Annotated in this window: 52 protein-coding genes and 1 pseudogene (2 of these 53 running past the window's edge); 24 read left to right on the forward strand and 29 right to left on the reverse strand. The window is 72.7% G+C overall.

What is annotated here, in order from left to right; all coding sequences use genetic code 11:
- The 5 genes in view from ABZ956_RS12415 to ABZ956_RS12435 are tightly spaced (at most 50 nt apart) and all read left to right on the forward strand, a layout consistent with a single transcriptional unit that may run on beyond the window.
- A protein-coding gene (locus tag ABZ956_RS12415) for an ROK family glucokinase (protein ID WP_361891007.1) crosses the window boundary here: on the forward strand, positions 1–805 show its 3' portion. Its footprint begins 317 nt before the window's first position; 805 of the gene's 1122 nt are visible here — the last part of the coding sequence; the start codon falls outside the window, past its left edge; the stop codon is at positions 803–805.
- A gap of 5 nt (positions 806–810) precedes the next feature.
- Positions 811–1401 carry a hypothetical protein gene (locus ABZ956_RS12420; protein WP_361891010.1) on the forward strand — a complete coding sequence of 197 codons (591 nt, stop codon included), beginning with the start codon at positions 811–813 and terminating at the stop codon, positions 1399–1401.
- A 36-nt stretch (positions 1402–1437) separates the two neighbouring features.
- Complete coding sequence (locus tag ABZ956_RS12425; RefSeq protein WP_361891013.1) at positions 1438–2961, forward strand: alpha/beta fold hydrolase; 1524 nt, start codon at positions 1438–1440, stop codon at positions 2959–2961.
- Between the two features lie 50 nt (positions 2962–3011).
- Positions 3012–3656 carry an MBL fold metallo-hydrolase gene (locus tag ABZ956_RS12430; RefSeq protein WP_361891015.1) on the forward strand — a complete coding sequence of 215 codons (645 nt, stop codon included), beginning with the start codon at positions 3012–3014 and terminating at the stop codon, positions 3654–3656.
- Positions 3657–3685: 29 nt separating this feature from the next.
- Entirely contained in the window at positions 3686–4465 is a 780-nt protein-coding gene (locus tag ABZ956_RS12435; RefSeq protein ID WP_361891018.1) for an exodeoxyribonuclease III, read from the forward strand.
- A gap of 8 nt (positions 4466–4473) precedes the next feature.
- Here the strand turns inward: ABZ956_RS12435 and ABZ956_RS12440 are convergent, their stop codons facing one another.
- The 7 genes from ABZ956_RS12440 to ABZ956_RS12470 form a co-directional block, all read right to left on the reverse strand.
- The gene (locus ABZ956_RS12440; RefSeq protein WP_361891021.1) at positions 4474–5472 is read right to left on the reverse strand and encodes a TIGR03842 family LLM class F420-dependent oxidoreductase; all 999 of its coding nucleotides are present in this window, start codon (positions 5470–5472) and stop codon (positions 4474–4476) included.
- 24 nt (positions 5473–5496) lie between these two features.
- Positions 5497–6897, reverse strand: coding sequence for a dihydropyrimidinase (gene hydA, locus ABZ956_RS12445; protein WP_361891024.1), 1401 nt, complete (start codon positions 6895–6897; stop codon positions 5497–5499).
- Positions 6894–8168 carry an aspartate aminotransferase family protein gene (locus ABZ956_RS12450; protein WP_361891470.1) on the reverse strand — a complete coding sequence of 425 codons (1275 nt, stop codon included), beginning with the start codon at positions 8166–8168 and terminating at the stop codon, positions 6894–6896. The genes hydA and ABZ956_RS12450 overlap by 4 nt, the downstream gene beginning before the upstream one ends.
- Before the next feature lie 41 nt (positions 8169–8209).
- A complete protein-coding gene (locus ABZ956_RS12455; RefSeq protein WP_361891027.1) occupies positions 8210–9052 on the reverse strand; it encodes a nitrilase-related carbon-nitrogen hydrolase in 843 nt (280 codons plus the stop codon).
- Positions 9053–9174: 122 nt separating this feature from the next.
- A complete protein-coding gene (locus ABZ956_RS12460) occupies positions 9175–10200 on the reverse strand; it encodes a hypothetical protein (RefSeq protein ID WP_361891030.1) in 1026 nt (341 codons plus the stop codon).
- 67 nt (positions 10201–10267) lie between these two features.
- Positions 10268–12109: a gamma-glutamyltransferase gene (gene ggt, locus ABZ956_RS12465; RefSeq protein WP_361891033.1), complete on the reverse strand. Its 1842-nt coding sequence runs from the start codon at positions 12107–12109 to the stop codon at positions 10268–10270.
- Positions 12110–12183: 74 nt separating this feature from the next.
- On the reverse strand, positions 12184–13098 hold the full coding sequence (locus ABZ956_RS12470; RefSeq protein WP_361891036.1) for an SGNH/GDSL hydrolase family protein: 915 nt from the start codon (positions 13096–13098) through the stop codon (positions 12184–12186).
- A gap of 121 nt (positions 13099–13219) precedes the next feature.
- Between ABZ956_RS12470 and ABZ956_RS12475 the strand changes: the two genes are divergently transcribed.
- From ABZ956_RS12475 to ABZ956_RS12485, 3 genes are all read left to right on the forward strand, one after another.
- Complete coding sequence (locus ABZ956_RS12475) at positions 13220–13648, forward strand: Rrf2 family transcriptional regulator (RefSeq protein WP_361891039.1); 429 nt, start codon at positions 13220–13222, stop codon at positions 13646–13648.
- Positions 13649–13783: 135 nt separating this feature from the next.
- Complete coding sequence (locus ABZ956_RS12480) at positions 13784–14974, forward strand: globin domain-containing protein (protein WP_361891042.1); 1191 nt, start codon at positions 13784–13786, stop codon at positions 14972–14974.
- Positions 14975–15137: 163 nt separating this feature from the next.
- Positions 15138–16712: a CocE/NonD family hydrolase gene (locus ABZ956_RS12485; RefSeq protein ID WP_361891045.1), complete on the forward strand. Its 1575-nt coding sequence runs from the start codon at positions 15138–15140 to the stop codon at positions 16710–16712.
- Here the strand turns inward: ABZ956_RS12485 and ABZ956_RS12490 are convergent.
- The 4 genes from ABZ956_RS12490 to ABZ956_RS12505 form a co-directional block, all read right to left on the reverse strand.
- Positions 16709–17569 (reverse strand): amino acid ABC transporter permease, encoded by an 861-nt coding sequence (locus ABZ956_RS12490; RefSeq protein ID WP_361891048.1) that lies wholly within the window; start codon positions 17567–17569, stop codon positions 16709–16711. The two genes, ABZ956_RS12485 and ABZ956_RS12490, sit on opposite strands and share 4 nt — an antisense overlap.
- Positions 17566–18210, reverse strand: a complete 645-nt coding sequence (locus tag ABZ956_RS12495) for an amino acid ABC transporter permease (protein WP_361891051.1) — start codon at positions 18208–18210, stop codon at positions 17566–17568. The genes ABZ956_RS12490 and ABZ956_RS12495 overlap by 4 nt, the downstream gene beginning before the upstream one ends.
- Before the next feature lie 11 nt (positions 18211–18221).
- The gene (locus ABZ956_RS12500; RefSeq protein WP_361891473.1) at positions 18222–19106 is read right to left on the reverse strand and encodes a glutamate ABC transporter substrate-binding protein; all 885 of its coding nucleotides are present in this window, start codon (positions 19104–19106) and stop codon (positions 18222–18224) included.
- Between the two features lie 77 nt (positions 19107–19183).
- Positions 19184–19927: an amino acid ABC transporter ATP-binding protein gene (locus ABZ956_RS12505; RefSeq protein WP_361891054.1), complete on the reverse strand. Its 744-nt coding sequence runs from the start codon at positions 19925–19927 to the stop codon at positions 19184–19186.
- A 208-nt stretch (positions 19928–20135) separates the two neighbouring features.
- Between ABZ956_RS12505 and ABZ956_RS12510 the strand changes: the two genes are divergently transcribed.
- The gene (locus ABZ956_RS12510) at positions 20136–20918 is read left to right on the forward strand and encodes a GntR family transcriptional regulator (protein WP_361891057.1); all 783 of its coding nucleotides are present in this window, start codon (positions 20136–20138) and stop codon (positions 20916–20918) included.
- 16 nt (positions 20919–20934) lie between these two features.
- Here ABZ956_RS12510 and ABZ956_RS12515 read toward each other — a convergent pair whose 3' ends face one another.
- On the reverse strand, positions 20935–21375 hold the full coding sequence (locus ABZ956_RS12515) for a DUF6278 family protein (protein WP_361891060.1): 441 nt from the start codon (positions 21373–21375) through the stop codon (positions 20935–20937).
- Positions 21376–21514: 139 nt separating this feature from the next.
- Between ABZ956_RS12515 and ABZ956_RS12520 the strand changes: the two genes are divergently transcribed.
- Positions 21515–23377 carry an SGNH/GDSL hydrolase family protein gene (locus ABZ956_RS12520; protein ID WP_361891063.1) on the forward strand — a complete coding sequence of 621 codons (1863 nt, stop codon included), beginning with the start codon at positions 21515–21517 and terminating at the stop codon, positions 23375–23377.
- A 52-nt stretch (positions 23378–23429) separates the two neighbouring features.
- On the opposite strand, the gene ABZ956_RS12525 is transcribed toward ABZ956_RS12520, so the two are convergent.
- Positions 23430–24485 (reverse strand): biotin/lipoate A/B protein ligase family protein, encoded by a 1056-nt coding sequence (locus ABZ956_RS12525; protein ID WP_361891066.1) that lies wholly within the window; start codon positions 24483–24485, stop codon positions 23430–23432.
- Positions 24486–24673: 188 nt separating this feature from the next.
- Between ABZ956_RS12525 and ABZ956_RS12530 the strand changes: the two genes are divergently transcribed.
- Together ABZ956_RS12530 and ABZ956_RS12535 are read left to right on the forward strand one after the other, a co-directional pair.
- Complete coding sequence (locus tag ABZ956_RS12530) at positions 24674–25501, forward strand: inositol monophosphatase family protein (protein WP_361891069.1); 828 nt, start codon at positions 24674–24676, stop codon at positions 25499–25501.
- Between the two features lie 36 nt (positions 25502–25537).
- Positions 25538–26950 (forward strand): NAD(P)/FAD-dependent oxidoreductase, encoded by a 1413-nt coding sequence (locus ABZ956_RS12535; protein ID WP_361891476.1) that lies wholly within the window; start codon positions 25538–25540, stop codon positions 26948–26950.
- 16 nt (positions 26951–26966) lie between these two features.
- Here the strand turns inward: ABZ956_RS12535 and ABZ956_RS12540 are convergent, their stop codons facing one another.
- From ABZ956_RS12540 to ABZ956_RS12550, 3 genes and pseudogenes are all read right to left on the reverse strand, one after another.
- Positions 26967–27284: a Clp protease N-terminal domain-containing protein gene (locus ABZ956_RS12540; protein WP_361891478.1), complete on the reverse strand. Its 318-nt coding sequence runs from the start codon at positions 27282–27284 to the stop codon at positions 26967–26969.
- Positions 27285–27362: 78 nt separating this feature from the next.
- Positions 27363–27542 (reverse strand): annotated as a pseudogene (locus ABZ956_RS12545) (Clp protease N-terminal domain-containing protein); the annotation flags it as partial.
- 2 nt (positions 27543–27544) lie between these two features.
- Positions 27545–27769, reverse strand: coding sequence for a hypothetical protein (locus tag ABZ956_RS12550; RefSeq protein WP_361891072.1), 225 nt, complete (start codon positions 27767–27769; stop codon positions 27545–27547).
- 125 nt (positions 27770–27894) lie between these two features.
- Between ABZ956_RS12550 and ABZ956_RS12555 the strand changes: the two genes are divergently transcribed.
- Together ABZ956_RS12555 and ABZ956_RS12560 are read left to right on the forward strand one after the other, a co-directional pair.
- On the forward strand, positions 27895–29391 hold the full coding sequence (locus tag ABZ956_RS12555) for an AlkA N-terminal domain-containing protein (RefSeq protein WP_361891075.1): 1497 nt from the start codon (positions 27895–27897) through the stop codon (positions 29389–29391).
- An 11-nt stretch (positions 29392–29402) separates the two neighbouring features.
- Positions 29403–29894, forward strand: a complete 492-nt coding sequence (locus ABZ956_RS12560) for a methylated-DNA--[protein]-cysteine S-methyltransferase (RefSeq protein WP_361891078.1) — start codon at positions 29403–29405, stop codon at positions 29892–29894.
- 32 nt (positions 29895–29926) lie between these two features.
- Here ABZ956_RS12560 and ABZ956_RS12565 read toward each other — a convergent pair whose 3' ends face one another.
- Entirely contained in the window at positions 29927–31609 is a 1683-nt protein-coding gene (locus ABZ956_RS12565) for a BCCT family transporter (protein ID WP_361891080.1), read from the reverse strand.
- 59 nt (positions 31610–31668) lie between these two features.
- Between ABZ956_RS12565 and ABZ956_RS12570 the strand changes: the two genes are divergently transcribed.
- Positions 31669–32856, forward strand: a complete 1188-nt coding sequence (locus ABZ956_RS12570) for a glycerate kinase (RefSeq protein ID WP_361891083.1) — start codon at positions 31669–31671, stop codon at positions 32854–32856.
- A 295-nt stretch (positions 32857–33151) separates the two neighbouring features.
- On the opposite strand, the gene pssA is transcribed toward ABZ956_RS12570, so the two are convergent.
- From pssA to ABZ956_RS12615, 9 genes are all read right to left on the reverse strand, one after another.
- Positions 33152–34003: a CDP-diacylglycerol--serine O-phosphatidyltransferase gene (gene pssA / locus ABZ956_RS12575; RefSeq protein WP_361891085.1), complete on the reverse strand. Its 852-nt coding sequence runs from the start codon at positions 34001–34003 to the stop codon at positions 33152–33154.
- The gene (locus ABZ956_RS12580) at positions 33990–34646 is read right to left on the reverse strand and encodes a phosphatidylserine decarboxylase (protein ID WP_361891088.1); all 657 of its coding nucleotides are present in this window, start codon (positions 34644–34646) and stop codon (positions 33990–33992) included. The genes pssA and ABZ956_RS12580 overlap by 14 nt, the downstream gene beginning before the upstream one ends.
- Positions 34647–34827: 181 nt before the next feature.
- The gene (locus ABZ956_RS12585; protein WP_361891091.1) at positions 34828–36033 is read right to left on the reverse strand and encodes an acyl-CoA dehydrogenase family protein; all 1206 of its coding nucleotides are present in this window, start codon (positions 36031–36033) and stop codon (positions 34828–34830) included.
- Between the two features lies 1 nt (position 36034).
- Positions 36035–36547 (reverse strand): MaoC family dehydratase, encoded by a 513-nt coding sequence (locus tag ABZ956_RS12590; protein WP_361891094.1) that lies wholly within the window; start codon positions 36545–36547, stop codon positions 36035–36037.
- A 5-nt stretch (positions 36548–36552) separates the two neighbouring features.
- A complete protein-coding gene (locus ABZ956_RS12595; RefSeq protein ID WP_361891097.1) occupies positions 36553–37530 on the reverse strand; it encodes a CoA ester lyase in 978 nt (325 codons plus the stop codon).
- Complete coding sequence (locus ABZ956_RS12600) at positions 37527–39539, reverse strand: protein meaA (protein WP_361891100.1); 2013 nt, start codon at positions 39537–39539, stop codon at positions 37527–37529. Before ABZ956_RS12600 ends, ABZ956_RS12595 begins: the two co-directional genes overlap by 4 nt.
- A gap of 10 nt (positions 39540–39549) precedes the next feature.
- A complete protein-coding gene (gene ccrA, locus ABZ956_RS12605; RefSeq protein WP_361891103.1) occupies positions 39550–40887 on the reverse strand; it encodes a crotonyl-CoA carboxylase/reductase in 1338 nt (445 codons plus the stop codon).
- Between the two features lie 366 nt (positions 40888–41253).
- Positions 41254–42114 carry a TetR family transcriptional regulator gene (locus tag ABZ956_RS12610; RefSeq protein WP_361891106.1) on the reverse strand — a complete coding sequence of 287 codons (861 nt, stop codon included), beginning with the start codon at positions 42112–42114 and terminating at the stop codon, positions 41254–41256.
- Between the two features lie 100 nt (positions 42115–42214).
- The gene (locus tag ABZ956_RS12615; protein ID WP_361891108.1) at positions 42215–44044 is read right to left on the reverse strand and encodes a 3-hydroxybutyryl-CoA dehydrogenase; all 1830 of its coding nucleotides are present in this window, start codon (positions 44042–44044) and stop codon (positions 42215–42217) included.
- 323 nt (positions 44045–44367) lie between these two features.
- Here ABZ956_RS12615 and ABZ956_RS12620 point away from each other — a divergent pair, with 323 nt between their 5' ends.
- Positions 44368–45006, forward strand: coding sequence for a HEAT repeat domain-containing protein (locus ABZ956_RS12620; RefSeq protein ID WP_361891111.1), 639 nt, complete (start codon positions 44368–44370; stop codon positions 45004–45006).
- On the opposite strand, the gene ABZ956_RS12625 is transcribed toward ABZ956_RS12620, so the two are convergent.
- Positions 44976–45500, reverse strand: a complete 525-nt coding sequence (locus ABZ956_RS12625) for a GNAT family N-acetyltransferase (RefSeq protein ID WP_361891114.1) — start codon at positions 45498–45500, stop codon at positions 44976–44978. The genes ABZ956_RS12620 and ABZ956_RS12625 overlap by 31 nt on opposite strands.
- Before the next feature lie 114 nt (positions 45501–45614).
- Between ABZ956_RS12625 and ABZ956_RS12630 the strand changes: the two genes are divergently transcribed.
- From ABZ956_RS12630 to ABZ956_RS12665, 8 genes are all read left to right on the forward strand, one after another.
- The gene (locus tag ABZ956_RS12630) at positions 45615–46073 is read left to right on the forward strand and encodes an SRPBCC family protein (protein WP_361891117.1); all 459 of its coding nucleotides are present in this window, start codon (positions 45615–45617) and stop codon (positions 46071–46073) included.
- 256 nt (positions 46074–46329) lie between these two features.
- Positions 46330–48669: an MFS transporter gene (locus tag ABZ956_RS12635; protein ID WP_361891481.1), complete on the forward strand. Its 2340-nt coding sequence runs from the start codon at positions 46330–46332 to the stop codon at positions 48667–48669.
- Positions 48670–48815: 146 nt separating this feature from the next.
- Entirely contained in the window at positions 48816–51185 is a 2370-nt protein-coding gene (locus tag ABZ956_RS12640) for a SpoIIE family protein phosphatase (protein WP_361891120.1), read from the forward strand.
- Positions 51182–51901 carry a class I SAM-dependent methyltransferase gene (locus tag ABZ956_RS12645; RefSeq protein ID WP_361891123.1) on the forward strand — a complete coding sequence of 240 codons (720 nt, stop codon included), beginning with the start codon at positions 51182–51184 and terminating at the stop codon, positions 51899–51901. Before ABZ956_RS12640 ends, ABZ956_RS12645 begins: the two co-directional genes overlap by 4 nt.
- A 107-nt stretch (positions 51902–52008) precedes the next feature.
- Entirely contained in the window at positions 52009–52335 is a 327-nt protein-coding gene (locus ABZ956_RS12650; RefSeq protein WP_361891126.1) for a winged helix-turn-helix domain-containing protein, read from the forward strand.
- Entirely contained in the window at positions 52332–52565 is a 234-nt protein-coding gene (locus ABZ956_RS12655; RefSeq protein ID WP_361891129.1) for a hypothetical protein, read from the forward strand. The genes ABZ956_RS12650 and ABZ956_RS12655 overlap by 4 nt, the downstream gene beginning before the upstream one ends.
- A 142-nt stretch (positions 52566–52707) precedes the next feature.
- On the forward strand, positions 52708–52926 hold the full coding sequence (locus ABZ956_RS12660; protein WP_361891132.1) for an MbtH family protein: 219 nt from the start codon (positions 52708–52710) through the stop codon (positions 52924–52926).
- Positions 52927–52957: 31 nt separating this feature from the next.
- The gene (locus ABZ956_RS12665; RefSeq protein WP_361891135.1) at positions 52958–53857 is read left to right on the forward strand and encodes a winged helix-turn-helix domain-containing protein; all 900 of its coding nucleotides are present in this window, start codon (positions 52958–52960) and stop codon (positions 53855–53857) included.
- Positions 53858–53938: 81 nt separating this feature from the next.
- On the opposite strand, the gene ABZ956_RS12670 is transcribed toward ABZ956_RS12665, so the two are convergent.
- Positions 53939–54454, reverse strand: a complete 516-nt coding sequence (locus ABZ956_RS12670; RefSeq protein WP_361891138.1) for a flavin reductase family protein — start codon at positions 54452–54454, stop codon at positions 53939–53941.
- Positions 54451–55400, reverse strand: the 3' portion of a protein-coding gene (locus ABZ956_RS12675; protein WP_361891141.1) for a cation:proton antiporter. Its footprint extends 370 nt past the window's final position; only the last 950 of its 1320 coding nucleotides appear in the window; its start codon lies beyond the right edge, outside the window; it ends in the stop codon at positions 54451–54453. Before ABZ956_RS12675 ends, ABZ956_RS12670 begins: the two co-directional genes overlap by 4 nt.

Genomic DNA, 55400 nt, shown 5'->3' on the forward strand with positions numbered 1-55400 from the left:
CGACCGCAACCGCGTCCTGTTCGCCCCGCACCTGTCCTGGCGCAACGAGCCGCTGCGCGACCGGCTCGCCGGCCGCCTCGCCGTCCCGGTCATGGTCGACAACGACGCCAACACCGCCGCCTGGGCGGAGTGGCGCTTCGGCGCGGGCCGGGGCGAGGACCACCTCGTCATGATCACCCTGGGTACCGGCATCGGCGGCGCCATCCTCGAGGACGGCCAGGTCAAGCGGGGCAAGTTCGGCGTCGCCGGCGAGTTCGGCCACATGCAGGTCGTCCCCGGCGGCCACCGCTGCCCCTGCGGCAACCGCGGCTGCTGGGAGCAGTACAGCTCCGGCAACGCCCTGGTCCGCGAGGCCCGTGAGCTGGCCGCGGCGGAGTCCCCGGTCGCCTACGGGATCATCGACCGCGTCGGCGGCAACATCCCCGAGATCACCGGTCCGCTGATCACGGAGCTGGCCCGCGAGGGCGACGCCATGTGCGTCGAGCTCCTCCAGGACATCGGCCAGTGGCTCGGCGTGGGCATCGCCAACCTCGCCGCCGCCCTCGACCCCTCGTGCTTCGTCATCGGCGGTGGCGTCAGCGCCGCCGACGACCTGCTGATCGGCCCCGCCCGGGACGCGTTCCGCCGCCACCTCACCGGTCGCGGCTACCGCCCGGAGGCCCGCATCGTCAAGGCGCAGCTGGGCCCCGAGGCCGGCATGGTCGGCGCCGCCGACCTGGCCCGCCTCGTCGCCCGCCGCTTCCGCCGCGCCAACCGGCGCCGCGTCGAGCGCTACGAGCGGTACGCACGGGCGGGCCGGGGATGAGCATCATGGAACACAGCGCACGCACCGCCCCCGCGGAGGAACCCGACGGCGCGAACGGCGGCCGGGGCGACGGCCCCGGCGGCCGTCGCACGAGCCGCCGCTGGGTCAAGCCCATCGTCGTCCTCCTGCTCATCGCCATCCCCGCCGGCTACCTCTACATCTCCGCGATGCAGAGCCGCAGCGGCAGCACCACCAAGCGGGAAGAGGCCGTCGCCAAGGGGCTGGAGGAGGGCTGGCCCTCCAAGGTCCAGCGCCGCATCTACGGCATGACGGTGCCGGCCTACGCCACCGACGTCGCCCACTACGAGACCAACTCCTGGCGCTCCAGCTCGCTGTACCTGCAGTTCACGACCACGCGCAAGAAGTTCGACAAGTGGCTGAAGCAGGTCGGCACCAGCCCCGCCGCGCTCCAGGACGGCCGGATCACCATCGACGAGGACGAGGCGGCGACGGTCGGCTGGGAATTCGGCAGCGGTCACCACTGGAAGGGCACGGTCCGCGAGCAGGACAAGCCCAAGCCGAACTTTCAGATCACCGCCAACATGGACAACCCGGACCGCCCCGAGGTCTTCGTCATCTCCACCACCACCCCCTGAACCGGGTCCGCCGGCACGGCGGATAGCGTGACGCGGGTGAGCGAGCAGCAGACCCCTTCTCTCCAGTCCCTCCAGCCCCTCCAGCACCGGTTCGACGGCCCCGAGGACGGCCCCGTCCTCGTCCTCGGCCCCGCCCTGGGCACCACCTGGCACATGTGGGACCGGCAGATACCGGAGCTGACCCGGCACTGGCGCGTCCTGCGCTTCGATCTGCCCGGGCACGGTGGCGCCCCGGCCCAGCCCGCCGCCACCGTCGGCGAGCTCGCCGACCGGCTGCTGGCCACCCTGGACCGGCTCGGCATCGAGCGCTTCGGCTACGTGGGTTGCTGCGTCTCCGGGGCCATCGGCACCGACCTCGCCCTGCGCCACCCGCACCGGCTCGCCTCCCTGGCCGTGGTCGGCTCCGCCGCGCACTTCGGCTCCGCCGACGCCTGGGGGCCGCGTGCCGGCGAGGTCCGCGCGAACGGGCTGGAGCCGGTGGCCCGGTCGGCGCCCGAGCGCTGGTTCACCTCCGCCTTCGCGGGCGCCCAGCCCGCGATCGTGGACTGGGCCGTCCAGATGGTCCGGACGACCGACCTCCACAGCTACGCCGCCGCCTGCGAGGCCCTCGCCGCCTTCGACGCACGGCCCGGACTGGGCCGCGTCGTCGCCCCCACGCTCGTGATCGTCGGCGCCGAGGACCAGGTGACCCCCGCCGCCGAGGCCCGGGTGCTGGTCGCCGGCATCCACGACGCCCGCCTGGCCGTGGTGCCCGCGGCCAGGCACCTCACGCCGGTCGAGCAGCCGGCGGCCGTGACCGATCTGCTGGTCCGCCACTTCTCGGCCCCTTGGCAGCCGGCCTCGGCCGCCGCTCCCGCTCCCGCTCCCGCCCCCGGGCCTCAGCCATCCGGGCCGGGCGTGCCGGCCGGGGCCTTCGGGGCGCCCCAGCCCGCTGCCGCAACCGCTTCCCCGTCCGCCGCGCCTCAGCCGTCCGTGGCGGCCGGCCCCTTCGGGGCGCCGCAGCCTGCCGCCGCCGAGCCGCAGCCCACGCCGGCCCCGGAGCCGGCGCCGAAGGCCGCTTCTGCGGACTCCGCCTTCGGCGCGCCCGCCGCCGTCCCGCCCGCCGTTCCGGTGCCCGCGGGTGCCAACCCGTACGCGACCCCGCAGGACGCGAACCCTTACGCGGCCACCCCGGCGGACCCGGACGCCGACGCGCACGCGACGGGCCTCCGGGTCCGTCGTGAGGTGCTCGGCGAGGAGGGCGGGAGCGGGCCCGGGCCGAAGGGGTTCGGCGCGGAGTACGACGACTTCGTCACCCGCGTGGCATGGGGCGGCACATGGGCGCGGCCCGGGCTCGACCGGCGCACGCGCTTCCTCCTGACCCTGACCGCCCTCACCACGGCCGGCCACCTCGACGAGCTGGCCCGTTACCTCCGGGCCGCCCTGCGCGACGGCGTCACCGCCGACGAGGTCAAGGAAACGTTGCTGCACACCGCCCTCTACTGCGGTCTGCCGGCGGCGGGCGCCGCCTTCGCGGTGGCCGAGCGCGTCGTCGCGGCGGAGGGCGGCGACGCGCGATAGGGCGTGGCGGCGCGCGGACGCGGCGCGGGGGCGCGTAGCAAGATGGGGCCATGAAGCTGACCAAGCAGAGTCATGCCTGCGTCCGTCTGGAGAAGGACGGCCGCACGCTCGTCATCGACCCCGGAGGGTTCAGCGAGGAGGACGCGGCCGTCGGCGCGGACGCCGTCCTCGTCACCCACGAGCACCCCGACCACTTCGACGAGCACCGGCTGCGGGCCGGTCTCGAGGCCAACCCGGCCGCCGAGCTGTGGACGCTGCGCAGCGTCGCCGAGCGGATCTCGGCGGCCTTCCCCGGCCGGGTGCACACGGTCGGCGAGGGCGACACCTTCACGGCCGCGGGCTTCGACGTCCAGGTGCACGGGCAGCTGCACGCCGTGATCCACCCGGACATCCCGCGGATCACCAACGTCGGTTACCTCGTGGACGGTTCGGTCTTCCACCCCGGCGACGCGCTGACGCTGCCGGGGCAGCCGGTCGAGACGCTGATGGTCCCGGTCATGGCCCCCTGGAACAAGGTCTCCGAGGTCATCGACTACGTCCGGGAGATCGGGCCCCGGCGGGCGATCGACATCCACGACGCGCTGCTGACGGACCTCGCCCGGCCCGTCTACGACCGGATGCTGGGCCCGGACGGCCCCGGCGTCGCGGGCGCGGACCACATGAGGATGGCGGCCGGCCAGAGCATCGACCTGTGACTGTCAGAGGTGGCCGTTAGGGTGGCCGCATGCGCATCGCCACCTGGAACGTGAACTCGATCACCGCCCGCCTCCCCAGGCTGCTGGCCTGGCTGGAGAGCAGCGGCACGGACGTGCTGTGCCTCCAGGAGACCAAGTGCACCGCCGAGCAGTTCCCCACCGAGGAGCTCCGCGAGCTCGGTTACGAGTCCGCGGTCCACGCCACCGGGCGGTGGAACGGCGTGGCGCTGGTCTCCCGGGTCGGCCTGGACGGTGTGGTCATGGGCCTGCCCGGCGGGCCGGAGTACGAGGGCGCGCAGGAGCCGCGGGCGATCTCCGCGGACTGCGGGCCGGTCCGGCTCTGGTCGGTGTACGTGCCCAACGGCCGCGAGGTCGGGCACGGCCACTACACCTACAAGCTCCGCTGGCTGGAGTCGCTGCGCGACGCCGTGGCGGTGGACGCGGCGGGGGAGCGGCCGTTCGCCGTCCTCGGCGACTTCAACATCGCCCCGGCCGACGAGGACGTCTACGACCCCTCGGTCTTCGAGGGCGCCACGCACGTCACCCCCGCCGAGCGCGCCGCCCTCGCCGCCCTGCGCGACGCCGGCCTGTCCGACATCGTGCCCCGCCCCCTGAAGTACGACCGTCCGTACACCTACTGGGACTACCGCCAGCTGTGCTTCCCCAAGAACCGGGGCATGCGCATCGACCTGGTCTACGGCAACGCCCCCTTCGCCAAGGCCGGCCAGGACGCGTTCGTCGACCGCGAGGAGCGCAAGGGCAAGGGCGCCTCGGACCACGCCCCGGTCGTCGTCGACCTCGACGTCTGAAGGCCCTCCTAGCCGAGCGCCGGGATGAGGTGCTGCCCGTACGCGTCGATGGTGCGCTCCTTCGCGTCGTGCATCGCGTAGAGGGCGAACTGGTCCACGCCCAGCTCGCGCAGCCGCTCCAGCCGCTCCCGGTGCGCCGCCACGGGCCCCAGGAGGCAGAAGCGGTCCACGATCGCGTCGGGCACGAAGTCGGTGGAGGGGTTCCCGGCGCGCCCGTGGTGGGCGTAGTCGTAGCCCTTGCGCTGCTCGATGTACGAGGTGAGCACCTCGGGCACCAGGCCGGAGTGCGCCCCGTAGCGGCTGACCAGGTCGGCGACGTGGTTGCCGACCATGCCGCCGAACCAGCGGCACTGCTCGCGCGCGTGCGCCAGGTCGTCCCCGACGTAGGCGGGGGCGGCGACGCAGATGGTGACCGAGGACGGGTCGCGGCCCGCCCCGGCGGCGGCGGAGCGCACGGCCTTGATCATCCACTCCGTCAGATACGGGTCGGCGAGCTGGAGGATGAAGCCGTCGGCCTCACGGCCGGCCAGGGCCAGGGCCTTGGGACCGTAGGCGGCCATCCACACGGGCAGTCGGCTCTCGCGGGCCCAGGCCAGCTTCAGCGTCCTGCCGTCCACCTCCGTCTCCCGGCCCTCGGCCAGGTCCCGGACGATCCGCATCGTCTCGCTGAGGGTGGCGAGGGTGTTGGGCTTGCGCCCGGCGACCCGCATCGCCGAGTCGCCCCGGCCGATGCCGCACACGGTGCGGTCGCCGAACATGTCGTTGAGGGTGGCGAAGGTGGAGGCGGTGACCTCGGGGCTGCGCGTGGAGGGGTTGGTGACCATGGGGCCGACCACGAGTCGTTCGGTGTGTTCCAGGATGCGGCTGTAGATGACGAAGGGCTCCTGCCACAGCACGGCGGAGTCGAAGGTCCAGCCGTAGCGGAAGCCGGCCCCTTCGGCGCGGCGCATCAGGTCGATGACGGCGGAGGCGGGCGGGTCGGTCTGGAGGACGAGGCCGAAGTCCACGGTGCGGGGTGCTCCTTACTCCTGTTATGCCAGGTACTGACAGGTCGAGCGGGGCAGGTAGCGTCCGTGCCCGGCCCGGCCGGTGAACCGCCTCCGGTCGAGGACGGTCTCTCCGCGACAGAGCACGGTCTCCACCTGCCCGGTGACCCGTTTGCCCTCGTAGGCCGAGTAGTCGACGTTCATGTGGTGGGTCGCGGCCGAGAGGGTCTGCTCGGCGTGCGGGTCGTAGATCACGATGTCGGCGTCGCAGCCCGGCGCGATGGTGCCCTTGCGCGGGGCGAGCCCGAACATCCGGGCGGGGGCGGCGCAGGCGATCTCGATCCAGCGGCGGCGGGAGATGTGGCCGTCGACGACGGCCTGGTGGAGCAGGTCCATGCGGTTCTCCACGCCCGGCAGACCGTTGGGGATCTTGGAGAAGTCGCCGCGGCCCAGCTCCTTCTGGCCGGAGAAGCAGAACGGGCAGTGGTCGGTGGAGACGACCTGGAGGTCGTCGGTGCGCAGGCCCCGCCAGAGCGCGGCCTGGTGCTCGCGCGGGCGCAGCGGTGTCGAGCAGACGTACTTCGCGCCCTCGAAGCCCGGCTCGGCGAGGTTGTCCGTGGACAGGAACAGATACTGCGGGCAGGTCTCACCGAAGACCGGCAGATCCATGGCGCGGGCGCGCGCCAGCTCGGCCACCGCCTCCTGGGCCGAGACGTGCACCACGTACAGGGGGCAGCCGGCGACGCGGGCGAGCTGGACGGCCCGGTGGGTGGCCTCGGCCTCCAGCAGTGCCTTGCGGACCTCGCCGTGGTAGCGGGGGTCGGTCCGGCCGGCGGCGAGGGCCTGCTCGACCAGGACGTCGATGGCGATGCCGTTCTCCGCGTGCATCATGATCAGTCCGCCGTTGCCGGCAGCCCGCTGCATGGCGCGCAGGATCTGCCCGTCGTCGCTGTACAGCACGCCCGGGTAGGCCATGAACAGCTTGAACGAGGTGACGCCTTCCCCCACCAGGAGGTCCATCTCCTTCAGGGAACTCTCGTTCACATCGGAGAGGATCATGTGGAAGGCGTAGTCGACGGCGCACTGCCCCTCGGCCTTGGCGTGCCAGGCGTCGAGCCCCTCGCGCAGGGAATGCCCGCGCCGCTGCACCGCGAAGTCGACGACGGTCGTGGTGCCGCCCCACGCGGCGGCCCGCGTGCCCGTCGCGAAGGTGTCCGAGGAGGAGGTGCCGCCGAAGGGGAAGTCGAAGTGCGTATGGGCGTCGACCCCGCCGGGCAGGACATACTTCCCCGTCGCGTCGATCGTGTGCTCCGCGCTCCAGCCGCGGGCGCAGGAGCTGCCGGGCGCGGCCAGGGCGGCGACCTTGCCGTCCTCGATGAGGACGTCCGCGTGCGTCTCCTCGGCGGCGGTGATGACGAGACCGCCGCTGACGATCGTCGTGGTCATGCCCGCTCCTTCGCTCCGACGGTGTCCTGCACCCGGCGCAGCGCCTCCTCGAGGGCGGCGGCGCCCTCCTCGGCCTCGGCGACGGTGAGCGACAGGGGCGGGGCGATGCGCAGGGCGTTGCCCTCGCGGCCGCCCTTGCCGACCAGCAGGCCCTGCTCACGGGCGAGTTCGAGGGCGAGCGAGGCGGCGCGCGGCGAGGGCGAGCCGTCGTGCTCGACGAGCTCGATGCCGATCATCAGGCCGCGGCCGCGGACCTCGCGGACGACGGACAGGCCGGCCGTGATGGCGCGCAGCCGCTCGATGAGCAGGCCGCCGACGCGCCGGGCGTTGCCCTGCAGGTCGTGCTCGAGCAGGTAGGTGAGGTTGGCCAGGCCCGCCGCCGCGGTGACGGGGCTGCCACCGAAGGTGGAGATGGAGTTGGCGTCGAGGCAGTTCATGACCTCGGCCCGGGCGACGACACCGCCCAGCGCCATGCCGTTGCCGATGCCCTTGGCGAAGGTGAGCACGTCCGGCGGGCCGCTCGCGCCGTGCGCCTGCCAGCCCCAGAAGTGGTCGCCGGTGCGGCCCCAGCCGGTCTGCACCTCGTCGCTGATCCACAGGATGCCGTGCCGGTCGAGCACGTCGCGGAAGGCGGCGTAGAGCCCGTCGGGCGGTGCGGTGAACCCGCCGACGCCCTGCACCGGCTCGGCGATGAGCGCGGCGACGGTGCCGTGCGTCTGGCCGAGCATGTCCTCAAGGTCCGCCACGCACGCCTCGATGAACTCCCCGTCCGACAGCCGCCGGTAGGGCCCGCGGCCGCGGACGCCGCCGTGCACGTACAGCGTCCGCAGCGGCGACAGGCTGGTGGGCGCCCAGGTGGAGTTGCCGGTGACGCCGACGGCGGAGAACGAGCGGCCGTGGTAGCCGTTGCGCATCGCCAGGACCTGGTTCGAGCGCCGGAAGGACGTGGCCAGCAGCAGCGCCGTGTCGTTGGCCTCGGTGCCGGAGGTGGTGAAGAAGACCCGGGCGTCGGGGATGCCGGACAGGGCCGCGATGCGCTCGGCCAGCTCCACCATGTGCCGGTCGAGGTAGAGCGTGGAGGTGTGCAGGATGCGCCCGGCCTGCCGGGCGACGGCCTCGGTGACCTCGGGCAGGGCGTGGGCGGTCATGGTGGTCAGGACGCCGCCGAAGAAGTCGAGGTAGCGCCGGCCCTCGGCGTCCCAGACGTAGCGGCCCTCGCCGTGGCTGAGCTCCAGCGGCTCGTCGTAGTAGACGGCGAGCCAGTCGGGCATCACCGCGCGGTGCCGGGCGCGCAGCGACGACTGCCCGGCGCTCACGGCCGCACCAGCCCGTCGTACGCGTCGGGCCTGCGGTCCCGGTAGAAGGCCCACTGCCGGCGCACCTCGTCGATGACCCCGAAGTCCAGGTCGCGCACCAGGAGTTCCTCCTTGGTGTCGCTGGCGAGGTCCCCGACGAACTGGCCGCGCGGGTCGACGAAGTACGACGTGCCGTAGAAGTCGTTGTCGCCGTACTCCTCCTGGCCGACGCGGTTGATCGCGGCGATGAAGTACTCGTTGGCGATCGCCGCCGCCGGCTGCTCCAGCTGCCACAGATGGGCGGACAGGCCGCGGGAGGTGGCCGAGGGGTTGTAGACGAGCTGGGCCCCGGCCAGGCCGAGCGAGCGCCAGCCCTCGGGGAAGTGCCGGTCGTAGCAGATGTAGACGCCGACCTTGCCGACGGCCGTGTCGAACACGGGCCAGCCGAGGTTGCCGGGCCTGAAGTAGTACTTCTCCCAGAAGCCCTTGATCTGCGGGATGTGGTGCTTGCGGTACTTGCCGAGATATCTGCCGTCGGCGTCGATGACGGCGGCGGTGTTGTAGTAGAAACCGGACTGCTCGACCTCGAAGACCGGTACGACGATCACCATGCCGGTCTCGCGTGCGAGCTCCCGCATCCGCTGGACGGTGGGCCCGTCCGGGACCGGCTCGGCCCAGCGGTAGTGCTCGCTCTCCTGTACCTGGCAGAAGTAGGGGGAGTTGAAGACTTCCTGGAACCCGATCACCTTGGCGCCCCGCGCGGCCGCGGCGCGGGCGTGTTCCTCGTGCTTGGCGATCATCGACTCGGTATCGCCGGTCCAGGTCGCCTGGACCAGTGCGGCGCGGACAACGTTGGCCATGAGCTGCTCCTATGCCAGGGGCTTCCACCAGGCTGACACGCGAAGATCCGTGTGTGCCTGCGACCGTAGGTCCCGTCACTCCCCGTGGCAAGACCATCGCGGTTCCTGTGGAAAACCCGTCGCTACCCCAGACGGGCGGCGCATCCCACCATCGTCCCGGCGATGAGCACGTACCCCACGAGGCCCATGAGCGCGCCGCGGTGGTGCCACCGTTCGGCGGTCTCCGGGTCGCCGCCGTCCACCATCCAGCGCCAGCAGAAGACCGTGACGACGACCGCCAGCAGCACATAGACCAGGGTCAGCAGGTGCAGCCCGTCGATCAGGGTGAGCCCGACCGAGCTGCTGACGATCTGGTTGACCTGCTGCATGTTCAGCATCACCACGAAGAGCCCGCCGCCCAGCAGGGCGAGCCGGCTCTGCAGCGTGTCGAGCCGCTCGGCCATGCTCAGCTCCTCGCTGTGCGAGGGCAGCAGGAAGGTGGCGGTGGCGACGATCAGCATCAGGTAGAGCGGCCCGGTCAGCTTCCAGAAAACCAGGGGGTCGGAGCGGGCCAGGTCGATCTGGACGAGTACCCGGCTGTGGGTGCTCGCCGCTCCCCGGGGCAGCGTGGGGTTGCCGAAGTTGGTGGGATAGCGGTGCTCGGCGGTCGCCAGGTGGAAGCCGGTGAGCCGCCAGCCGGCCGGGGCGATGTCACCGTTGACGGCGGAGTTCTCGTTGTCCGGCGTGAACCGGAACGCGCGGACGTCCCGGACGGAGGTGACGACGATCTGGATCCGGTGCCGGTCGAAGGGGAAGGAACGGACGTCCCAGCCCTGCCGGAACGTCCCCTGCAGCCGTGTCACGTTCCGGAACCGGCCCCCTTCGGAGGTCAGGGCCGGCTCGCCCTTCTCCGGGTCGTTGGCGTTGCTGAACGAAGCCGTGGGCAGCGGGTCCAGCTCCCGCCGGGGGCATACGGACCACAGCTGCAGCCTCGCGGAGAAGGTGTGCTTCGCCGGGTCGAGGTCGTACAGGTCGCTCAGATACGCGCCGAGCTCGCAGGTCGGTACGTTCCCTTTCCCCGTGGCCGCGTCCGCGGTGGGGCCGGCCGGCAGCCACACCGCGAACGCGCCGAGGAGCACCAGCAACCGGATCCAGGTCCTCGCAGCCATATGCCCGGATCCTCGCCCGGGCGGCGGCCGGCGAATCAGCCGGCCGCGTCACCGGCCGGGGCGCGTTTCAGCGCACCGGGGGCTTTCCGGACGGCCGCACCACCATCGCCGAGCCGCCGCCGCGCCGTGACGTCTCGGCCGCGGCCACCCACCGTCCGTCCGGCAGCCGCTGGACGCCGGTCGCGGCGCCGATCTCCGGGTTGAGCTTGAAGACGTGGCCCTTGGCCTCCAGGCGGCCGCGCAGCGGGCTGTCCCACAGCCCCGGCTCCAGTTCGGTCGTCGCCGCGTTGCGCTGGCTGGCGCGCGGCGCGGCGATCGCGTCGACGAGCGGCATCCCGCGGTCGACGTGGTTGAGCAGCGTCTGGAGCACCGTGGTGATGATGGTGGCGCCGCCGGGGGAGCCCAGGGCGAAGGCCGGCCTGCCGTTCTCCAGGACGATGGTGGGGGAGACGGACGAGCGCGGCCGCTTGCCCGGGCCGGGCAGGTTCGGGTCGTGGACACCCGGGCTGACGGGGGTGAAGGAGAAGTCGGTCAGCTCGTTGTTGAGCAGGAAGCCGCGCCCCGGCACGGTGATGCCGCTGCCGCCGGTCTGCTCGATGGTCAGGGTGTACGCGACGATGTTGCCCCACTTGTCGGCGACCGTCAGATGGGTGGTGTGCTCGCCCTCGTACGGCGTGGGGGCGGCGGTGCCGCGCGTCGTGCAGGACGAGGCGGGCCGGCGCGGGTCGCCGGGCGCCAGCGGGCTGGTCAGCACGGCGTCGTCCTTGATCAGGCAGGCGCGCGAGTCGGCGAAGCGCTGCGAGGTCAGTCCCCGTACGGGCACGTTCTCGAAGGCCGGGTCGCCGACCCAGCGGTTGCGGTCCGCGAAGGCGATCCGGCTCGCCTCGATGTAGCGGTGCAGGTAGGTCTGCTGGGGCAGCCGCTTGAGCCGGCTGTTCTCCAGGATGTTCAGCGCCTCGGCGACCGTCGTGCCACCGGAGGAGGAGGGGGCGATGCCGTAGACGTCCAGGCCGCGGTAGGCCGTCCGGGTCGGGGCCTGCTTCCTGGTGGCGTACGCCCGCAGGTCCTTCTCGGTCAGGTCGCCGGGGCGTGCCACGCGCCCCGAGGCGGGGTCGACGGGGGGCTTGCGCACGGTCTTGACGATGTCGCGCCCGACCGGGCCCCGGTACATCGCGTTCACGCCGTCCTTGGCCAGCAGGTCGTAGGTGCGGGCCAGGTCGGGGTTCTTCAGGGTCGAGCCCACCGCCGGGGGCTTGCCGCCCGGCAGGAACAGGGCGGCGCTGGCGGGGAAGTCCTTGAAGCGTGCCTGGTTGTCGGCGGTCTGGCGGCGGAAGGTCTCGTCGACGGTGAAGCCGTCGCGCGCCAGCCGCCGGGCCGGCGCCAGCACCTGGGCGAGCGAGCGGCTGCCCCAGGAGCGCAGGGCGGTGTCCCAGGTGGCCGGGGTGCCGGGCGTGCCGACGCTGAGCCCGCTGGTGACCGCGTCGGCGAACGGCAGCGGCCGGCCCTTCTCCAGGAAGAGGTCCTTGGTCGCGCTGAGCGGCGCCCGCTCCCGGCCGTCCACGGTGGAGACCTTGCGCGTCTTCGCGTCGTAGTGGACGAGGTAGCCGCCGCCGCCGATGCCGGCGGAGTAGGGCTCGGTGACGCCGAGCGCGGCGGCGGTGGCCACGGCCGCGTCCACGGCGTTGCCGCCCTTGCGCAGCACCTCGATGCCGGCCGCCGACGCGTCCGCGTCGACGCTGGCCACCACGCCCCCGTGGCCGACGGCGACGGGGGACTTGGGTGGCGTGGGGGCCGCTTGCGGGCCGGGCCCCCGGGCCGCGGCGGGTGCCGTCAGCGCGCCCGCGAGGAGGGCTGTCGCCATGGCGAGGACGGGCAGGCTTCGGTGGGTGGTCGGTCTCGGGAGCGCCATCTGTGCCTCCATTCGGGCGAACGGGCCCCGGAGCCTACTCGCGGAGCCCGTCCGCCGACAGGGCACGCCCGGCGCTAGCGGAGCCTGGCGAGCACCGAACGGGCCATGGACTGCTCGCCCTTGGCGTTGGGGTGGAAGGGCGCGGCGGGGTTCTCGGGCTGTGCGCCCTCGACCCACCGGGTGGCGGTGGGCTTGCACACATCGTGGCCCACCGTCGGGCCGTAGGTGTCGGCGAAGCGGACGTGCGCCTTGGCGGCCTGCTGCTTGAGCATCGCGTTGAGCCGCTTCTCGGTGTCCCGCAGGTAGGGGGTGTCGCCGGCGGCGATCGGCACGGCCGGGAAGCAGCCCTTGCCGTCGTCCGGCATGATCGTCGGGTAGCCGACGAGGACGACCTTGGCGTGCGGGGCGCGCTCGTGGACGGCCTTGAGCACGTGGGCGATCTTGGGTGCCGCGTGGTTGACGCGCGCGGTGAGCTGGTCCGAGCCGTCCGTGGCCGTGAACTTCTTCTTGCAGGGGGCGCCGGCCGGGTCGGTGACGGACAGCTGGGCACAGGTGCCGATGATGTCGCCGAAGCCGATGTCGTTGCCGCCGATGCCGACGGTGACGAGCCGGGTCTGCTTGCCGAGGGCGTTCAGCTGGGGTGCGTTCGCGCCCTGCGCGCGCCACATGTCGTCGGTCTTCGCGCCGCTGCAGCTGACGTCCTTGAAGGACTTCTCCTTGAGGGCCGCGGCGGTCAGCGAGGGGTAGTTCACCCGGGACCGCGCGCAGTCGCCGCCGGTCTGCTCGGGGATGCCCGGGCCGGAGGTGTACGAGTCGCCGAGGGCGACGTAACGGGCGCTGCCGCTCTGCTCGGTGGTGGCGACCGACGGGGCCGCCGCTCCGGCCGTCAGCGCCGAGGCAGCCCCGAGCACCGCCAGCGCCTTTCCGTACCGTCCACCGCGTTGGCGCACCTTTGCCACTACTGCCTCCATGAAGAGTCGTTCGACCATGATCGGCCGATCATGGTCCGGTCAGACTTGCCTCACGGTGACCCTCTGTCAATTTCGACACCGGTTCCCCAGCACTCCCGGTAAATTCGACTCTTGAAGTCCAATTAGTTAGGTTGGGGCCGTGCGACTGACCAAGAGCACCGACATCGCCCTGCGCATCGCGATGCGCCTGGCCGTGGCGCCGGACGCCGGGGACGGCGCGGCGCCGACCACCCGCGAGGTGGCCGGCGCGGTCGGCGTGCCGTACACCCACGCCGCCAAGGTGGTCAGCCGGCTCCAGCACCTGGGGGTCGTCGAGGCCCGCCGGGGCCGCGGCGGCGGGCTCGCCCTGACCGAGGCCGGGCGCCGGGGCTCGGTGGGCCGTCTGGTCCGCGAGCTGGAGGGGGTCGGCGACGTCGTCGGCTGCGAGGACGAACCGCCCTGCCCGCTGCGCGCCGCGTGCCGGCTGCGCGGCGCCCTGCGCCAGGCGCAGGAGGCGTTCTTCGCCGCCCTCGACCCGATCACCGTCGAGGAGCTGACCGGCCCCCGCCCACCGGCCCCGCCCTGCTGAGCCTGGGCCCGCACCCCGGAAGCTGACTCAACCGCCGCCCGTGCGAGGGGCGGTCACGCACACCCTTTAATGCGAATCTCAGATGCAAGTTCGATCGCCGATCGCTTGCTCCGGGACCGACCGTGAGGAGCCGCGATGCTGTCCCCGAAGTCCACCGAGATCGTCCGTGCCACCCTGCCCGCGGTCGGCGGCGCGATCGGTGAGATCACACCGCTCTTCTACGCCCGCCTGTTCGCCGCCCACCCGCGGCTGGCCCGGGACCTGTTCAACCGCGGCAACCAGGCCAGTGGCGCCCAGCAGCAGGCGCTCGCCGGCGCCGTCGCTGCCTTCGCCACCGCGCTGGTCGAGCACCCGCATGTCCGGCCCGACGCCATGCTCTCCCGCATTGCCCACAAGCACGCCTCGCTCGGCGTCGGCCGCGAGCAGTACCCGGTCGTCCAGGAACACCTCTTCGCCGCCATCGCCGAGGTGCTGGGCGACGCCGTCACCCCCGAGGTCGCGGCCGCCTGGGACGAGGTCTACTGGCTGATGGCGAACGCCCTCATCGCCCTCGAGGCGCGGCTGTACGAGGAGGCGGGCGCCCTGCACGGCGCCACGTGGCGCTCGTGCCATGTCCTCGCCCGCCGTCAGGAGACCGCCGACGTGGTCACCTTCCTCGTCCGCCCGGACGGGGGCCGCCCGGTGCCCGCCGCGCGGCCCGGCCAGTACGTCTCCGTCCAGGTCACCCTGGCCGACGGCGCCCGGCAGATCCGCCAGTACAGTCTCTCCGGCCACCCGGAGGGCGCCCTGCAGTTCTCCGTCAAGCGCGTGGCCGGCGACCCCGCGGGCGAGGTCTCGAACCACCTCCACGACCACATCGCGGTGGGCGACACGCTGCTCGTCAGCCACCCCTTCGGCGATGTCGTCCTGGACGACGGTGACGGGCCCCTGGTGCTGGCCTCCGCCGGCATCGGCTGCACCCCGATGACCGCGATGCTCTCCCACCTCGCCGCCACCGGATCCACCCGGCGCGTCGTCGCCGTCCACGCCGACCACAGCGAGGCCACCCACGCCTTCCGCGCCGAGCTGTGGCAGCTGACCGGCAAGCTTCCCGACGCGAGCGCCCATGTCTGGTACGAGCACCCCGAAGGCCCCTGGCCCGCCGAGCGCACCGGCCACGCCGACCTGACCCGCCTCGACATCCCGGCCGGCGCCACCGCCTACCTCTGCGGCCCGCTGCCCTTCCTGCGCGCAGCCCGCGCCCAGCTCCTCGCGGCCGACGTGGCGCCCGCCGGCATCCACTACGAGGTCTTCGGCCCTGATTTGTGGCGGGGCGCGGAGGGCTGAGGGACCGTCAGGCCCGGCGGTGTCCGACGATCAATCGTTACTCACGCGTAACTCGCGTGCCTATTACCACCGGTAAGCCTCCGACGTTACTTTCGGGTCACTCGTCCCGGCCGTGCCGCCGCCCTCCATGCGGGGCGGCGGCACCGACGTCAGGAGTGAACCCGTGCGACACCCCCGGCAGGCCCTGCGCACCCCGGCCACCGTCGCTGCCTCGGCCGCGCTGCTCGCGGCCGGGCTCCTGGGCCCGGCACCCGCCGCCCGGGCGTCCTCGCCGGCCGCGGCCCCGCACCAGGCCGCGGCCCCGCGCTTCACCGACATCCCCGGCTCCGGCGGCATCACCCTCAAGGGCAACGTCTTCACCCCCGCCGGCGCCGACGGCTCCCGCCGCTACCCGGTGATCGTGCTGCCCACCAGCTGGGCCATGCCGCAGTTCGAATACATCGCCCAGGCCAGGCGGCTCGCCGACTCCGGCTACGTCGTCGTCAGCTACACCGCACGCGGCTTCTGGCGCTCCGGCGGGAAGATCGAGGCCGCCGGCCCGCCGGACGTCGCCGACGTCTCCAAGGTCATCGACTGGACGCTCGCCCACACCCCGGCCGACCCCGGCCGCATCGGCATGGCCGGCATCTCCTACGGGGCGGGCATCAGCCTGCTGGCCTCCGGCTCCGACAAGCGGATCAAGGCCGTGGTGGCGATGAGCGGCTGGGCCGACCTCATCGAGTCCATCTACGGCGAACGCACCCAGCACCGCCAGGCCGCCGAACTGCTCGGCGGCCTGGGCGCCCTGACCGGGCGGCCGGGCGAGGAGCTGCGGGGCATCCTCAAGGACTTCCTCGGCTCCGACCTGGCCAAGGAGAAGGAGATCCTCCAGTGGGGCGCCAAGCGCTCCCCGGTCAACCGCCTCAAGGAGATCAACGAAGGCGGCGCGGCCATCATGCTGGGCAACGCCTGGGGCGACTCCCTCTTCCCGCCCGACCAGTACGCGAAGTTCTACGAACGACTCACCGGCCCCAAGCGCCTGGAGCTGCGGCCCGGCGACCACGCCACCGCCGAGGGCACCGGACTGCTCGGCCTGCCCAACGACACCTGGGCCAATGCCCACCGCTGGTTCGACCACCACCTCAAGGGCGCCGCCAACGGCATCGACCGCGAGCAGCCCGTCCAGCTGACGTCCCGCTCCGGCGGCCCCTACGAGTCCTACCCCGACTGGGCGGCCGTCCAGCGCACCCGCACGACCGTCCCGCTCACCGGCTCCCGGACCATCCGCGCGAACACCGACTCCGGGGCCAACGGCGGCACCGCCATCCTCTCCGGCGCCCTCGACCAGTTCCTGAAGCTGCCACCGATGGTCTCCGTGCCGCTGCTGCCCCGCTCCTACGCCGCCGTGTGGCAGACCGGCCCGCACCCCACCGTGCGGCGCGTGCGCGGCACCGTCGGCCTGCACACCACGCTCACCAGCGACAAGGAGAGCGGCACGGCCGTCGCCTACCTCTACGACGTGGGCCCCCTCGGCGTCGGCCGGCTCGTCAGCCACGCCCCGTACACCTTCCACGGCCGCACACCCGGCACGCCCTTCGACGTGGACCTGGAGCTGTACGCCACCGCCTACGACGTGCCGGCCGGACACCGCCTCGCGCTCGTCATCGACACCGTCGACCCGCTGTACATCGAGCACAACCCGGCGGGCGGACGACTGACGTTCGCCTCCGGCCGGCTCTCGGTGCCCGTACGGGACTAGGGGTGCGCCCCCGCGCCCGGCATCAGCGTGCCGGGCTCGGCGGGGGCGACCTCCACGGCCTCCGTCTTCAGGCTGCGCCGCTGCCGCTTGGCCACCCAGTTGGCGAACCAGGACAGCAGCATGCACATCCCGATGTAGATCGGAGAGATGATCATGACGACGGGGATGAACGGCAGGTCGTAGTCGAGATTGCTGGCGATCAGCTTGCCCGCGTGCAGGAACTCCTCGTAGGTGATGAGGAAGCCGAGCGAGGTGTCCTTCAGCGCGACCACGAGCTGGCTGATGATGGTCGGCAGCATCGCGCGCAGCGCCTGCGGCACCAGCACATAGGTCATCACCTGGGTCTTGTACATGCCCAGCGAGTACGCCGCCTCCCGCTGACCGCGTTCGACGGAGTTCACGCCCGTACGGAAGACCTCGGCGAGCACCGAGCCGTTGTACAGCGTCAGGCCCGTCACCAGGGCGGGCAGCGGCTGGACCTTGAGCGCGACGAAGACGAAGAAGATCATGACCAGCACGGGCATGGCCCGGAAGAACTCCACCACCAGCGTGGCCAGCCAGCGCACCGGCGCGTGCACGGACAGCCGCCCGCAGGCCAGCACCGCGCCGAGCGCGAGGGAGAGCACGGCGGCGTAGGCGAAGGCCCTGAGCGTGTTGCCCAGGCCGCGCAGCAGCATCTCCTGGATGCCCTTGTACTCGAAGGGCGTCCACTTGGCGGCCGTGAACTGCTGGGTGTCGAAGAGGAGGTAGACCACCCAGGCGACGATCCCGGCGATCACCGCCGTGGCGATGATGCCGTAGAGGCGGTGGCGGCGCTGGGCGAGCGGCCCGGGGATGTCGTAGAGGGCGGTGGTCATCGGGCGACTCCCCAGCGCTGCTCCAGCACGTTGAAGACCGCGCTGATGGTCAGGGTCACGATCAGATAGCCGACGGCGATCCAGATGAAGGACCAGATGATGCTGTAGCCCAGCTCGTTGAGGGTCTTGTAGGTGCCCAGCAGCTCGGTGACGCTGAACGAGCCGGCGATCGCGGAGTTCTTGGCGAGCGCGATCAGCGTCGAGCCGACCGGCGGGATGACCGAGCGGAATGCCTGCGGCAGGACCACGTCGCCGAGGGTCTGGGAGAAGGTCATGCCGAGGCTGCGGGCGGCCTCCCCCTGGCCCACCGGCACGGTGTTGATGCCCGAGCGCAGGGCCTCGCAGATGAAGGCCGAGGTGTAGCAGCCCAGGGCGAGGACGGCGAAGAGCTGGAAGGGCAGCACGATCCCGAAGCGCGGCAGGCCGAGCAGCACCGCGAAGAACAGCAGGGTGAGCGGGGTGTTGCGCAGCACCGTCACCCACACCGTGCCGAAGGTGCGCAGCGAGCCGACGGGGGCGACCCGGAAGGAGGCCATGACGAAGCCGAGGACGAGGGCGAGCAGCGAGGCGTAGACGGTGAGCTCGACCGTGCCGAGCAGGCCCTTGCCGTACAGGGAGAAGTTGTCGGTCAGGACGTTCACGAAGGTCCTCCTCAGCCCGCCGGGTAGCGGTCGACGGGGGGCGGCTGCGGGGCGGGCACCCCCGACAGGCCGAGGGTCGCGTCGTACGCCTTCTTCCAGTCGCCGTTCTTCTCGTGCGTCTCGAGGGCGTCGTCGAGGGCGAAGCGCAGGGCGGTGTCGCCGCGGGGCACCCCGATGCCGTACGGCTCCCGGGAGAAGGGCTTGCCGACCACCTTCAGCTCCTCGGGCGCCTTGGCGGCGAAGCCCATGAGGATGGTGTCGTCGGTGGTGACGGCGTCCACCTGGAGGCTGAGGAGGTTGTCCACGCAGATCGAGTACGTGTCGTAGGCGACGGCGACGGCCTTGGGGTAATCGCGCTGGATGCGCTGCAGCGGGGTGGAGCCGGCCGCCGAGCAGACCCGCTTGCCGGCCAGGTCCTGGGGGCCCTCGATGTCCGTCTCGTCATTGCGGATCAGCAGCGACTGGCCGGCGATGTAGTACGGCCCGGCGAAGCCCACCTGCTTCTTGCGCAGGTCGTTGATGGTGTAGGTGCCGACGTAGTAGTCGATCTGGCCGTTCTGCAGGGCGGTTTCGCGGTTGGCCGAGGCGATGGTGCGAAAGACGATGGTCTTGGGGTCGAAGCCCAGGGAGGCGGACAGCATCCGGGCGATCTCGATGTCGAAGCCGGAGTAGCCGCCCGTGGCCGGGTCCTTCTCGCCCAGGTAGGGCTGGTCCTCCTTGGCCCCGACCACCAGATGGCCGCGCCTCTTGGCGGCCCGCCAGGTGGCGGAGTCCTCCAGGCGGAAGCCGGTGGCGACCTGATAGACGGGCAGCGCCCCGGGCTTGGGCCCCTTGACCGGCGGGCTGCCCTCCCTGCCGCAGCCGGCCGCCAGCAGGGCCAGGGCGGCGAGCGCCAGGGCGGCCGTCCGGCCGCGCGGCCGCCCGTGGTGCGTCCGCCTTCTGTGCACGCGTCTGATCTGCACGCCGTCCCCGCTCAGTGCTTGAGGATCTTGGACAGGAAGTCCTTGGCCCGCTCGCTCTCGGGGGCGGTGAAGAACTCCTCGGGGGTGCGGTCCTCGACGATGCGGCCGTCCGCCATGAACACCACGCGGTTGGCGGCGGAGCGGGCGAAACCCATCTCGTGGGTGACGACGACCATCGTCATGCCGTCCCGGGCGAGCTGCTGCATGACCTCCAGCACCTCGTTGATCATCTCCGGGTCGAGGGCCGAGGTCGGCTCGTCGAACAGGAGCGCCTTGGGGTTCATGGCCAGCGCGCGGGCGATGGCCACGCGCTGCTGCTGGCCGCCGGAGAGCTGCGCCGGGTACTTCTCGGCGTGGGCGAGCAGCCCCACCCGCTCCAGCAGCTCCCGCGAGTGCCGGTCGGCCTCCTCCTTGCCGCGCTTGCGGACCTTGACCTGGGCCAGGGAGACGTTCGCCAGGACCGTCTTGTGGGCGAAGAGGTTGAACGACTGGAAGACCATGCCGACCTCGGCGCGCAGCTTGGCCAGCTCCCGGCCCTCCTCCGGCAGCGGCCGCCCGTCGAGCAGGATGGCGCCGGACTCCACGGGCTCGAGCCGGTTGATGGCCCGGCACAGCGTGGACTTGCCGGATCCGGAGGGACCGATGACCACCACCACCTCCCCGCGCCCGACGGTGAGGTTGATGTCCCGCAGCACGTGCAGCTTGCCGTAGTGCTTGTTGACATCCCGCAGTTCGATCAAGGGATCGACGGCCATACCAGCGCCCTACCCACTCTCGGCTGACTCGCAGTCGCCGCAAACTATCCGCATCAAAAGGGCACTTCACCGCCGACACGCGTACAGAACGGGATTGGGCCGGATAGGGGGTGCGAAGGCGGCCATTTGCCCTAGGTACACAGACCCAGCCTGGGTACCTAGCCTGTGGGGCCGGACGGGGGAAGCTTCAGGGGGAAGGGAGCCCGGTGTGGGCGACAGCAGGCCCGTATACCTGCGCATCGCGGACGACCTGCGGCAACGGATCGACGAGGGGGACCTGGCGGTGGGCGACCGCATCCCCTCCCGCTCCGAGCTCAAACGCGCATACGAAGCCAGTGACCAGACCGTGGACCGCGCGGTCCGCGTCCTGAAGGCCGCCGGCTACGCACAGGGCCAGTTCGGCCGGGGCGTCTTCGTCACCGACCGGGCGCCGCTCGGCACCCTGCTGCGCTCCACCGGCGCCGTCGACTCGCCCTTCGCCGCGAAGATCCGCGGCTACGGCGGCGCGGACCACCCCGCCTCGCTCGCCGCCCGGGACACGGCACTGACCTGGGAGGCGTCCTCCAGCGAGACCCCCGCCCCGGCGGCCGTCGCCGCACGGCTGGGCATCGCCACGGGCGAGCCGGTGCTGTGCACCCAGTACGAATACCTGGCCAACCGCCACCCCGTGCAGCTCGCCACCAGCTGGGAGCCGCTGACCATCACCGAGGGCACCGACGTCGCCCTCCCCGAGCGCGGCCCCTACGCCCGGCGCGGCGTGCGCGGCCGCCTGGCCGCCATCGGCATCCGCGTCGTCCGCGCCCGCGAGCTCGTGGGCTCCCGGCCCGCCACCACCCCGGAGGCCGAGGCGCTCGGCTGCACGGCCGGGCAGTGCGTCACCGTCGTCGAGCGCACGCACTTCGACGGCGACGACCGGGCCGTGGAGACCTCCGACATCATCGTCCGGGCCGACCGCTGGCGGCTGGAGTACACCATCACGTTCACCAGCTGACCCGACCGCCCCGGGGTCAGTTCTCCGCGACCTCCGCGTAGAGCTGGGACAGCTCCGGGGCGCCGTCCGCCGCCCACGCCTGCCCCGCCTCGACCACATCGATCTCCCGGCCGCTGGCCAGCCGCACCACCGGCTGCCCGTCCGGCCAGATCCACCAGCCCGCGCCGCCGACCGTACGCACGATGACCGTGCCCAGGTACAGCCCCGCGTCGTTACCGAGCCAGGGCACCAGTTCCGGGTCCTCCCGCCAGCGCGGCTGCAGCTGGTCCAGCGCCTCCAGGGACGACGGCGAGTCATCGAGCGCGACCCCTGCCGACTGCGCGTGCGCGCGCAACAGTTCGCACTCCGACAGCAGCTCGGCCAGGCCCTCCGGTCCCCGGCCGGCCGCCTCGGGCAGCGCCACCCCGTGCGCAGGGCCATGCCGCTTGCGCCAGCTGTCCAAGAAGGGAATGTTCATACTGGACAGGATCTCACTCGCACGGATGGCCCCACCACAGGCGCGCTGCGCCCGACGTGGCCGGTTGGCCTCCTTGACGTTCCCCTGGCGCCTCCCTAGCTTCATCCCGCCACGTGGGAAGCGGGGAACGCTGGGAGGCATGACGCGCATGCTCCGGACAACGAAGCTCAGGGCGCCCGTCGGCGGACGGCACAGACCGGCGGCCCGCGCCCGGGCCGTCGCCGCGGGCCTCGTCGCGGCGGGGGCGGTCTGCGCCCTCTCCCTCACCGGCGTCCCGGCCCACGCCGGGACCGCCGCCGCGGAGCCGCTCCCCTTGGAGCGGCTCTTCGACAACCGGGCGGTCAGCGACGACGCCCGCCCGCAGGCGGCCGACTTCGACGGCCAGGGCGGCTCCTTCTCCGCCCAGGACCTGACGGCCGCCGGCTGGACCCCCGGCCGTCTCCTGCCCATCGACGGCGCCCCGCTGCGCTGGCCCGACTCCGCACCCGGCCGGCCCGACAACGTACGGGCCGACGGGCAGGCCGTGCGGCTGGACGGACGCGGGGACGCCCTCTCCTTCCTGGTGGCCGGCAGCTCCCACGGACCGGCGTCCGCCGCCGCCGGCGGAGGCGGCTTCGTCCGCTACCGCGACGGCTCGCGGACCCCCTACCACCTCCGGGCGCCCGACTGGCGCCGCGGCCCGCTCACCACCAAGGCCGTGGGCCTGCCCCACCGCAACACCGCCGACGGCCAGCGGACCGAGACCACCCGCCTGTACGTCGTGACGGTGCCCCTCGCCCGGGGCCGGGAGATCGCCTCCGTCGTGCTGCCCGAACGCCAGGGCCACGCCGGCGAACTGCACGTCTTCTCCCTCGCCGTGCGACCCGCCGCGCACGGGTGGACCGGCAGCTGGGCGACGTCCACCTCCGGCTACGCGGCCGTGGGCCCGTGGACCGACCGGACCCTGCGGCTGATCGTGCACAGCAGCGCGGGCGGACCGCGCACCCGCGTCCGGCTGGAGAACACCTTCGCCCAGCGCGCGGTCCGCATCGGCCACGTCAGCGTCGCGGTCCAGGGCAGCGGCGCGGCGACGGCCGGCCGGCCCGTGCCCCTGACCTTCGGCGGCCGGGCCGGGGCGGAGATCCCCGCCGGCGCCCAGCGGTTCAGCGACCCGGTGGGCTTCCGGGTGCCGCCGGACACCAACCTGCTGGTGAGCATCCACCTGCCGCAGACCGTACGGGCGCTGCCCGTGCACAGCTACAGCAATCAGGTCTCCTACCTCAGCGCCGACGGCGCCGGCGACCGCACCGGCGAGCGGGGCTCCGCCGCGTTCGGCGAGAAGCTGGAGGGCTGGCCGCTGCTGACCGGCGTGGACGTCGGCGGCGGGCCCGGCTCGGTCGTCGCCCTCGGCGACTCCATCACCGATGGCGAACGCGCCACGCCGGGCGCGAACGGGCGCTGGCCCGACCTGCTGTCCCGGCGGCTGCTGGGCCAGCACACGGTGCCCCGGCTCGGCGTCCTCAACCACGGCATCTCCGGCAACCGCGTGGTGACCGACCGCTATCCGGGCGCGGGAACCAGCACCATCAAGAGCGGGGTCAGCGCCGAGCACCGGCTGGAGCGCGACGTGCTGGCCCAGACCTCCGCCCGTACCGTCGTCATCTTCGAAGGCGTCAACGACATCCGCGCCGGCACCACGGCCGACGAGGTCATCGGCGCCCTGAAGCGGATGGCGGCGGTCGCCCACGGGCGGGGCATGCGCGTCGTGGCCGCCACCATCGCCCCCTGCGGCGGCTTCTTCGACTGCACGGCGCAGGCCGAGGCCCAGCGCGTCGCCATCAACCGCCACATCCGGCAGGCCACGGACGTCTACGACGCGGTCTTCGACTTCGACGCGGCCATCCGCGACCCCCACCACCCCGAGCGCATGCTGCCGCGCTTCGACGGCGGCGACCACCTGCACCCCAACGACGCCGGGATGAAGGCGTTCAGCGACGCCGTCGACCTGCGGAAGCTGATCTGACGCACCTGCTTCTCGTCCCCCGGGCGCCTGGCGGACGCCCGGGGGAGCCGGCTTACGGCACCCGGGCCGTCCACTCGGCCGAGGCGAACTTCGTCGCCGCCAGTTCCTCCGCCCGCGCGAGCTCCTCGGCAGTGACCGCGCCCTGGGCCAGGCCGTAGCGGCCCCGGAAGGACTCGATCATCTTCTCGATCACGGCCGAGCGCGGCAGACCGGTCTGGCGGCGCAGCGGGTCGACGCGCTTCTTCGCGCTCATGGTGCCCTTGTCGGAGAGCTTCTCCTTGCCGATGCGCAGCACGTCGAGCATCTTGTCCGCGTCGATGTCGTACGCCATCGTCACGTGGTGCAGTACGGCGCCGTCGCCGGCCACGACGCGCTTCTGCGCCGCCCCCGCGATCTTCCCGGCGTCCGTGGCGATGTCGTTCAGCGGCTGGTACCAGGCTTTGACGCCCATGTCGCCGAGGGCGCCCAGCACCCAGTCGTCGAGGTAGGCGTAGCTGTCGGCGAAGGACAGGCCCTGCACGAGGGAGTCGGGGACGCACAGCGAGTAGGTGATGGTGCTGTGCGGCTCTACGAACATAGCCCCGCCGCCGCTGATGCGGCGCACGACCGTCATGCCGTGGCGGGCCGCGCCCTCCGGGTCGACCTCGTTGCGCAGCGACTGGAAGCTGCCGATGACCACGGCCGGGGACGCCCACTCCCACACCCGCAGCGTCGGCGGGCGCCGCCCGGCGGCGACCTCGGCGGTCAGGACCTCGTCCAGGGCCATGTGCAGCGCGGGCGACTGCGGCCCGTCGTGGATCAGCTCCCAGCGGTAGTCGGTCCAGTCGGTGGCGTTCGCCAGGGCCCGGCGCACCGCGATGGCGACGGCCTCGGAGCTGAAGCCGAACATCACCGTCCCCTCGGGCAACGCCGCCTCGACGCGGGCCGCCAGCTGCGGGGCCGGGGTGTCGGCGGGGGCGCCCTCCAGGGCCCGGTTGATGTCGAGGAGCGCCTCGTCGGGCTCGAGGAAGAAGTCACCGGCCACCCGCACATCGCGCAGCACCCCGTCCACGACCTCCACGTCGACGACGACGAGCTTGCCGCCCGGCACCTTGTATTCACCGTGCACGGCGCATCCTCCAGCTTGCTTCCTCCGGCCGGCCCGGCCGGCCGGCAGCGAAAACAACCGTAACTCCGTCATCCGACCCCCCGTCCGCCGTGCCGCCCCTTACACCGCCGGTGAGGGGTTCACCCCGGGGACACCGTGCGGCCATCACCGCACCACCGATCGTCGGTGCGGCATGGTTCGATGTCCGTATGATCGATGAATTTCTCGCAGGTGATGTGAACGATGTCGAGGAAGCGGTCCGCAAGGCGGCCGCCGCCGAGATCCTGCCGCGCTTCCGGCAGCTCGCCGCGGACGAGATCGTCGAGAAGAACGGTCCCCACGACCTCGTGACCGTCGCCGACAGGCTGGCGGAGCAACACCTCACGCACGCCCTGACGGCCCTGCTGCCCGGATCCGTCGTCGTCGGCGAGGAGGCGGTGCACGCCGACCCGCGCATCCTCGCCTCGCTGTGCGGAGAGGAGCCGGTGTGGATCGTCGACCCGGTCGACGGAACGCGGCAGTTCGTGAACGGTGACCCCGGCTTCGCCACCCTGGTCTGCCTCGCGCACCGCGGCGAGCTGCTCGCCTCCTGGACGTACGCGCCGGCCCTGGAGCTGATGGCGATAGCCCGCCGGGGCGGGGGAGCGGTGCTCAACGGGGTGCCGCTGCGCTCCGGTTCCCCCGAGCCGGGCCGGGACCTGGAAGTGGCCACCTCGCACTACGACTTCACCACCGACGAGCAGAAGCGGGTCCTGGCGGCGCTGCGCACGGAGGGCGTCGCGCCGCGCCCCTGCGGTTCGGCGGGGCTGGAATATCTGCACGTGGCCCAGGGCTCGCTCGACGCGGTGGCCTTCTCCTGGGAGAACGCCTGGGACCACGCCGCCGGGCTGCTGCTGGTCGCCGAGGCGGGCGGGGCCAGTGGGACCGTCGCGGGGGAGCCGTTCCGGATCGCGGGCGGCAACGCCCTGCCGTTCAGCGCGGCGCGGGACGAGCCGACCCTGCGGCATATCCTGGGCCTGCTGGCGTCCGCCGGCTGACAGGCAGGGACGAGGGGAGTCCATCCGGTGGCCACCATGCTCGACGCCGTCGTCGTGGGAGCGGGGCCCAACGGGCTGACCGCCGCCGTCGAACTGGCCCGCCGCGGCCTGGCCGTAGAGGTGTTCGAGGCGGCCGACGCCATCGGCGGCGGCGCCCGCACCGAGGAGCTGACGCTCCCCGGCTTCCGCCACGACCCGTGCTCGGCCGTGCACCCGCTCGCGGTGCGGTCGCCGGCCTTCCGCGCGATGCCCCTCGACCGGCACGGCCTGGAGTGGATCCACCCCGACCTGCCCATGGCCCACCCCTTCCCCGACGGCACGGCCGCGGTCCTCTCCCGGCTCGTCGGCGAGACCGCCTGCTCGCTGGGGCCGCGTGACGCGGGCGCGTACCGGCGGCTCGTGGCGCCCTTCCACGGCCGCTGGGACACCCTCGCCGCGGACTTCCTGCGCACGCAGTGGGACGGGCTGCCGCGCGATGCGGTCACCTACGCCCGGTTCGGGCTGGTCGCCGCCCAGTCGGCCACGCTCCTGGCCCGGACCCGCTTCCGGGACGAGAAGGCCCGGGGGCTCTTCGCGGGGCTCGCCGCCCACGGCATCGCCCCGCTCGGCGGCTTCGGCACGGGCGGCATGGCCCTGATGTTCGCCCTCGCCGCCCATGAGTGCGGCTGGCCCGTCCCGCGCGGCGGTTCGCAGTCCATCGCCGACGCGCTCGGCTCCTACCTGCGGGAGCTGGGCGGCACGATCCACACCGGCTTCGAGGTCAAGCACCTGGACGACCTGCCGCCGGCCCGCGCGTTCGTCTTCGACACCTCGCCGACCGCCCTCGCCCGGATCGCCGGCCTGGGCAACGCCTACCGGCGCTTCCGCCACGGCCCGAGCGTCTTCAAGCTCGACTACGCCCTGGACGGGCCGGTGCCCTGGGCGGCCGAGGCCGCCCGCCGGGCCGGGACGGTCCACATCGGCCCCACCATCGGCGAGATCGGCGGCGCCCTGCGGGCCGCCGTCGAGGGCGACGACCCGTCCGTTCCCTTCCTGATCACCGCCCAGCCCAGCATCGTCGATCCCACCCGGGCGCCCGCGGGCAAGCACACCTTCTGGGCGTACGGGCACGTACCCAGCGGCTGGGAGGGCGACGCCACCGAGGTGATAGAGCGTCAGATCGAGCGTTTCGCGCCGGGCTTCCGCGACCTCGTCCTCGCCCGCGCCACGGCCGGGCCGCCGGAGCTGGCGGCCCGCAACGCCAACTACGTCGGCGGCGACATCGCCACCGGCTCCGTGGCCGGCCTGCGCCTGCTGGTCCGGCCCCGGCTGGCCCGGGTCCCCTACGCCACCTCGCACCCCGCGGTCTTCCTCTGCTCCTCGGCGACCCCGCCGGGACCGGGGGTGCACGGGATGTCGGGGCACCATGCGGCGAAGGCGGTGTGGCGCAGCCTGCGGGCCACCGGCTGACCGGGGCGCCGGGAGGTCAGGCCGCCCGGCGCAGGTCCGCGAGGACCCCGGCCCGCAGGGTCGCCGGGTCCGTGCCCAGCCGGCGCAGGACGCCGGCCGTCGCCTTGTCCTCCGCGTCCAGGATGCCCAGCAGGACGTGCTCGACGCCGATGCGGCGGTCCCGCAGTTCCAGCGCCTCCCGCAAGGAGCGTTCCAGCGCCTTCTTGGCGCGGCGCGTGAACGGGATGTGCGCCGTGGCGGTGCCGCCGCGTCCGAACAGCCGGCGCGGGGCCGGCCCGGCCGGCGGCGCGTCGAGCGCGCCCGGGCCGAAGGCGTCCTCCGCCCTGCCGCGCACGGCGGCGAGGTCGATGCCGAAGGCGCGCAGCGCCTCCGCGTCGCCCTCGTCGAAGGGGTTCGGCGAGGTGACCGCGGCCCGGCATGTCTCGGGGGTGATCCCGAACCGGGCCAGGGTGCGGGCGCCCGGCGCGCCGGTGCGGGCGGCCACCGCCAGCAGGAGGTGCTCCGGGCCGATCCATGTGTGGTTCAGGGCGCGCGCCTCCTCCTGCGCGCTGATGACGGCGGTGCGCGCGTCCTTGGTGAACCGTTCGAACATGCCTACCTCCTGGCGTGCTTCTTGTGGACTGCCTGCCTGCTGACGCCCAGCGCGGCCCCGATCTCCTCCCAGGACCAGCCCTGCCGGCGCGCGCTGTCGACCTGGAGTTCCTCCAGGCGCTCGACCAGCCGCCGCAGCGCGGCGACGGCCCGCAATCCCACATGGGGATCCGCGTGCATGGCGGCCTCGGTGGTGCCGACCGCGTCCTTCGCATCCGTTCCGGCCATGGTGTCAACCTAGGATGACAGTGGGGGTGTGTCAACCATCGTTGACGCGAAGGGGGCGGGGGAGGCCGCAGGGTGATGTCGGATTTCCGCGAGCCCCGGCGCCCCGGAGGCCGGATCCTTGAGGCATGCACACCGACTTCGACCGCTGCGTACGGGCCGTGCGTTCCAAGGACGCGCGCTTCGACGGCTGGTTCTTCACCGCCGTGCTGACCACGCGCATCTATTGCCGCCCGAGCTGCCCGGCGGTGCCGCCGAAGGACCGGAACATGGCCTTCTACCCCAGCGCGGCCGCCGCCCAGCAGGCCGGGTTCCGCGCCTGCAAGCGGTGCAGACCCGACGCCGGCCCCGGCTCCCCGCGCTGGAACGAGCGCGCCGACCTCGTCGCCCGCGCCATGCGCCTCATCGGCGACGGCACCGTCGACCGCGAGGGCGTACGCGGCCTCGCCGACCGCCTCGGCTACAGCACCCGCCAGATCGAACGCCAGCTGCTCGCCGAGCTCGGCGCCGGCCCCCTCGCCCTGGCCCGCGCCCAGCGCGCCCAGACGGCCCGGGTACTGATCGAGACCAGCGCGCTGCCCATGTCCGACGTCGCGTTCGCCGCCGGCTTCTCCTCCCTCCGCACCTTCAACGAGACCGTGCGCGAGGTCTTCGCGCTCACCCCCACCGACCTGCGCGCCCGCGCGTCGCGCGGCCACGCCCCGGCCACCCCCGGCACGCTGACGCTGCGTCTGCCGTTCCGGGCGCCGCTGTGCCCCGACAACCTCTTCGGGCTCCTCGCCGCCACCGCCGTCCCCGGCGTGGAGGAGTGGCGCGACGGCGCGTACCACCGCACCCTGCGCCTGCCCTACGGTCAGGGAACGGTCGCGCTCCGCCCCCGCCCCGGGCACATCGAGTGCCGCCTCGCCCTCACCGACCAGCGTGACCTGACCGGCGCCATCAGCCGCTGCCGCCGGCTGCTGGACCTGGACGCCGACCCCGAGGCCGTCGACGGGCTCCTGCGCACCGACCCCCACCTCGCGCCCCTCGTCGACAAGAGCCCCGGCCGGCGGGTGCCGCGGACGGTGGACGCCGAGGAGCTGGCCGTCCGCGCGGTGCTGGGCCAGCAGGTCTCCACCGCCGCCGCCCGGACGCTCGCCGCCCGGCTGGTCGCCGCGCACGGCGAACCCCTCGCGCTGCCCGGCGCGACGGCGGGCGGCCCCGGCGGCGGGCTGACCCACCTCTTCCCGTCCGCCGAGGCGCTGGCCGCCCTGGACCCCGCCGCGCTGGCCATGCCCGCCGGCCGCCGCGCCACCCTCGTGCGCACGGCCCGGGCCCTCGCCGCCGGCGAACTCGCCCTCGGACCCGGCAGCGACTGGGCGCGGGCCCGGGCGCAGCTCGCCGGGCTGCCCGGCATCGGGCCCTGGACGGCCGGGCTCATCGCCATGCGGGGCCTCGGCGACCCCGACGCCTTCCTCCCCACCGACCTGGGCGTGCGGCGGGCGGCGGCCCGGACCGGACTGCCCGCCACCCCCGCCGCCCTGACCCGGCACGCCACCGCCTGGCGGCCCTGGCGGGCGTACGCCGTCCAGTACCTGTGGTCGGCCGACGACCACGCCGCCGCCCGACCGCCCGTCACCCCCTGAAGGAACACCCCATGTCCCGCGTCCACACCGTCGTCGACAGCCCCTACGGGCCGCTCACGCTCGTCGCCACCGACGGCGTTCTGAGCGGCCTCTACATGACCGGCCAGCGGCACCGCCCGCCCGAGGAGACCTTCGGCGACCGTGCCGGCGGCGGCCCGTTCCCCGAGGTGACGCGGCAGCTGGAGGCGTACTTCACCGGCGCGTCGGACCGGTTCGACCTGCCGCTGAGCCTGACGGGCACCCCCTTCCAGCGCCGCGTCTGGGAAGCGCTGCGGGAGATCCCCTACGGCCGGACCGTCTCCTACGGCGAACTGGCGGAGCGCGTCGGCTCCCCGGGCGCCTCCCGCGCGGTCGGCCTCGCCAACGGCAGGAACCCCATCGGCATCATCGTCCCCTGCCATCGCGTCATCGGCGCCGGCGGAAGCCTCACCGGCTACGGCGGCGGGCTCGACCGCAAGCGCCGCCTGCTGGCCTTCGAACGGGCCGGCGAGCGGCTGTTCTGACGTGCGCCGACGCGTCGGTGACCGGATCCGCGCTAGGAGGCGTCATCGTCCCCGTCGCGGTCCCGGGGCCTCTCCGCCACCCGGCGCAGCCGGTGGTGGCGCACCGGGCCCTGTTCCAGGACGGCCTCGCCGACCATGGTGCGCAGGGCGTCCCGCAGGCCGTGCATCGCGTGGTGGCGGGCCGGTCCCGCGCCCGGGTCGGTGCGCAGCTCCCTGAGCAGGGACCAGCACAGCGCCAGCATGACCAGGACGAACGGCAGCGCGACCAGGATCGTCGCCGACTGCAGGGACTTCAGGCCCCCGGCCACGAGCAGCACGGCGGCGACGGACGCCATGAGCACGCCCCAGACCACGACCAGCCAGGTGCGCGGGTGGAGGGCGCCGCGGCTGGAGAGCGAGCCCATCACCAGGGACGCGGAGTCGGCGCTGGTGATGAAGTACGTCATCACCAGCGCCATCGCGATCCACGAGGCCGGCGTGGCCAGCGGCAGCGTGTCCAGCAGGGCGAACAGGGAGGCTTCCGCCCCCTCCTTGACCGTGTCGGCCATCTCGGCGGAACCGGTCATGTCCAGCCGCAGGGCGCTGCCGCCCATCACGCAGAACCACACCACCGTCGCCCCGCTGGGCACCAGCAGCACCCCGATGAGGAACTCGCGGATCGTCCGGCCGTGGGAGATGCGGGCGATGAACGTCCCGACGAACGGGGCCCACGACAGCCACCATGCCCAGTAGAAGATCGTCCAGGCGCCCAGCCAGTCGGCGTCGGTGAAGGCGCCCGTGCGGGTCGCGAGGGTCAGCAGGTCGCTGAGGTAGCCGCCGGCGGCGGCCGGGATGGTGTTGAGGACGAAGACGGTCGGGCCCAGCAGGAAGACGAAGAGCATCAGGCCGGCGGCGAGCGCGATGTTGATCGTGCTCAGCCACTTCACGCCCTTGTGCAGACCGGAGAAGGCGGAGAGGACGAAGGCGGCCGACAGCGAGGCGATGATGACGAGCTGCAGGGACGTGGAGTCCTGCGCGCCCGTCGTGATGTTGAGGCCCTTGGAGACCTGCAGCGCGCCGAGGCCCAGGCTGGTGGCCGTGCCGAAGACCGTGGCGAAGACGGCGAGGAGGTCGATGGCCCGCCCCGGCCAGCCCGCCGCCCGCCGCGCCCCGAGCAACGGGACGAACGCCGAGCTGAGCCGGTTGCCACGGCCCTTGCGGAAGCCCGCGTACGCCAGCGCCAGGCCGGCCATGCCGTAGATCGCCCACGGGTGCAGGGTCCAGTGGAAGAAGGAGTACTCCAGCGCCGTACGGGCCGCGGCGGGGGAGCCGGCGGAGACGCCGCTGCCGGGCGGCGGGGCGACGAAGTGCTGCAGCGGCTCGCCGACCCCGTAGAACATCAGGCCGATTCCCATGCCCGCGCTGAACATCATCGCGATCCACGCGAGGTTGCCGAATTCCGGCTGCGAGTCGTCCGCGCCGAGCCGGATCCGGCCGTAGCGGCTGAAGGCGATGACCACGCACAGTGCCAGGAACACATCGGCCGCGATCACGAACAGCCAGGCGAAATTGGACAGCACCCAGCTCAGAGCCGTCGTCGACACCCGGTCGAAGGAGCGCTCGCCCAGCGCCGCCCACGCGACCACCGCCAGGACCGCCGCGCCCCCGACGACGACGAGCGGCAGGTCCGGGGGTTCGTCCTGCGGGGTGCTCACGTCGGTGCTCTCGGTGCTCATGACGCCCCACTATGGCCGGGAAAGCCGGGATTCGGCGGCCTGGCACGCCGCCGCGGGCCATGGGCAGTACGACAGTCCCCCGGGTAGGGTCACCGCGGCGCGACCCGGAAGCGAGGGGATGCACGGTGGCGGATGCGACACGCGTACTGATCGCCGCGGACAAGTTCAAGGGGTCGTTGACGGCCGTGGAGGTCGCCCGTCATGTGACGGCCGGCCTGCGCCGCGCCGCGCCGGGCGTGGCGGTGCGGGCGCTGCCCGTCGCGGACGGCGGCGACGGCACGGTGGACGCCGCGGTGGCGGCGGGCTTCGAACGGCACCGGGCGACGGTGACCGGGCCGGTCGGCGAGCCGGTGGCCGCCGCGTACGCGCTGCGCCCGGCCGACGGCACGGCGGTGGTGGAGATGGCCGAGGCGTCCGGCCTGCGCCACCTGCCGCACGGGATCTTCGCCCCGCTCACCGCAACGACCCGCGGCACCGGGGAGCTGCTGCTGGCCGCGCTGGACGCCGGGGCCCGCACGATCGTGCTGGGCGTGGGCGGCAGCGCCACGACGGACGGCGGCGCGGGGATGCTGGCGGCGCTGGGGGCCCGGTTCCTCGACGCGGACGGGCGCCCGCCCGGCCCCGGAGGCGGGCCGCTGGCGGCGCTCGCGCGCGCCGACCTGTCCGGGCTGGACGCACGGCTCGCCCGCACCCGCGTCGTCCTCGCGAGCGACGTCGACAACCCGCTGACGGGCCCGCGTGGCGCCGCCGCGGTGTACGGGCCGCAGAAGGGCGCCTCACCGGAGGATGTGGCGGTGCTCGATGCCGCCCTGGCCCATTACGCGCGCGTGCTGGACGGCGGCGCGCGGGCCGCCGCGCCCGGCGCCGGGGCGGCCGGTGGACTCGGCTACGGCGCCCTGGCCGGCCTGGGGGCGGCCTTCCGGCCGGGCATCGAGGTCATGCTCGAGGTGCTGGGCTTCGCGGCGGCGCTGAAGGACGCCGACCTGGTGATCACGGGCGAGGGCTCGCTCGACGCGCAGACGCTGCACGGCAAGGCGCCGGTGGGCGTGGCCCGGGCGGCCCGCGGCACGCCCGTGGTGGCCGTCTGCGGGCGCCTCGCCCTCGACGGTGCCGCTCTCGCGGGCGCGGGAATCGAGCGCGCGTACGCCCTGACGGACCTGGAGCCGGACGCGGCGCGGTGCATGGCCGAAGCGGGGGCGCTGCTGGAGCGCCTCGCCGACTCCATCGCGCGCGACTACCTCGCCTGAGGCCAGAGCCCTTCCCACCCACCCACCCGTCACCCAGCACCGAACCGCGAACCGCGAACCGCCCGCCCGCAGCCCGGCCCACCCGGGGTGCGCCCGCCCGGCCGGCCCACGCCCGGCCTCGGGCCGTGGGCCCGGTCCGGGGCCTCCCGCCCCGTACCCGCCCCTTGCCGGGTAATGGGCGGGTGGGTGGGAGAGGGGCCCCGCGCAGCGGGGTCGGCCGGGTATGGCAACGGCGTGGGGCCCGGGCTGATCGCCCGGGCCCCACGCCGTTCGCCGTCCACGCCGCCTACGGCGGCTACGGCAGCTGTGCCGCCCGCGCCTCGCGGCGGTTGTCACGGAACGTGTTCACGCGACGCGCCGTGGCGAAGAGCGGGATCACCGCGCCCAGGACCACCTGCAGCGCGCAGCCCGTCTGGAGCAGGAGCTCGCCGCCGGGGGCGTCGAAGGCCCACGCGGCCAGCAGGCCCATGCTGAGCACGATCCAGCTGAGCATGGCCACCGCCAGCGGCCCGCGCGGCTTGGGGTACTCGACCCGGCTGACCATCAGCCACGCCACACCCATGATCGCGAGCAGCGTCGGCACGAAGGGCAGCTCGAGCAGCACGATCGAGACGACCGTCAGCGCCCCGAAGGGGCTCGGCATCCCCTGGAAGATGCCGTCCCGCAGCTGGACGCAGGAGAAGCGGGCCAGCCGCAGCACCACCGCGAGCAGCACCACGATCGCGGCGACCGCCGAGACCCGCTGGTGGGCGTCGTCGGCGACCATGCCCCAGACGACCACGAAGTACGCGGGCGCCAGGCCGAAGCTGATCAGGTCGGACAGGTTGTCCAGCTCCGCCCCCATCGCCGAGCTGCGCAGCTTGCGCGCCACGAGCCCGTCGAAGAGGTCGAAGACCGACGCGAGCAGCATCAGTATCACGGCCGTGGCCGCGCTGTGGCGGGCCATGCCGCCGTCCTCGTTGCCCGTCAGGTGCGGGATGAGGACGCCGGTGGTGGTGAAGTACACCGCCATGAACCCGCAGATCGCGTTACCCAGGGTGAGGGTGTCCGCTATTGACAGCCGGGTGGACAGCGGCATGTCGTCCGTGTCGTCGGTGTCGGCTTCGGGAACCCAGGCGGCCTGTGTGTCCGGCTCAACCACGGTCAAGGCGTGTCACCCCTGCCGTGGTGGCCTGACCGACCTCGACCGCGACCTCCACGCCTTCGGGGAGGTAGATGTCGACGCGCGAGCCGAAACGGATCAGACCGATCCGCTCGCCCTGCTCCACCTTGGTGTCGGCCTCGATGTACGGCACGATGCGGCGGGCGACGGCGCCGGCGATCTGGATCATCTCGATGTCACCGAGCTCGGTGTCGAAGTGCCAGACGACGCGCTCGTTGTTCTCGCTCTCCTTGTTGAAAGCCGGAACGAAGCCGCCGGGGATGTGCTCGACCGAGGTCACCGTGCCGGCCATGGGGGCGCGGTTGACGTGGACGTTGAGCGGGCTCATGAAGATCGCGACGCGGGTTCGTCCGTCCTTCCAGGGCATGATGCTCTGCACCACGCCGTCGGCCGGGGAGATGACCCGGCCCTGGGCGATCTCACGATCGGGGTCGCGGAAGAACCACAGCATGCCCGCCGCGAGTGCGGTGGCGGGCACGGCCAGCGCCGCCCAGCGCCCGGAGCGGCGGGCCTGGGTGAGGCTGACCGCGGCGGTGGCGACGGTGGGAAGGAGCCACGGCGATGCTCCGCGCGCGAGGCGTACGCCGACGAGGCTGTCGCGTGGTGCAGAGGAAGAGCTGTGGGGCATGGGTGACCTTCGTAGCGGAGGGTGCCGCGTAACGATATGGGGGACGGCGGCTTTCCGGGGATGCTATCGGTTTCGGACGGCAACTGGCTAAGCGCCAAGGCCAGTAGATGGCCGAACGCCGATGACAGGGTGTGATCTTCTTCTCTGTTAAAACACCCCCAGATACCTCCAAACCGGGCATTTATCCCTGGATTCGGTACTCCTCCAGTAGCCGGCGGCCGATGATCATTTTCTGGATCTCGGCCGTACCTTCACCGATCAGGAGCATCGGCGCCTCGCGGTAGAGCCGCTCGATCTCGTACTCCTTGGAGAAGCCGTAGCCGCCGTGGATGCGGAAGGCGTCCTCGACGACCTCCTTGCAGTATTCGGAGGCCAGGTACTTGGCCATGCCGGCCTCGAGGTCGTTGCGCTGACCCGAGTCCTTCTTCCGCGCGGCATTGACCATCATCGCATGGGCCGCCTCGACCTTTGTCCCCATTTCGGCCAGCTTGAACTGAATAGCCTGGTGCTGCGCGATGGCTTTTCCGAAGGTATGGCGCTGCTGCGCGTAGGAAACGCCCAGTTCGAACGCACGCTGGGCGACGCCGCAACCACGCGCCGCGACATTGACGCGGCCGACCTCGACGCCGTCCATCATCTGGTAGAAGCCCCGCCCGGTGGCCCCGCCGAGCACACGGTCGGCCGGAACGCGCAGCCCATCCATGATCAACTCGGTGGTGTCGACGCCCTTGTAGCCCATCTTCTCGATCTTGCCGGGGATGGTCAGGCCCGGCTTGACCTGGCCGAAGCCCGGTTCCTTCTCGATCAGGAAGGTGGTCATCGACTTATGCGCGGGGGTGCCCTCGGGATGCCCCTCGTCCGTCCGGCACAGCACCGCCACCAGCGTCGACGACCCGCCGTTGGTCAGCCACATCTTCTGGCCGTTCAGGACGTACTCGTCGCCCTCGCGCACGCCCTTGGACGTGATGGCCGACACATCCGAGCCCAGCCCCGGCTCCGACATCGAGAAGGCGCCCCGCACCTCGCCCGTCGCCATCCGCGGCAGGAAGTACTCGCGCTGCTCCTGCGTGCCGTGCTGCTTGAGCATGTAGGCGACGATGAAGTGCGTATTGATGATTCCGGACACACTCATCCAGCCCCGGGCGATCTCCTCGACGCACAGGGCGTATGTGAGAAGGGACTCACCGAGCCCGCCGTACTCCTCCGGGATCATCAGGCCGAAGAGCCCGAGTTCCTTGAGGCCCTCGACTATCCGGGTCGGGTACTCGTCCCGGTGCTCCAGCTCGGTCGCGACCGGGATGATCTCCTTGTCGACGAATTCACGGACCGTGGCGAGAATCTCCCGCTGGATGTCCGTGAGTCCGTCGGTCTGCGCCAGGCGGCCCATCTCACTTCTCCCGGATGATCGGTTCGGGGCGGCCGGGCTGCTCCCCGCCGCGCTCCTTGACGTACGTGGCGGTGGGGACCATCACCTTGCGCCGGAAGGTACAGACGACGGTGCCGTCCTGCTTGTAGCCGATGGTCTCGACGTACACGATCCCGCGGTCGCTCTTCGACTTCGAGGGCGTCTTGTCCAGCACCCGGGTCTCGCCGTAGAGGGTGTCGCCGTGGAAGGTCGGCGCTATGTGCCTCAGCGACTCGACCTCGAGGTTGGCGATCGCCTTGCCCGAGACGTCGGGGACGGACATGCCCAGCAGCAGCGAATAGACGTAATTGCCCACGACGACGTTCTTGCCGAAGTCCGTGGTCTTCCCGGCGTAATGGGCGTCCATGTGCAGTGGGTGGTGATTCATGGTGAGCAGGCAGAAGAGGTGGTCGTCGTATTCGGTGACCGTTTTGCCGGGCCAGTGCTTGTAGACGTCGCCGACGGTGAACTCTTCGTAGGTGCGGCCGAACTGCATGCTGCTCAGGCCTCCGGGATCTCGAAGACGGACTTGCGGACCATTCCCGCCGCGCGGCCCTTGCCGGCGATGACGAGCGCCATCTTGCGGCTGGCCTCGTCGATCATCTCGTCGCCGAGCATCGCCGAGCCCTTCTTGCCGCCCGCCTCGGAGGTGCACCAGTCGTACGCGTCCAGGATCAGCTCGGCGTGGTCGTAGTCCTCCTGGGAGGGGGAGAACACCTCGTTGGCGGCGTCCACCTGGCCGGGGTGCAGCACCCACTTGCCGTCGAAGCCCAGCGCCGCCGCGCGCCCGGCGACCTCCTTGTAGCCGTCCACGTTCCTGATCTGCAGGTACGGGCCGTCGATGGCCTGCAGGTCATGGGCGCGGGCCGCCATCAGGATGCGCATGAGGATGTAGTGGTAGGCGTCCGCCGGGTAGCCGGGCGGCTGCTCGCCGACCACGAGGGACTTCATGTTGATGGAGGCCATGAAGTCGGCCGGGCCGAAGATGATCGTCTCCAGGCGGGGCGACGCGGCGGCGATCCCGTCCACGTTGATCAGGCCCTTGGCGTTCTCGATCTGCGCCTCGATGCCGATGCGGCCGACCTCGAAGCCCATCGTCTTCTCGATCTGCGTCAGCAGCAGGTCCAGGGCGACGATCTGCTGGGCGTCCTGCACCTTGGGCAGCATGATGCAGTCGAGGTTGGGCCCGGCGCCCTCGACGACCGTGACCACGTCGCGGTAGGTCCAGTGCGTGGTCCAGTCGTTGACCCGGACGACCCTGGTCTTGCCCGTCCAGTCGCCGTTGTTCAGCGCGTCGACGATCGTGTGCCGGGCGCCCTCCTTGGCCAGCGGCGCGCAGGCGTCCTCCAGGTCGAGGAAGACCTGGTCGGCGGGGAGGCCCTGGGCCTTCTCCAGGAAGCGCGGGTTGCTGCCGGGCACGGCGAGGCAGGAGCGGCGCGGGCGCAGCCGGTTGACAGGGGCCGGCGCGGGGGTGGTCATGCGGAGACCTCCAGAGGGTCGAGCTGGTTCGCTTTGCGGATCTCGTCGACGATACGGCCGATGATCTCCGTGATCCCGAAGTCCTTCGGGGTGAATACGGCCGCGACCCCGGCCGCCCGCAGGGCGGCGGCGTCGGCGGAGGGGATGATGCCACCGACGATGACCGGCACGTCGTCCGCCCCCGTGCGGCGCAGCCGGGCCAGTACGTCCGGTACGAGCTCGGCGTGCGAGCCCGAGAGGATCGACAGGCCCACGCAGTGGACGTCCTCGGCCACGGCGGCCGAGACGATCTGTTCCGGGGTGAGCCGGATGCCCTGGTAGACCACCTCGAAGCCGGCGTCGCGGGCCCGGACCGCTATCTGCTCGGCGCCGTTGGAGTGCCCGTCGAGGCCGGGCTTGCCGACCAGCAGCCGCAGTTTGCCGCTGCGCAGCTCCTCGGCGGTGCGGGCGACCTTCGCACGGACGGTCGCGAGCGGCGTGCCCGCCTCGGCGGTGACCGCCACGGGGGCGCTGCTGACGCCCGTCGGGGCGCGGAACTCGCCGAAGACGTCGCGCAGGGCCCAGGACCACTCGCCGGTGGTGACCCCGGCGCGTACGCACTCCAGCGTGGCGGCCATCAGGTTGTCGGTGCCCGCCGCGGCCTTCTTCAGGGCCGAGAGGGACTCCTGGGCGCGGCCCTCGTCGCGGTTGTCGCGCCAGGAGTGCAGGGCCGCCACCACGCGGGCCTCATTGGCCGGGTCGACGGTCATGATGGCGGTGTCGAGATCCGCGGTCAGCGGGTTGGGCTCGGTGGACTCGTAGCAGTTGACGCCGACGATCTTCTCCTCGCCGGCCTCGATGCGGGCCCGGCGCTCGGCGTGCGAGGAGACCAGCCGCGACTTGAGGTAGCCGGACTCGACGGCCGCCATCGCGCCGCCCATGCCCTGGATGCGCTCGATCTCCTCCAGGCAGTCGGCGACCAGGGCGGCCACCTTGGCCTCGATGACGTGCGAGCCGGCGAAGATGTCCTCGTACTCCAGCAGGTCGCTCTCGTGGGCGAGGACCTGCTGGATGCGCAGCGACCACTGCTGGTCCCAGGGCCGGGGCAGGCCCAGCGCCTCGTTCCAGGCGGGCAGCTGCACGGCGCGGGCGCGGGCGTCCTTGGACAGGGTGACGGCGAGCATCTCCAGGACGATGCGCTGGACGTTGTTCTCCGGCTGGGCCTCGGTCAGGCCGAGGGAGTTGACCTGGACGCCGTAGCGGAAGCGGCGCTGTTTGGGGTTCTCGATGCCGTAGCGCTCGCGCGTGATGTGTTCCCAGATGCGGCCGAAGGCGCGCATCTTGCACATCTCCTCGATGAAGCGGACGCCCGCGTTGACGAAGAAGGAGATGCGGGCGACGACCTCGCCGAAGCGCTCGGCCGGCACCTGGCCGGAGTCGCGTACCGCGTCGAGCACGGCGATGGCCGTGGACATCGCGTACGAGATCTCCTGCACGGGGGTGGCCCCGGCCTCCTGCAGGTGGTAGCTGCAGATGTTGATCGGGTTCCACTTCGGGATGCGGGCCACCGTGTACGTGATCATGTCGGTGGTCAGCCGCAGAGAGGGCCCCGGCGGGAAGACGTGCGTCCCGCGCGAGAGGTACTCCTTGACGATGTCGTTCTGCGTCGTGCCCTGCAGCTTGGTGACGTCGGCGCCCTGTTCCTCCGCGACCACCTGGTACATCGCCAGCAGCCACATCGCGGTGGCGTTGATGGTCATGGAGGTGTTCATCTGCTCCAGCGGGATGTCCTGGAACAGCCGCCGCATGTCACCGAGATGGGCGACCGGGACCCCGACCCGCCCGACCTCGCCGCGGGCGAGGATGTGGTCGGGGTCGTAACCGGTCTGCGTCGGGAGGTCGAACGCGACCGAGAGGCCCGTCTGTCCCTTGGCGAGGTTGCGCCGGTACAGCTCGTTGGACGCCTCGGCCGTGGAGTGCCCGGCGTAGGTCCGCATCAGCCACGGACGATCCTTCTGACGCTCAGTCATCGCAGGTTTCTCACACGTTCCGGAAGCGGTTGATGGCGTCGATGTGCCGCGCCCGCAGCTCCTCGTCGCGCACGCCCATGCCCTCCTGCGGCGCCAGGCACAGCACGCCGACCTTGCCCTGGTGGAGGTTGCGGTGCACGTCGTACGCCGCCTGGCCGGTGTCGGCCAGGGTGTAGGTCTTCGACAGGGTGGGGTGGATCTTCCCCTTGGCGATCAGGCGGTTGGCCTCCCAGGCCTCGCGGTAGTTGGCGAAGTGGGAGCCGATGATCCGCTTGAGCGACATCCACAGGTAGCGGTTGTCGTACTCGTGCATGTAGCCCGAGGTCGAGGCGCAGGTGGTGATGGTGCCGCCCTTGCGGGTGACGTAGACGCTCGCGCCGAAGGTCTCGCGGCCGGGGTGCTCGAAGACGATGTCGATGTCCTCGCCACCGGTGAATTCGCGGATGCGCTTGCCGAAGCGCTTCCACTCCTTGGGGTCCTGGGTGCGCTCGTCCTTCCAGAACCGGTAGCCCTCGGCGCTGCGGTCGATGATCGCCTCGGCGCCCATCTTCCGGCAGATCTCCGCCTTCTGCTCGCTGGAGACCACACAGATCGGGTTCGCCCCGCCGGCGAGCGCGAACTGCGTGGCGTACGAGCCGAGTCCGCCGCTCGCGCCCCAGATCAGGACGTTGTCGCCCTGCTTCATCCCCGCGCCGTTGCGCGAGACCAGCTGACGGTAGGCGGTGGAGTTGACCAGCCCGGGCGCCGCGGCCTCCTCCCAGCTGAGGTGGGCGGGCTTGGGCATGAGCTGGTTGGACTTCACCAGCGCGATCTCGGCCAGACCGCCGAAGTTGGTCTCGAAGCCCCAGATGCGCTGCTCGGGGTCGAGCATCGTGTCGTTGTGCCCGTCGGCCGACTCCAGCTCCACCGACAGGCAGTGCGCGACGACTTCGTCGCCGGGCCGCCAGGCGTTGACGCCCGGTCCGGTGCGCAGCACGACGCCGGCCAGGTCGGAGCCGATGACGTGGTACGGCAGGTCGTGGCGCTTGCCGAGGGGGGAGAGCTTGCCGTAGCGCTCCAGGAAGGCGAAGGTCGACACGGGCTCGAAGATGGAGGTCCACACCGAGTTGTAGTTCACCGAGCTGGCCATGACGGCCACCAGGGCCTCGCCGGGGCCCAGTTCGGGCACCGGCACCTCCTCGAGGTGCAGCGACTTGCGGGGGTCCTTCTCCCGGCTGGGGAGTCCTGCGAACATCTCCGCTTCGTCCTTGTGCACGGTCACCGCGCGGTAGGACTCGGGAAGGGCCAGCGCGGCGAAGTCCTCGGCGCTGGTGTCGGGCGCGAGTATCGCGTCCAGTATCTGGTTCACGGTTTGCCTCCGGCGAAGCACGTATGGAACGGGCTTGAGGGAACGTCGGGGGTGGTGCAGAGGCGGTGCCGTCGGTTCGGCGGTGGTGCTCGGCTGCGCGGGTGAGCGCGGGGGCCTGGTGACGCAGGCGTCCGGGCGCACGGCGTACGTGTGCGGTACGTAGTGGGGACAGCCGGCACACGACGGTTGTGTCTGCGTGCCGGCCGCCCGGACAACCACAAGGTATGGCACCGCGTGCCACTCGACAAGACACTGGGTGCCAACAATTTCTCTCAGATGTCACCCGGAGGGCACGCATGAGCAACAACGGCCGCCCCGAGGGGCGGCCGTTGTGTCATGTATTGCCTATTGATATCCGCTTATGTCTTAGTTTTTCTTGAGTGCCTTCTCGATGGCGCGCATGACATCACCCAGCGGCGCGTCGGTACGGGCCACCGCCACCAGCACCTCGTCCTCGGTCCGCACCGTCGCCGCCGGGGTGTCCGCGGCGCCCGCCCGGCCGGCGCCGATGCCCGTGCCGAAGGTCTCCCGCACGATGGCGAAGGCGTGGTCCAGCTGGGCCTCCACGTCCCCCTCGCCACCGCTGCGCAGCCAGCGGCGCAGCACGTGGTTGTGCGCGGTGACGACCGCGGAGGCGGCGACCTCGGCCAGCAACGGGTCGTCGTCGCCGACGTGATGGGCGCCCTCGTCGAAGTGGCCCAGCAGATAACGGGTGAACAGCCGCTCGTAGCGGGCCACCGAGGCGATCTCTCGCTCGCGCAGCGCGGGCACCTCGCGGGTCAGCCGGTAGCGCTCGACGGAGACCGCCGGGGAGGCCGCGTACATCCGCATGACCTCCTTGATCCCCCGGCAGACGGTGTCCAGCGGATTCTCGTGCGGCGGCGCGGCGTCCAGGACGCCCGCGGCGCGCACCAGCGTGTCGTCGTGATCGGGGAAGATCGCCTCTTCCTTGGAGCGGAAGTGGCGGAAGAACGTCCGGCGGGCGACCCCGGCCGCCGCGGCGATCTCGTCGACGGTCGTCGCCTCGTAGCCCTTGCGCGCGAACAACTCCATCGCCGCCGCGGCCAGTTTGCGGCGCATCGTGAGCCGTTGCGCGGCGGCACGGCGGGAGCCGGCGCTCTCGGGGGCACTCTCGTGCGGGTCCTTGGCGAGCTTCGGGCCCTTGACTCCCCTGGACTCGGTGGCGGCCCCGCGCGGTGCGCGGGCGGACTTGGCGGGCTGGGACATGTGGGGAACGTAACACGCGTCCGTATGGGTGTGCCGGGGCGGACTTCCCGAGGGTTCGAGCAGTCCGCCCCACCCGACCGCTTGATCGAGCACAGCCCGGTCAGGCCTTCGCGTACTCACGGAAGCCGCGGCCCGTCTTACGCCCCAGGCACCCCGCCGCCACCAGGTGCTCCAGCAGCGGCGCCGGCGCGAGGCCCGGATCGCGGAACTCGCGGTGCAGCACCTTCTCGATGGCCAGGGACACGTCCAGGCCGACGACGTCGAGGAGCTCGAAGGGGCCCATCGGGTAGCCGCCGCCCAGCTTCATCGCCGCGTCGATCTCGTCCAGGGAGGCGTAGTGCTCCTGGACCATCTTGACCGCGTTGTTGAGGTAGGGGAACAGCAGCGCGTTGACGATGAACCCCGCCCGGTCCCCGCAGTCCACCGGGTGCTTGCGCACCTTCGCGCACACCGCTCGCACGGTGGCGTGCACGTCGTCGGCGGTCAGGACCGTACGGACCACCTCGACCAGCTTCATCGCCGGCGCCGGGTTGAAGAAGTGCATGCCGACGACGTCCTGCGGGCGCGAGGTGGCCCGGGCGCAGGCCACGACGGGCAGCGAGGAGGTGGTGGTGGCCAGCACCGCGCCCGGCCTGCACACCTTGTCGAGCGTGGCGAACAGCTGCCGCTTGACCTCCAGATCCTCCGCCACCGCCTCGACGGCCAGGTCCACCGCCGCGAACGCGTCCAGGGAACCGGCCGGGGTCACCGCCGCCAGCGCCGCCTCCGCCTGCCCGGCCGACAGCCTGCCCTTGTCCACCCCACGCGCCAGGGACTTCGCGATCCGCGCCTTGGCCGCCTCCGCCTTCTCCTGCGTGCGCGCCGCGAGCACCACCGCGTAGCCGGCCTTCGCGAAGACCTCGGCGATCCCGCTCGCCATGGTCCCCGACCCCGCGACCCCCACGGACCGCACCTCGCGGACGTCCGCCTCCCGCTCCGCGGGCCGCGGCGTGTGCGCGTCGGGCACGACGACGGCGGAGCCCGCGGCCTCGTACGTGTAGAAGCCGCGCCCGGCCTTGCGGCCGGTCAGCCCGGCGGCGGCCAGCTGGCCGAGGACCGGCGCGGGGGCGTGCAGCCGGTCGTGCGAGGCGGCGTACATCGCCTCCAGGACCGTACGGGCGGTGTCGATGCCGATCAGGTCCAGCAGGGCGAGCGGGCCCATCGGCAGCCCGCAGCCCAGGCGCATCGCCGCGTCGATGTCCTCGCGGCTGGCGTAGCGGGACTCGTACATCGCGGCGGCCTGGTTGAGGTAGCCGAACAGCAGCCCGTCGGCGACGAAGCCGGGCCGGTCGCCCACCGCCACCGGCTCCTTGCCGAGCTCGCGCGCCAGCGCCGTGACCGCGGCGACCGCAGCCGGCGCGGTCAGCACCGAGGAGACGACCTCCACCAGCTTCATCGCCGGCGCGGGGTTGAAGAAGTGCAGGCCCAGCACCCGCTCGGGGCGGGCCGAGTCGGCGGCCAGCCGGGTCACCGACAGCGCGTTGGTGCCGGTCGCCAGAATGGCCGTGGGGCGGACGACGGCGTCCAGGGCGCAGAACACCTCGTGCTTGAGCTCGTAGTGCTCGGGCACGACCTCGATCACCAGATCGGCGTCGGCGGCGGCCTCGAGCTCGCGCGCCGTGCGGAAGCGGGCGAGCGCGGCCCGGCGCTCCGCCTCGGTGATCCGGCCGCGTTCGACCGCGCGGGCGGTGGCGGCCTCCAGCGCGGCACCGGCCCGCAGGGCGGCGGCGTCGCTGATGTCGATGCCGACCACGTCACGGCCCGCCAGGGTGAGGACCTCGGCGAGGCCGGTGCCCATCGTGCCGAGGCCGATCACGGCTATGGTCCTGAGGGGGGCGGGCGATGCCGGGGAGCTGAGAGGGGACGGCTCAGGGGTGGACGTACGGTCCATCGCGAGACTCCAGAGGATGTTCCCCGTACGCAGGGGAGACGGCGGTTGGCGGCGGCCCCGGGCAGGGGGCGGCGACTGAGAGATTCCGCGGACGGGTAAAGGGCGTCCACGGAAGAAGAGTTGTACGACCGGCAGGCCCTGTCCCGGGGCGTGCCGTACTCGGAATGCCGAACCGACGTCAACGCTGTGGCGGCTGCGTCACCAGAACGCCAGAGCGGGAATGCTGCTCTTGCCGGGAGATTAACTCACGGGTAACCAAGAGCGCCAGGGGCGTGCGCGCGACTTACGATGTGGCCCAGGCCACTCGGGGAGGAGAGCGGGAAATGGAAGAGGAATTCCGCGCGCTGCTGAAGCGGGTGCGGGCCGAACTGGTCTCCCCGGCCGAATTCGCGGCGCACGACAAGCTGATCGCGCTCGTACGGTCCGACAGCCGGGCGGCGCGCGACCGGCTCGCCCAGGTCCTCGTCGCCCCCGAACAGCCGCTGTGGGCCCGGGAGATCGCCGCCTTCGCACTGGGCGCCAAGGGCGACCGGCGGGCCTTCGAGACGCTGATCCTCCTCCTCAACTACCGCGAACCCGTGCGCTGCGCCACCGCCGCCCACGTCCTCGCCCGCCTCCGCGACCCCCGCACCGCCCGCGCCGCCGCCGCGCTCGCCACCAACCCGCTGCGCACCGCCTACGCCCTCTACCCCATCCGCCTGCTGACCGAGCTGCGCGCCCCCGAGTCCGTGCCCGCCCTGCTGTCCACCCTCGAGCGGCTGCTGGCGGCCCGCGACCACTGCTGGCCCGTCGCCCGCGCCTGCGTCGAGGGCCTGGGCGTGCTGGGCGACCGGCGCGCCGAGGCCACGCTGGTCGCCGCGCGCGAGCACGAACGGCTGCGGCCGGCCGCCGTGGTGGCCCTGGCCCGGCTGACCGGCCGCGGCGGCGGCGCTCACGGGCTGCGCAGCGGCTCCAGTACGTAACGCACCTCCGGCACGGCGGTGCCGTCCATGTCGTCCGTCCGCTCGGCGCCGTCGCGAATGCAACCGGAACGCTCGTAGAAGCGACGGGCGCGGGCGTTGCCCTTGAGCACCCACAGCATCATGCGCACCTCACCGCGCCGCCGCGCGGCCTCGAGCGCCGCCGCCCACAGGGCGCGGCCGACCCCGGTGCCGATCAGGTCGGGCCGCACGTAGAGCGCGTACAACTCGGCCGTCCCGGGCGGCTGGTCGGGGTCCCGGCACGGCCCGTGGCAGACCCAGCCCACCACGCCGCCCGCTGCCTCCGCCACCGCGTGCGCCGCCGGGTCCCCGCCCGCCGCCCGCCGCACCCGGAAGGCCGCCGCGTTCGCACTCGCGTCCATGGCGTCCAGGTGGCTCCGCGGCACCAGACCGGCGTACGCGTGGCGCCAGCCGGCCACCCGGACCGCCGCCACGGCCTCGATGTCGGCGTCCGCCATCTCCCGTATGTTCACCATGCGCGGAGGCTAACGCCCGGCGCCCAGGATTTGGGCGGTTGTGACGAGGGTGGTTGGCTTTGCCCGCACACGCACAACGGCAAGCACAGCTTTTATCGTCCCGGAGGACTAGCCATGGGCCAGGTCGAGGCCACCACGGAGCGGATCATCGCGGCGGGCGCGGAGGACGTCTTCGACGCCCTCGCGGACTACAGCGGCACCCGCGCCAAGCTGCTGCCCGAGCACTTCAGCGAGTACGAGGTGCGCGAGGGCGGCGACGGCGAGGGCACGCTGGTGCACTGGAAGCTCCAGGCCACCAGCAAGCGCGTCCGCGACTGCCTGCTGGAGGTCTCCGAGCCGTCCACGGGACAGCTGGTGGAGAAGGACCGCAACTCCACCATGGTCACCACCTGGACCGTCACCCCGGCCGGCGAGGGCAGCTCCAAGGTCGTCGTCACCAGCACCTGGACGGGCGCCACCGGCATCGGCGGCTTCTTCGAGCGCGCCTTCGCGCCCAAGGGCCTCGGCCGGATCTACGACGCCGTGCTGGCCCGGCTCGCCGAGGAGACCGAGGGCGGGGCCGGCGCCGCCTGAGCCCCGGGCAGCCCGGGCCGAACCCGGTCCGGGCTCACCGGTTCGAGTGGTTCTCGCCGTGCCGTACCAGTGCGCCGAAACCCCCTCCGACCGGCCGAAAGCCCCTCGTTCGGCGCTCCCACGCAAATCGTCGCGCTTGCTGGCCGTTGTCGCGTAATGCGAGAAATGGGCGGCAGCGCAGGCGCGACGAGGGGAGCGGTACGTGGGCGGGTCCACCTTCGAGACCACCTTGGAGAAGAGCGACAGGACGCTCGCCCTGCCCCCGTCAGCACCGGCGCCCAGCGGCCCTCCACCGCCGCCCGGCCCCGCCAGAGTGCGGCTGGTCTTCACCGCCCTGATGCTCACGCTGCTCCTCGCGGCGCTCGACCAGACCATCGTGGCCACCGCCCTGCCGAAGATCGTGGGCGAACTGCACGGCCTGGACCGGATGTCCTGGGCGGTCACCGCCTACCTGCTGACGTCCACGGTCGTGCTGCCGCTCTACGGCAAGCTGGGCGACCTCTCCGGCCGCAAGGCCGTCTTCATCCTCGCGATCGTCGTCTTCGTCGCCGGCTCCGGACTCGCCGGCTGGGCCCGCACCATGGACCAGCTGATCATCTTCCGCGCGGTCCAGGGCATCGGCGCGGGCGGCCTGCTGATCGGCGTGCAGGCGATCATCGCCGACATCGTGCCGCCCCGCGAACGTGGCCGCTACATGGGCGTCATCAGCGCCGCCTACGGACTCGCCTCCGTCGCCGGGCCGCTGCTCGGCGGATTCTTCACCGACCACGCCGGCTGGCGCTGGTGCTTCTACGTCAACGTCCCCTTCGGCCTCCTCACGCTCGCCGTCGTCGCCTTCGGACTCAAGCTGCCCCGGCCGCCGCGCCGCGCCCGCTTCGACGTCCTGGGCGCCCTGCTGCTCACGGCCTCCTCCACCTGCCTGGTGCTGCTGACCACCTGGGGCGGCACCGAGTACGAGTGGACGTCCCGCACCATCCTCGGGCTCGGCGCGGGAGCGCTCGGCACGGCACTGCTCTTCGCCGTCGTCGAGCACTTCGCCGCAGAACCGATCATCCCACCGCACCTGTTCCGCGACCCGGTCTTCACCGTCACCGCGCTCGTCGGCGCCGTCGTCGGCGTCGCCCTCTTCGGCGCCGCCACCTATCTGCCCACCTTCCTGCAGATGGTCGACGGCGTCGACGCCACCGAGTCCGGAATGCTCATGCTGCCCATGATGGGGGGAATCGTCGCCGCCTCGCTCGTCGCCGGCCACCTCATCAGCCGTACGGGCCATTACAAGCTGCTGCCCATCCTGGGCGGCGCCCTCTCCGCCGAGGGCATGTACCTGCTCTCCCACCTCGACGCCCAGACCGGACGGCTCGTCTACAGCCTCTGGATGGCCATCCTCGGCGTCGGCATCGGCCTCACGCTGCCCGTCCTCGTGCTCGCGGCGCAGAACTCCGTGCGCCCCGCCGACCTGGGCACCGCCACCAGCGCCAACAACTACTTCCGGCAGATCGGCGGCTCGATCGGCGCGGCGGTCTTCGGCACGCTCTTCGCCCACCGCCTCTCCGCCGCCCTGGCCGCCGAACTGCCGCCCCGCGCCGGCCTGCCCGCCCCCGACTCCATCACCCCGCAGCTGGTGCACGCCCTGCCCGCACCGCTGCGGGACGGCTACGTACGGGCCTACGCGGACGCCATGCCGCGGATCTTCCTCTACCTCGTACCGGTGCTCATCGTGGGCTTTTTGCTCGCCTTCCTGCTGAAAGAGAAACCACTGGTGTCCCACAACGCCCCCGAAGCCGCCATTCCGTCCGCGCGCACCGTCCCGCCGGCCGACCCGGCGCCCTTCGTCGCGGGCATCCCCGTGACCGGCGCCGTCCAGCACCACGACGGCAGCACCGTCCCGCGCGCCGCCCTCACCCTCATCGACGTCCAGGGCCGCCAGATCGGCCGCGGCGCCAGCGGCGAGGACGGGCGGTACGCCATCAGCACCCCCGGCACCGGCTCGTACGTCCTGATCGCCGCCGCCGGGGGACACCAGCCGCAGGCCGTCACCGTCACCGTCGGCGAACGGCCCGTCGAACTCGACGTCGTCCTCGGCGGCGCCGGCCGGCTGGCCGGCACCGTCCGCACCGCCGACGGCACCCCGGTCCGCGAGGCCATGGTCACCCTGACCAACGTGCACGGCGAGGTCGTCGCCTCCACCCGCACCGGCCCCGAAGGCGGCTACGTCATCGGCGAATTGATCGCCGGCGAGTACACCCTCGCCTCCAGCGCCCCCGCCTTCCGCCCCGCCGCCCTGCCGGTCACCGTCCAGTCCGCCCGCGAGACCCGCCAGGACATCGAGCTCGCCGGCGGCGCCGTGCTGCGCGGCACGGTCCGGGCAGGCGGCGGCCGGCCCGTGGAGGACGCCCGCGTCAGCCTCCTGGACGCCGCCGGCAACGTCGTGGACTCCACCATCACCGGCGCCGACGGAGCGTTCCGCTTCGTGGACCTCTCGGCCGGCGAGTACACCGTCGTCGCGGCCGGCTACCCGCCCGTCGCCACCGTCCTGCAGGTCGCCGGCGGCGGAAGGACCGAACGGGACCTCCAACTGGGCCATGCGGACCATTGACCTTCCGGGCCCCGCGGGCACGGCGGACGGCGCGATACCCGGAGACAGGACGTATTCCGCTATTGGGCCGCGCCCGGTCCCGCGCGGCCTCTACGGTGGTAGGCGGTGGGGAGATCTTGCGTACGCGTGCGAAGGAGCAACCGCCCATGGACCGTGGCACGTCGGAGCCCGTGCCCGCACAGCGGGAAGCCGTCCCGGGGCGCATCCCCCTCGCGGTGGTCGTGGCGGGCGCCACCGGGCTCGTGACGCACTGGAGCAGCGGCGCCCGCAAGCTCTTCGGGACCGGGCGGGCGGACGCGGTCGGCAGGCCCGTCGCCGACCTCCTGCCCGTCTACGGCGCGTTCCGGGAGCCCGACGATCCCGGCGAACAGGACGCCGCCATTCCGGCGGTGCCCGGTTACGCCCGGGCCGGGCGCGCCCGCGCCGGCGACGGCACGCTCGACATCCTGTGGTGGGCCTACCCCCTGGCCGGTCCCGGCCCCGAGCGGCTGCTCGTCCTGGCCGCCGACGCCACCGCCCTGCCCGGCCTCGCACGGGTGACCCCGGCCTTCGCCCCGCACACCACGTTCCCCGACCCCGACGGCCTCGCCCGCCGCCTCCCCGACATCCTGCCCGGCATGGGACCCGCCGCGAGCGAACGGATCGTCGCCCAGATACTCGAACTCGGCTACCCAACCCTGGAGATCAGCCATCACGAGCAGATCCCCGTCACCCACGACTGGGGCCTGCCCAAGTACGTCGAGCGGCGGGCCCGGCGGCAGCGCGCCGCGGCCGCCGGCGGGCAGGCGGCCCCGGCACCGGACGCGGCGGGCGAGCCGGCCGGGGAGAGCGACCTCGAGTACGCCGCCGTGCGCGAACGCCTGGAGTTCCTCAACGAGGTCAGCGGCGGCATCGGCACCTCCCTGGACCTGGAACGCACCATCCGCGAGGTCACCAGCGCCGCCGTGCCGCGCTTCACCGACTTCGCCGGCACCCACCTGCGCGCCGCCGTCCTCGCCGGGGAGGGCTTCCCCGACGGACCGCCCGACGTCACCACCGTCTGGCACCGCGTCTGGGTCGAACACAACGACGAGCCCGGCCGCTGGGACGACACCGTGCCCGTCGGCGAGGCCATCGCCTTCCCCGAGCACACACCGTTCTTCCAGTGCATGGTCTCCGGCGAACCCGTCCTCATCCCGCGCATCGGCGAGGAACTGGCCAACCGCATCTCCGGCCAGTTCGAGAAGCGGGACCTCCGGCCCCTGATCACCGGCCGCTCGATGCTGGTCGTCCCCCTCAAGGCCCGCAACGTGGTGCTCGGCTTCATGGTCCTCATGCGCCGCGACGGCCGCGAGCCCTTCAACGACATGGACCGCACCACCGGCGCCGAACTCGCCGCCCGCGCCGGGCTCGTCCTCGACAACGCCCGCATGTACACCTACCAGGAGAACGTCGCCGACACCCTCCAGGACAGCATGCTGCCGCAGCTCAGCCCGCGCATGGCGGGCTGCGACACCGCCACCCGCTACCTGCCCGGCACCCGCCTCGGCCGGGTCGGCGGCGACTGGTTCGACACCATCAAGCTGCCCGGTTCCCGCACCGCCCTCGTCGTCGGCGACGTCATGGGCCACGGCCTGAACTCGGCCGCCATGATGGGCCAGCTGCGCACGGCCGTCCAGACCATGGCCGCCCTCGACCTGCCGCCCGGCCAGCTCCTGCGCAACCTCGACGACCTCGCGCAACGCCTCGGCGAGCACTATCTGGCCACCTGCCTGTACGCCGTGTACGACCCCATCCGCTCGGAGCTGTGCATCGCCAACGCCGGGCACATCCCGCCCGTCCTCGTCCGCGCCGAGGACGGCCGCAGCAGCCTGCTGGACCTGCCCACCGGGGCGCCCATAGGGGTCGGCGGCGTGCCCTTCGAGGCGCGGACGGTGCGCGTCGCGCCCGGCGACCGGCTCGTGCTGTGCACCGACGGGCTGGTGGAGGTGCGCGGGCAGGACATCGGCACGGGGCTCGCCGCGCTCTGCGAGTCCGCGGCCCACCCGGCCGCGTCCATGGACGCCGCCTGCGACGCCATCATCCGCGCACTGAACACCGGCGACAGCCGCAAGGACGACGTCGCCCTGCTGGTGGCCCGCCTCAACGGCATTCCGCCCGGGCACGTGGCCCAGTGGAGCCTCCCCGCGCAGGCAGACGAGGTGCCCCGGGCCCGGCGGCTGGTCCGCGACCGGCTGGCCGCCTGGGGCCTGGCGACGGCCGCCCCGGTCGCCGAGCAGCTCGTCGGCGAGGTCGTCGGCAACGCCGTGCGCCACGCCGAGACCCGGCAGGTGGGCCTGCGCCTGGTCCGTACCGACGTGCTGCTGTGCGAGGTCACTGATGACGACCACACCCTGCCGGGGCTGCTCGCCGTGGCCCCGGACGAGGAGTACGGACGCGGCCTGCGGGTAGTCAGTGCCCTGGCGCGCGAGTGGGGCGCCAGCCATACGGGACGGGGGAAGACGGTGTGGTTCGAGCAGAGCCTGGTGCGCCCATGAGCGTGACGGACCGGTATCTGACCGCCTGGGAGGGCTTCTGGAGCGAGACCTCCGACGAACAGGGCGACGCCATCTGGGACTCCGACCCCTGCCTGAGCGCCGCACTCCACCTGGACCTCCTCGCCCCCTACGCGGACCGCGCCCTGCCGGTCGTCGACCTCGGCTGCGGCAACGGCACCCAGACCCGCTTCCTGGCCGGCCACTTCGCGCGCGCGGTCGGGGTGGACCTGTCCCGGGCGGCGGTGGAGCACGCACGGCGGGCCGACCCGCAGGCGCTCGCCGAGTACGCACGGCTGGACCTGGTGGACGCGGCCGCGGTCGGCGCCCTGCACGAGCGGCTGGGCGACAGCAACGTCTATCTCCGGGCGGTGATCCATCAAAGCGATCCCCAGGACCGGGCGCCGGTCGCGCGGGCCGTGGCGCGGCTCGCCGGCCACCGGGGGCGGGCCTTCGTGGTCGAGCTGAGGGAGGCGGCCAGGGACGTGCTGGCCGAGGTCGTCCAGGGGCCGGGCGGCCCGCCCGACAAGCTGCGGCGCGTCCTGACGCACGGTCTGCGGCCCGCCGTGGCGGCCGACGGTGAGGTGTCCGCCCTGCTGCGCTCGGCCGGGCTGGAGATCTACGCCGAGGGGCGCACGGAACTGGCCATGACCGCCTTCCACCCCGACGGCCGGCGGATCGACCTGCCCGCCCAGTGGTTCGTGGCCGGCCGCCCCTGACGCCCGGGGCGGGGCCGCCACCGGCCGGGCGGAGATCGTTTGACAGCCGTCCGCGTGGTGGGAAACAGTCTCGTCCAACAGTTTCCCCGTAATGCCAGAGGTGGGCCATGACCAGCGAGGAGCTCCTGGCCGTGCTCGCCGCCGTGGGTCACGCCCAACGCCTGAGGATCATCGCCGAGCTCGCCGAGGGCCGGATGTACGTCAGCGAACTCGCCCGCCGCCTGGGGGTCTCCCGGCCCCTGCTGTACATGCACATCGAACGTCTGGAGAAGGCCGGCCTGGTCGTCGGCAACCTCGAGCTCTCCGAGGACGGCAAGGCGCTGAAGTACTTCGAACTCGCGCCCTTCGACCTGCGCCTGACCGTGGACACGATCCTCGCGGCCCTGCGGGAGGACGGCCGGGATCCGAACGACGTGAAGGGAAAACGCACATGACCGGCGCCCTCATAGCCATCACCATCGTCCTGATCCTCGTCGGCGGCATCACGGCGAGCGTGATCGCCTATTTCCGGCTGCAACGCCACCGCGCGGACGCCGTGGCCATGGCCCACTACCGCGAGCTCGCCGAGGAATCGGTCGCCCACCAGGACGCCCTGCGCATCCGGCTGGCGGAGCTCGACGCCCGCCTCAAGGCCGTCGAGAGCCTGCTGCGCAGCGTCGAGTGACGGCACGGCCGCCCGCATCAGAGGACGGTCAGCGCCGTGTCAGTGGATCACGGGAGCATGACGGGGCGGGCCCAGGTTCCTGCCACCCCACGCGGAACGCCCGGGGCCCGTACCGTAGCCGACCCGGACCTGGAGCCGCGACGTGCCGAATCCCTTTGATGACCAGGATGCGACGTTCCTCGTGCTGGTGAACGACGAAGGCCAGCACTCCCTGTGGCCCGCCTTCGCCCCCCGGCCGGACGGCTGGACGGTGGCCCTCGACGCGAGCCCGCGCGAGGAGGCGGTGGCCTACGTCGAGGCCAACTGGACGGACATGCGCCCGCGCAGCCTGCGCGAGGCCACCGGCTCCCGGGCCTCCTGAACTTCCGTGCGGGACAACGGGGGGTATCACCATGCAGACCATCCACTTCACCGCGGGCGACCTGGCCCGGACCCGGCTGAGAACCACGATGGGCCCGCTCGTCGAGACCGCGTTCGCCTGCGGTCTGCTGGCCCGCGGCGTCAAAGCGCCGTACGCGCGATGGCGCAGACAGGTCGCGGGGCGGCTGCCCCGCCGGCCGGCGCTGCCCCCGCGAGCCGCCGCCCGTGACCTGGACGCCCTGCTCCGCCAGGCCCTGCAGTACGGGGCCGACGACGGCGGCACGGCACGGGGTGCGGCGCCGGCACCGCCGCGCGGCTCCTCGTGCCTGCCGGAGGTCTGGCGGGCGGCCGTGGCTCCGTACTGGGAGCAGCTGCTCGCCTACCTGGGAGCGGAGTGCGAGGCGCGCGGCAGGATCGTGATGGCCGGCGGGGTGGAGCAGCTGCTGACCACCCTGCATCCCAGGATCACCTGGCGGTCGCCGGTGCTCGAGATCCCCGGCGGCCCCGACGAGGAGGTCTTCCTCGAGGGGCGGGGCCTGGTGCTCACCCCCTCGGTCTTCCTCCATCACCGGCCGGGCCTGCTGACCGGGCCGCCGGACGACAGCGGCCAGGTGGTGCTGGTGTTCGCGGCGCCGCCGTCCGCCGAGGCGGCGGCGGGCCTGTGGGAGGAGCCCGACGGCAGCGCGCAGTCGCTCGGGGCTCTGGTGGGCCAGACGAGGGCCGCCGCCCTGCAGACGCTGCGGGCCACCTGCACGACCAGCCAGCTGGCCGACCGGCTCGGCATCTCCGCGGCCGGCGCCAGCCAGCACACGGCGGTGCTGCGGCAGACGGGCCTGATCACCACCCGTCGCATCCGCAACACCGTGCTGCACACCGTGACACCGCTGGGCGTTGCCCTGCTCGACGGCGGGCCCGTGCGGCATGCCGTATAGGCGGCGCCGCGCGGGAAGCGGTAGGGCCACGGCGGTCCGGACCCGGAAGCGGGACCGGACCGCCGTGGCATGGGCGCGCCGTCACGTCCCGGACCAGCCGCGGAACTGGCGCAGGCCGTAGAGGAGGGGCGGATGGACGTGCTGCCGCACGATCCGGCGGGTCTCGCCGAACACCGTGACGTGGTCGCCGACCTTCTGGATCAGCACCACGTCGCAGTCGGCGACGGTGTGCGCGTCCTCCACCAGGTGCGGTCCGGCCGCGTCCGGGCTCTGCTCCCACGGCAGCAGCCGGAAGCGGTGCGGATTGCCGGAGGCGAACAGCTCGGCCGCCCCCTGGGCCCCCTCGTGCAGCAGATTCACCGCGAACGTACCGCGTTTGACGACCGCCTCCAGCGTGGGGCTGCCGTCGCGCAGGCAGACCAGCAGGGTCGGAGGTTCGAGCGAGACGCTGCACACCGAGGAGCACGTCATGCCGCGCGGTGCCCCTTCGTGATCGGTGGTGGTGACCACGCAGACGCCCGTGGGGAAGCCGCTCATCATCGTCCGGAAGCCGTCCGGTGTCGCCTCTGAGGCCGCTTGTACGGCGGGGTCAATCATCGCGTACTGCCTTCTGTCTCTGCGGGAACCGCCTCGGTCCCGTGATGGATCGGCGTGGGGGGCTGGTCGGGGAGTCCTTCGCGGAGGTCCGCGCGGTCGAGCAGGTTCAGCAGGGGGCCGGTCATGGCAGTGGTGGTCAGGGCCATCACCAGCAGGGCCAGGACCATGGGCGCCGCGAGGATGCCGGCGCTGTAACCGGCCTGGAGCACGATCAGTTCGGTCAGGCCGCGGGTGTTCGTCAGCACGCCGATCCGGCGTGCGGTGGCGGGCGGCTGGCCGCCCCACCGCGCCCCGAGGTAGCCGCCCAGGCCCTTGCCGGCGCAGCCGAGCACGACGGCCGAGACGATCAGCGTCCAGGAGACGGTGGAGGACGCGTCGGCCAGCACGGTGATGCCGGTGACGACGAAGAAGGCGGGCACCAGGGCGCGGCCCGTGCGGGTGACCATGTGCACCGGGCGTGCCCAGGGGGCCCGTTCGTCGCCCGGGACGGACAGTCCGACCAGGGCGGCGCCGAGGATGGCGGTCATGCCGAGGTGCTCCATGGCCAGCGCCACGGCGAGGGCCGCCGCGCCGAGCAGGACGGCCATGGTCCGGGGCACTCGTGCGCAGACCCGGCGCGCTCCCCGGGTGCGCAGCCCGTACCGGATGGCGAGCGCGCACACGACGCCGGCGGCGAGTGCCCGGGCGGCGTGCAGGGTGCCGGTGAGGTCGCCGGCGCCCAGGCTGATCGCGACCGTGAGCAGCAGCCAGCCGACCGAGTCGATGACGATGGCGGAGGCCAGGGCCAGCTGTCCGGCCGTCGACTCGCCCATGCCGCGGTCCGCGAGGATCCGGGCCATCACCGGCACCGCGGTGATGGACATGGAGACCGCGACCATCAGCAGGAAGGCGGGCAGCGGGGCGGTGCCGCGCGCCGCCGTGTCCCCGGAGAGCAGGACCCAGCCGG

The organism is Streptomyces sp. NPDC046261 (assembly GCF_040646235.1).
Taxonomy (GTDB): domain Bacteria; phylum Actinomycetota; class Actinomycetes; order Streptomycetales; family Streptomycetaceae; genus Streptomyces.

Bases quoted from the DNA above. Each gene is read 5' to 3' on its own strand.
- ABZ956_RS12615 (WP_361891108.1), bottom strand. From the start codon at position 44,044: ATGGACCGTACGTCCACCCCTGAGCCGTCCCCTCTCAGCTCCCCGGCA.
- ABZ956_RS12645 (WP_361891123.1), top strand. From the start codon at position 51,182: ATGAGCGTGACGGACCGGTATCTGACCGCCTGGGAGGGCTTCTGGAGC.
- hydA (WP_361891024.1), bottom strand. From the start codon at position 6,897: ATGACCACGACGATCGTCAGCGGCGGTCTCGTCATCACCGCCGCCGAG.
- ABZ956_RS12420 (WP_361891010.1), top strand. From the start codon at position 811: ATGGAACACAGCGCACGCACCGCCCCCGCGGAGGAACCCGACGGCGCG.
- ABZ956_RS12570 (WP_361891083.1), top strand. From the start codon at position 31,669: ATGGGCAGTACGACAGTCCCCCGGGTAGGGTCACCGCGGCGCGACCCG.
- ABZ956_RS12450 (WP_361891470.1), bottom strand. From the start codon at position 8,168: ATGCCCGACTGGCTCGCCGTCTACTACGACGAGCCGCTGGAGCTCAGC.
- ABZ956_RS12630 (WP_361891117.1), top strand. From the start codon at position 45,615: ATGGGCCAGGTCGAGGCCACCACGGAGCGGATCATCGCGGCGGGCGCG.
- ABZ956_RS12530 (WP_361891069.1), top strand. From the start codon at position 24,674: ATGATCGATGAATTTCTCGCAGGTGATGTGAACGATGTCGAGGAAGCG.
- ABZ956_RS12490 (WP_361891048.1), bottom strand. From the start codon at position 17,569: ATGACCACCGCCCTCTACGACATCCCCGGGCCGCTCGCCCAGCGCCGC.
- ABZ956_RS12535 (WP_361891476.1), top strand. From the start codon at position 25,538: ATGCTCGACGCCGTCGTCGTGGGAGCGGGGCCCAACGGGCTGACCGCC.
- ABZ956_RS12555 (WP_361891075.1), top strand. From the start codon at position 27,895: ATGCACACCGACTTCGACCGCTGCGTACGGGCCGTGCGTTCCAAGGAC.
- ABZ956_RS12435 (WP_361891018.1), top strand. From the start codon at position 3,686: ATGCGCATCGCCACCTGGAACGTGAACTCGATCACCGCCCGCCTCCCC.
- ABZ956_RS12610 (WP_361891106.1), bottom strand. From the start codon at position 42,114: ATGTCCCAGCCCGCCAAGTCCGCCCGCGCACCGCGCGGGGCCGCCACC.
- ABZ956_RS12595 (WP_361891097.1), bottom strand. From the start codon at position 37,530: ATGACCACCCCCGCGCCGGCCCCTGTCAACCGGCTGCGCCCGCGCCGC.
- ABZ956_RS12430 (WP_361891015.1), top strand. From the start codon at position 3,012: ATGAAGCTGACCAAGCAGAGTCATGCCTGCGTCCGTCTGGAGAAGGAC.
- ABZ956_RS12620 (WP_361891111.1), top strand. From the start codon at position 44,368: ATGGAAGAGGAATTCCGCGCGCTGCTGAAGCGGGTGCGGGCCGAACTG.
- ABZ956_RS12520 (WP_361891063.1), top strand. From the start codon at position 21,515: ATGACGCGCATGCTCCGGACAACGAAGCTCAGGGCGCCCGTCGGCGGA.
- ABZ956_RS12640 (WP_361891120.1), top strand. From the start codon at position 48,816: ATGGACCGTGGCACGTCGGAGCCCGTGCCCGCACAGCGGGAAGCCGTC.
- ABZ956_RS12505 (WP_361891054.1), bottom strand. From the start codon at position 19,927: ATGGCCGTCGATCCCTTGATCGAACTGCGGGATGTCAACAAGCACTAC.
- ABZ956_RS12565 (WP_361891080.1), bottom strand. From the start codon at position 31,609: ATGAGCACCGAGAGCACCGACGTGAGCACCCCGCAGGACGAACCCCCG.
- ABZ956_RS12665 (WP_361891135.1), top strand. From the start codon at position 52,958: ATGCAGACCATCCACTTCACCGCGGGCGACCTGGCCCGGACCCGGCTG.
- ggt (WP_361891033.1), bottom strand. From the start codon at position 12,109: ATGGCGCTCCCGAGACCGACCACCCACCGAAGCCTGCCCGTCCTCGCC.
- ABZ956_RS12470 (WP_361891036.1), bottom strand. From the start codon at position 13,098: ATGGTCGAACGACTCTTCATGGAGGCAGTAGTGGCAAAGGTGCGCCAA.
- ABZ956_RS12580 (WP_361891088.1), bottom strand. From the start codon at position 34,646: ATGCCCCACAGCTCTTCCTCTGCACCACGCGACAGCCTCGTCGGCGTA.
- ABZ956_RS12560 (WP_361891078.1), top strand. From the start codon at position 29,403: ATGTCCCGCGTCCACACCGTCGTCGACAGCCCCTACGGGCCGCTCACG.
- ABZ956_RS12655 (WP_361891129.1), top strand. From the start codon at position 52,332: ATGACCGGCGCCCTCATAGCCATCACCATCGTCCTGATCCTCGTCGGC.
- ABZ956_RS12625 (WP_361891114.1), bottom strand. From the start codon at position 45,500: ATGGTGAACATACGGGAGATGGCGGACGCCGACATCGAGGCCGTGGCG.
- ABZ956_RS12650 (WP_361891126.1), top strand. From the start codon at position 52,009: ATGACCAGCGAGGAGCTCCTGGCCGTGCTCGCCGCCGTGGGTCACGCC.
- ABZ956_RS12585 (WP_361891091.1), bottom strand. From the start codon at position 36,033: ATGGGCCGCCTGGCGCAGACCGACGGACTCACGGACATCCAGCGGGAG.
- ABZ956_RS12670 (WP_361891138.1), bottom strand. From the start codon at position 54,454: ATGATTGACCCCGCCGTACAAGCGGCCTCAGAGGCGACACCGGACGGC.
- ABZ956_RS12480 (WP_361891042.1), top strand. From the start codon at position 13,784: ATGCTGTCCCCGAAGTCCACCGAGATCGTCCGTGCCACCCTGCCCGCG.
- ABZ956_RS12600 (WP_361891100.1), bottom strand. From the start codon at position 39,539: ATGACTGAGCGTCAGAAGGATCGTCCGTGGCTGATGCGGACCTACGCC.
- ABZ956_RS12550 (WP_361891072.1), bottom strand. From the start codon at position 27,769: ATGGCCGGAACGGATGCGAAGGACGCGGTCGGCACCACCGAGGCCGCC.
- ABZ956_RS12515 (WP_361891060.1), bottom strand. From the start codon at position 21,375: ATGAACATTCCCTTCTTGGACAGCTGGCGCAAGCGGCATGGCCCTGCG.
- ABZ956_RS12455 (WP_361891027.1), bottom strand. From the start codon at position 9,052: ATGGCCAACGTTGTCCGCGCCGCACTGGTCCAGGCGACCTGGACCGGC.
- ABZ956_RS12590 (WP_361891094.1), bottom strand. From the start codon at position 36,547: ATGCAGTTCGGCCGCACCTACGAAGAGTTCACCGTCGGCGACGTCTAC.
- ABZ956_RS12460 (WP_361891030.1), bottom strand. From the start codon at position 10,200: ATGGCTGCGAGGACCTGGATCCGGTTGCTGGTGCTCCTCGGCGCGTTC.